The 56,782-nt window shown below is 70.8% G+C and carries 49 protein-coding genes and 1 pseudogene (1 of these 50 running past the window's edge); 27 read left to right on the forward strand and 23 right to left on the reverse strand.

What is annotated here, in order from left to right; genetic code table 11:
* Both ACWCXB_RS09455 and ACWCXB_RS09460 read left to right on the forward strand, forming a co-directional pair.
* Nucleotides 1-769: the end of an acyl-CoA synthetase gene (locus ACWCXB_RS09455; protein ID WP_450720772.1), read on the forward strand. The gene continues 797 nt to the left of window position 1, outside the view; only the last 769 of its 1,566 coding nucleotides appear in the window; its start codon lies off the left edge, out of view; the stop codon is at nt 767-769.
* 104 nt (nt 770-873) lie between these two features.
* Nucleotides 874-1,974 (forward strand): calcium:proton antiporter, encoded by a 1,101-nt coding sequence (locus tag ACWCXB_RS09460; RefSeq protein WP_450720774.1) that lies wholly within the window; start codon nt 874-876, stop codon nt 1,972-1,974.
* On the opposite strand, the gene ACWCXB_RS09465 is transcribed toward ACWCXB_RS09460, so the two are convergent.
* Nucleotides 1,964-4,357 carry a penicillin acylase family protein gene (locus ACWCXB_RS09465; protein WP_450720776.1) on the reverse strand — a complete coding sequence of 798 codons (2,394 nt, stop codon included), beginning with the start codon at nt 4,355-4,357 and terminating at the stop codon, nt 1,964-1,966. The genes ACWCXB_RS09460 and ACWCXB_RS09465 overlap by 11 nt on opposite strands.
* Before the next feature lie 145 nt (nt 4,358-4,502).
* On the opposite strand from ACWCXB_RS09465, the gene ACWCXB_RS09470 reads away from it, so the two are divergent.
* The 4 genes from ACWCXB_RS09470 to cutA all read left to right on the forward strand — a co-directional run bounded on the left by ACWCXB_RS09470 (nt 4,503) and on the right by cutA (nt 7,643).
* Entirely contained in the window at nt 4,503-6,002 is a 1,500-nt protein-coding gene (locus ACWCXB_RS09470; protein ID WP_450720778.1) for an acyl-CoA synthetase, read from the forward strand.
* Nucleotides 6,003-6,106: 104 nt separating this feature from the next.
* The gene (locus tag ACWCXB_RS09475; RefSeq protein WP_450720780.1) at nt 6,107-6,574 is read left to right on the forward strand and encodes a MarR family winged helix-turn-helix transcriptional regulator; all 468 of its coding nucleotides are present in this window, start codon (nt 6,107-6,109) and stop codon (nt 6,572-6,574) included.
* A gap of 2 nt (nt 6,575-6,576) precedes the next feature.
* Complete coding sequence (locus tag ACWCXB_RS09480; RefSeq protein WP_450720782.1) at nt 6,577-7,026, forward strand: hypothetical protein; 450 nt, start codon at nt 6,577-6,579, stop codon at nt 7,024-7,026.
* A gap of 287 nt (nt 7,027-7,313) precedes the next feature.
* The gene (gene cutA, locus ACWCXB_RS09485; protein ID WP_450720784.1) at nt 7,314-7,643 is read left to right on the forward strand and encodes a divalent-cation tolerance protein CutA; all 330 of its coding nucleotides are present in this window, start codon (nt 7,314-7,316) and stop codon (nt 7,641-7,643) included.
* Between the two features lie 7 nt (nt 7,644-7,650).
* On the opposite strand, the gene ACWCXB_RS09490 is transcribed toward cutA, so the two are convergent.
* Nucleotides 7,651-8,982, reverse strand: a complete 1,332-nt coding sequence (locus tag ACWCXB_RS09490; protein WP_450720786.1) for an XRE family transcriptional regulator — start codon at nt 8,980-8,982, stop codon at nt 7,651-7,653.
* A gap of 181 nt (nt 8,983-9,163) precedes the next feature.
* On the opposite strand from ACWCXB_RS09490, the gene ACWCXB_RS09495 reads away from it, so the two are divergent.
* Nucleotides 9,164-9,553 carry a DUF6415 family natural product biosynthesis protein gene (locus tag ACWCXB_RS09495; RefSeq protein WP_450720788.1) on the forward strand — a complete coding sequence of 130 codons (390 nt, stop codon included), beginning with the start codon at nt 9,164-9,166 and terminating at the stop codon, nt 9,551-9,553.
* Nucleotides 9,554-9,740: 187 nt separating this feature from the next.
* Nucleotides 9,741-10,079, forward strand: coding sequence for a DUF397 domain-containing protein (locus tag ACWCXB_RS09500; RefSeq protein ID WP_450720790.1), 339 nt, complete (start codon nt 9,741-9,743; stop codon nt 10,077-10,079).
* Between the two features lie 378 nt (nt 10,080-10,457).
* Here the strand turns inward: ACWCXB_RS09500 and paaK are convergent, their stop codons facing one another.
* Nucleotides 10,458-11,741 carry a phenylacetate--CoA ligase PaaK gene (gene paaK / locus ACWCXB_RS09505; protein WP_450720949.1) on the reverse strand — a complete coding sequence of 428 codons (1,284 nt, stop codon included), beginning with the start codon at nt 11,739-11,741 and terminating at the stop codon, nt 10,458-10,460.
* Between the two features lie 249 nt (nt 11,742-11,990).
* On the opposite strand from paaK, the gene ACWCXB_RS09510 reads away from it, so the two are divergent.
* From ACWCXB_RS09510 to ACWCXB_RS09525, 4 genes are all read left to right on the forward strand, one after another.
* Complete coding sequence (locus tag ACWCXB_RS09510; protein ID WP_450720792.1) at nt 11,991-13,517, forward strand: alpha/beta fold hydrolase; 1,527 nt, start codon at nt 11,991-11,993, stop codon at nt 13,515-13,517.
* Between the two features lie 145 nt (nt 13,518-13,662).
* The gene (gene tdh / locus ACWCXB_RS09515; RefSeq protein WP_450720794.1) at nt 13,663-14,691 is read left to right on the forward strand and encodes an L-threonine 3-dehydrogenase; all 1,029 of its coding nucleotides are present in this window, start codon (nt 13,663-13,665) and stop codon (nt 14,689-14,691) included.
* Nucleotides 14,692-14,772: 81 nt separating this feature from the next.
* Nucleotides 14,773-15,966, forward strand: coding sequence for a glycine C-acetyltransferase (locus ACWCXB_RS09520; RefSeq protein ID WP_450720796.1), 1,194 nt, complete (start codon nt 14,773-14,775; stop codon nt 15,964-15,966).
* A complete protein-coding gene (locus ACWCXB_RS09525) occupies nt 15,963-16,877 on the forward strand; it encodes a LysR family transcriptional regulator (RefSeq protein ID WP_450720798.1) in 915 nt (304 codons plus the stop codon). Before ACWCXB_RS09520 ends, ACWCXB_RS09525 begins: the two co-directional genes overlap by 4 nt.
* Before the next feature lie 141 nt (nt 16,878-17,018).
* Here the strand turns inward: ACWCXB_RS09525 and ACWCXB_RS09530 are convergent, their stop codons facing one another.
* From ACWCXB_RS09530 to ACWCXB_RS09540, 3 genes are all read right to left on the reverse strand, one after another.
* Nucleotides 17,019-17,813 (reverse strand): GNAT family N-acetyltransferase, encoded by a 795-nt coding sequence (locus ACWCXB_RS09530; RefSeq protein ID WP_450720800.1) that lies wholly within the window; start codon nt 17,811-17,813, stop codon nt 17,019-17,021.
* A 321-nt stretch (nt 17,814-18,134) separates the two neighbouring features.
* Complete coding sequence (locus ACWCXB_RS09535) at nt 18,135-21,863, reverse strand: S8 family peptidase (RefSeq protein WP_450720802.1); 3,729 nt, start codon at nt 21,861-21,863, stop codon at nt 18,135-18,137.
* Between the two features lie 684 nt (nt 21,864-22,547).
* Nucleotides 22,548-22,838: an Imm32 family immunity protein gene (locus tag ACWCXB_RS09540; protein ID WP_450720804.1), complete on the reverse strand. Its 291-nt coding sequence runs from the start codon at nt 22,836-22,838 to the stop codon at nt 22,548-22,550.
* On the opposite strand from ACWCXB_RS09540, the pseudogene ACWCXB_RS09545 reads away from it, so the two are divergent.
* Nucleotides 22,831-23,108: pseudogene (locus ACWCXB_RS09545) on the forward strand (transposase); the annotation flags it as partial. The gene ACWCXB_RS09540 and the pseudogene ACWCXB_RS09545 overlap by 8 nt on opposite strands.
* 41 nt (nt 23,109-23,149) lie before the next feature.
* Here ACWCXB_RS09545 and ACWCXB_RS09550 read toward each other — a convergent pair.
* Nucleotides 23,150-24,421 (reverse strand): pyridoxal phosphate-dependent aminotransferase, encoded by a 1,272-nt coding sequence (locus ACWCXB_RS09550; protein ID WP_450720806.1) that lies wholly within the window; start codon nt 24,419-24,421, stop codon nt 23,150-23,152.
* A gap of 92 nt (nt 24,422-24,513) precedes the next feature.
* Entirely contained in the window at nt 24,514-25,443 is a 930-nt protein-coding gene (locus ACWCXB_RS09555; protein WP_450720808.1) for an RICIN domain-containing protein, read from the reverse strand.
* A gap of 289 nt (nt 25,444-25,732) precedes the next feature.
* Between ACWCXB_RS09555 and ACWCXB_RS09560 the strand changes: the two genes are divergently transcribed.
* Nucleotides 25,733-25,999 (forward strand): hypothetical protein, encoded by a 267-nt coding sequence (locus ACWCXB_RS09560; RefSeq protein WP_450720810.1) that lies wholly within the window; start codon nt 25,733-25,735, stop codon nt 25,997-25,999.
* A 134-nt stretch (nt 26,000-26,133) separates the two neighbouring features.
* On the opposite strand, the gene ACWCXB_RS09565 is transcribed toward ACWCXB_RS09560, so the two are convergent.
* Together ACWCXB_RS09565 and ACWCXB_RS09570 are read right to left on the reverse strand one after the other, a co-directional pair.
* Complete coding sequence (locus ACWCXB_RS09565; RefSeq protein ID WP_450720812.1) at nt 26,134-26,949, reverse strand: hypothetical protein; 816 nt, start codon at nt 26,947-26,949, stop codon at nt 26,134-26,136.
* Between the two features lie 565 nt (nt 26,950-27,514).
* Nucleotides 27,515-29,167, reverse strand: a complete 1,653-nt coding sequence (locus ACWCXB_RS09570) for an acyl-CoA synthetase (protein ID WP_450720814.1) — start codon at nt 29,165-29,167, stop codon at nt 27,515-27,517.
* A 181-nt stretch (nt 29,168-29,348) separates the two neighbouring features.
* Between ACWCXB_RS09570 and ACWCXB_RS09575 the strand changes: the two genes are divergently transcribed.
* The 8 genes from ACWCXB_RS09575 to ACWCXB_RS09610 all read left to right on the forward strand — a co-directional run bounded on the left by ACWCXB_RS09575 (nt 29,349) and on the right by ACWCXB_RS09610 (nt 35,753).
* A complete protein-coding gene (locus ACWCXB_RS09575) occupies nt 29,349-30,149 on the forward strand; it encodes a crotonase/enoyl-CoA hydratase family protein (protein WP_450720816.1) in 801 nt (266 codons plus the stop codon).
* A 334-nt stretch (nt 30,150-30,483) separates the two neighbouring features.
* Nucleotides 30,484-31,452 carry a Zn-ribbon domain-containing OB-fold protein gene (locus ACWCXB_RS09580; protein ID WP_450720818.1) on the forward strand — a complete coding sequence of 323 codons (969 nt, stop codon included), beginning with the start codon at nt 30,484-30,486 and terminating at the stop codon, nt 31,450-31,452.
* Nucleotides 31,453-31,454: 2 nt separating this feature from the next.
* Nucleotides 31,455-32,504: a thiolase domain-containing protein gene (locus ACWCXB_RS09585; protein WP_450720820.1), complete on the forward strand. Its 1,050-nt coding sequence runs from the start codon at nt 31,455-31,457 to the stop codon at nt 32,502-32,504.
* Nucleotides 32,497-33,678, forward strand: coding sequence for a thiolase domain-containing protein (locus tag ACWCXB_RS09590; protein ID WP_450720821.1), 1,182 nt, complete (start codon nt 32,497-32,499; stop codon nt 33,676-33,678). Before ACWCXB_RS09585 ends, ACWCXB_RS09590 begins: the two co-directional genes overlap by 8 nt.
* 152 nt (nt 33,679-33,830) lie before the next feature.
* Complete coding sequence (locus ACWCXB_RS09595) at nt 33,831-34,073, forward strand: DUF397 domain-containing protein (protein ID WP_450720822.1); 243 nt, start codon at nt 33,831-33,833, stop codon at nt 34,071-34,073.
* Between the two features lie 52 nt (nt 34,074-34,125).
* Nucleotides 34,126-34,725 (forward strand): CGNR zinc finger domain-containing protein, encoded by a 600-nt coding sequence (locus ACWCXB_RS09600; protein ID WP_450720824.1) that lies wholly within the window; start codon nt 34,126-34,128, stop codon nt 34,723-34,725.
* Between the two features lie 22 nt (nt 34,726-34,747).
* Nucleotides 34,748-35,170 carry a RidA family protein gene (locus ACWCXB_RS09605; RefSeq protein WP_450720826.1) on the forward strand — a complete coding sequence of 141 codons (423 nt, stop codon included), beginning with the start codon at nt 34,748-34,750 and terminating at the stop codon, nt 35,168-35,170.
* An 82-nt stretch (nt 35,171-35,252) separates the two neighbouring features.
* On the forward strand, nt 35,253-35,753 hold the full coding sequence (locus ACWCXB_RS09610) for a hypothetical protein (protein ID WP_450720828.1): 501 nt from the start codon (nt 35,253-35,255) through the stop codon (nt 35,751-35,753).
* 82 nt (nt 35,754-35,835) lie between these two features.
* Here the strand turns inward: ACWCXB_RS09610 and ACWCXB_RS09615 are convergent, their stop codons facing one another.
* From ACWCXB_RS09615 to ACWCXB_RS09625, 3 genes are all read right to left on the reverse strand, one after another.
* A complete protein-coding gene (locus ACWCXB_RS09615; RefSeq protein ID WP_450720830.1) occupies nt 35,836-38,067 on the reverse strand; it encodes a terpene synthase family protein in 2,232 nt (743 codons plus the stop codon).
* 140 nt (nt 38,068-38,207) lie between these two features.
* A complete protein-coding gene (locus ACWCXB_RS09620; protein WP_450720832.1) occupies nt 38,208-40,097 on the reverse strand; it encodes an N-acetylmuramoyl-L-alanine amidase in 1,890 nt (629 codons plus the stop codon).
* Between the two features lie 462 nt (nt 40,098-40,559).
* Complete coding sequence (locus ACWCXB_RS09625) at nt 40,560-41,678, reverse strand: aminoglycoside phosphotransferase family protein (RefSeq protein ID WP_450720834.1); 1,119 nt, start codon at nt 41,676-41,678, stop codon at nt 40,560-40,562.
* Nucleotides 41,679-41,913: 235 nt separating this feature from the next.
* On the opposite strand from ACWCXB_RS09625, the gene ACWCXB_RS09630 reads away from it, so the two are divergent.
* Nucleotides 41,914-43,422 carry a DNA-binding protein NsdB gene (locus ACWCXB_RS09630; RefSeq protein WP_450720836.1) on the forward strand — a complete coding sequence of 503 codons (1,509 nt, stop codon included), beginning with the start codon at nt 41,914-41,916 and terminating at the stop codon, nt 43,420-43,422.
* A gap of 170 nt (nt 43,423-43,592) precedes the next feature.
* On the opposite strand, the gene ACWCXB_RS09635 is transcribed toward ACWCXB_RS09630, so the two are convergent.
* The 3 genes from ACWCXB_RS09635 to ACWCXB_RS09645 form a co-directional block, all read right to left on the reverse strand.
* Nucleotides 43,593-45,047 carry a PP2C family protein-serine/threonine phosphatase gene (locus tag ACWCXB_RS09635; RefSeq protein ID WP_450720838.1) on the reverse strand — a complete coding sequence of 485 codons (1,455 nt, stop codon included), beginning with the start codon at nt 45,045-45,047 and terminating at the stop codon, nt 43,593-43,595.
* 214 nt (nt 45,048-45,261) lie between these two features.
* The gene (locus ACWCXB_RS09640) at nt 45,262-45,732 is read right to left on the reverse strand and encodes a nitroreductase family deazaflavin-dependent oxidoreductase (RefSeq protein WP_450720840.1); all 471 of its coding nucleotides are present in this window, start codon (nt 45,730-45,732) and stop codon (nt 45,262-45,264) included.
* Complete coding sequence (locus ACWCXB_RS09645; RefSeq protein WP_450720842.1) at nt 45,729-47,129, reverse strand: cytochrome P450; 1,401 nt, start codon at nt 47,127-47,129, stop codon at nt 45,729-45,731. The genes ACWCXB_RS09640 and ACWCXB_RS09645 overlap by 4 nt, the downstream gene beginning before the upstream one ends.
* A gap of 182 nt (nt 47,130-47,311) precedes the next feature.
* Between ACWCXB_RS09645 and ACWCXB_RS09650 the strand changes: the two genes are divergently transcribed.
* Both ACWCXB_RS09650 and ACWCXB_RS09655 read left to right on the forward strand, forming a co-directional pair.
* Nucleotides 47,312-47,662 (forward strand): SH3 domain-containing protein, encoded by a 351-nt coding sequence (locus tag ACWCXB_RS09650; protein WP_450720844.1) that lies wholly within the window; start codon nt 47,312-47,314, stop codon nt 47,660-47,662.
* A 124-nt stretch (nt 47,663-47,786) separates the two neighbouring features.
* The gene (locus tag ACWCXB_RS09655) at nt 47,787-48,233 is read left to right on the forward strand and encodes a hypothetical protein (RefSeq protein ID WP_450720845.1); all 447 of its coding nucleotides are present in this window, start codon (nt 47,787-47,789) and stop codon (nt 48,231-48,233) included.
* Nucleotides 48,234-48,236: 3 nt separating this feature from the next.
* Here ACWCXB_RS09655 and ACWCXB_RS09660 read toward each other — a convergent pair whose 3' ends face one another.
* The 6 genes from ACWCXB_RS09660 to ACWCXB_RS09685 all read right to left on the reverse strand — a co-directional run bounded on the left by ACWCXB_RS09660 (nt 48,237) and on the right by ACWCXB_RS09685 (nt 54,357).
* Entirely contained in the window at nt 48,237-49,262 is a 1,026-nt protein-coding gene (locus ACWCXB_RS09660) for a PfkB family carbohydrate kinase (RefSeq protein WP_450720847.1), read from the reverse strand.
* The gene (locus ACWCXB_RS09665; RefSeq protein ID WP_450720849.1) at nt 49,259-50,251 is read right to left on the reverse strand and encodes a zinc-dependent alcohol dehydrogenase family protein; all 993 of its coding nucleotides are present in this window, start codon (nt 50,249-50,251) and stop codon (nt 49,259-49,261) included. Before ACWCXB_RS09665 ends, ACWCXB_RS09660 begins: the two co-directional genes overlap by 4 nt.
* Nucleotides 50,248-51,144 (reverse strand): carbohydrate ABC transporter permease, encoded by an 897-nt coding sequence (locus ACWCXB_RS09670; protein ID WP_450720851.1) that lies wholly within the window; start codon nt 51,142-51,144, stop codon nt 50,248-50,250. Before ACWCXB_RS09670 ends, ACWCXB_RS09665 begins: the two co-directional genes overlap by 4 nt.
* A complete protein-coding gene (locus tag ACWCXB_RS09675) occupies nt 51,141-52,079 on the reverse strand; it encodes a carbohydrate ABC transporter permease (protein WP_450720951.1) in 939 nt (312 codons plus the stop codon). Before ACWCXB_RS09675 ends, ACWCXB_RS09670 begins: the two co-directional genes overlap by 4 nt.
* A 23-nt stretch (nt 52,080-52,102) precedes the next feature.
* Nucleotides 52,103-53,467, reverse strand: a complete 1,365-nt coding sequence (locus ACWCXB_RS09680) for an ABC transporter substrate-binding protein (RefSeq protein WP_450720853.1) — start codon at nt 53,465-53,467, stop codon at nt 52,103-52,105.
* A 128-nt stretch (nt 53,468-53,595) separates the two neighbouring features.
* Nucleotides 53,596-54,357: a DeoR/GlpR family DNA-binding transcription regulator gene (locus ACWCXB_RS09685; protein WP_450720855.1), complete on the reverse strand. Its 762-nt coding sequence runs from the start codon at nt 54,355-54,357 to the stop codon at nt 53,596-53,598.
* 327 nt (nt 54,358-54,684) lie between these two features.
* Between ACWCXB_RS09685 and ACWCXB_RS09690 the strand changes: the two genes are divergently transcribed.
* Complete coding sequence (locus tag ACWCXB_RS09690; RefSeq protein WP_450720857.1) at nt 54,685-55,329, forward strand: ArsR/SmtB family transcription factor; 645 nt, start codon at nt 54,685-54,687, stop codon at nt 55,327-55,329.
* 78 nt (nt 55,330-55,407) lie between these two features.
* A complete protein-coding gene (locus ACWCXB_RS09695; protein ID WP_450720859.1) occupies nt 55,408-56,139 on the forward strand; it encodes an SRPBCC family protein in 732 nt (243 codons plus the stop codon).
* A gap of 58 nt (nt 56,140-56,197) precedes the next feature.
* Here the strand turns inward: ACWCXB_RS09695 and ACWCXB_RS09700 are convergent, their stop codons facing one another.
* Entirely contained in the window at nt 56,198-56,728 is a 531-nt protein-coding gene (locus tag ACWCXB_RS09700; RefSeq protein WP_450720861.1) for an AMIN-like domain-containing (lipo)protein, read from the reverse strand.
* Nucleotides 56,729-56,782: the final 54 nt, after the last annotated feature.

Below are 56,782 nucleotides of genomic sequence, written 5' to 3' on the forward strand. Positions count from 1 at the left end.
CCGGCTGCTCGCCCTCCCGCAGGACGTGCGCAGCCGCTACGACCTCACGTCCATGCGGCACGCCATCCACGGCGCCGCGCCGTGCCCCGACCACGTCAAGCGGGCGATGATCGAATGGTGGGGGAACTGCGTCGAGGAGTACTACGCGGCCAGCGAGGGCGGCGGCGCCTTCGCCACCGCCGAGGACTGGCTCAAGAAGCCCGGCACGGTCGGCAAGGCGTGGCCGATCAGCGAGCTCGCGATCTTCGACGACGACGGCAACCGGCTGCCGTCCGGCGAACTCGGCACCGTCTACATGAAGATGTCGACCGGCGGCTTCAGCTACCACAAGGACGAGGCCAAGACGCGGAAGAACCGCATCGGCGACTTCTTCACCGTCGGTGACCTGGGCGTGCTCGACGAGGACGGCTATCTCTTCCTCCGCGACCGCAAGATCGACATGATCATCTCGGGCGGCGTCAACATCTACCCCGCCGAGATCGAGGCCGCGCTCCTCACCCACCCCGCGGTCGCCGACGCCGCGGCCTTCGGCATTCCGCACAGCGACTGGGGCGAGGAGGTCAAGGCCGTCGTCGAACCGGCCGACGGCCAGATCCCGGGACCCGCCCTCGCCGCCGCGATCCTCGACCACTGTGCGGTCAGGCTCGCCGGCTACAAGCGCCCCAAGAGCGTCGACTTCATCGACGCCATGCCCCGCGACCCGAACGGCAAGCTCTACAAGCGCCGCCTGCGCGACCCGTACTGGGAGGGCCACAACCGCCCGCTCTGACCGGCGTCCGCCCGACCGGCGTCAGCACCCCAGGAGCGAGGGCGACGACCCCATCGGCGCACTACCCCGCGCGCCCCGCGTCGGCTCCTGGAAGCGTGGCACGCATGAAGACCGGCACGACAGCGCTCATGGCGAAGTGGACCACCTGGGTGCCGGTCATCGCCGCGGTGGCCCTCCTGCTCGGCTGGGGCCGCCGCCTTCCGGGCTTCGCCGTGACCATCGTCGGACTCTGCCTGGTGGGCGCGGTCCTCGCGGCCGTGCACCACGCCGAGGTCGTCGCGCTCCGGGTCGGCGAGCCGTTCGGCTCGCTCGTGCTCGCCGTCGCCGTGACCGTCATCGAGGTCGGCCTCATCGTCACCCTGATGGCGGGCGGCGGCGCGAAGGCGTCCACCTACGCCAGGGACACCGTCTTCGCCGCCGTCATGATCACCTGCAACGGCATCGTCGGACTGTCCCTGCTCGTCGCCTCGCTGCGCAACCGTGTCGCCGTCTTCCACGCCGAGGGCTCGGGCGGCGCACTCGCGACCGTCTGCACCCTCGCGACCATGACGCTGGTGCTTCCCACCTTCACCACCGGCCGGCCAGGACCCGAGTTCACATCGGCCCAGCTGGCGTTCTCCGCCGTCGCCTCGCTCTGCCTGTACGGGCTCTTCGTCGCCGTGCAGACCGTCCGGCACCGCGACTACTTCCTGCCCGTCGTCCGCGAAGGCGGAGCCATCAGCCCCGACGAGCATGCTCCGCCGCCCGGGATCCGCCAGACGTGGTGGAGCGTCGCGCTGCTGTTCGTGGCGCTCGTCGCCGTCGTCGGTGACGCCAAGGTCGTCTCGCCCACCATCGAGGAGGGCGTGGAGTCGGCGGGCCTGCCGAAGTCCGTCGTCGGGGTCGTCATCGCGCTCATGGTCCTGATGCCCGAGACCCTCGCCGCCGTGCGCGCCGCGAGCCGGGACCGCATGCAGACCAGTCTCAACCTGGCCTACGGCTCCGCCATCGCCAGCATCGGGCTGACGATCCCGGCGATCGCGCTCGCCTCGATCTGGCTGCCGGGCTCCCTGATCCTGGGCGAGGACGCCACCCACATGGTGCTCCTCGCGCTGACCGCCGTGGTCAGCGTCCTCACCCTGGTGCCCGGACGGGCCACCCTGCTCCAGGGCGGCGTCCATCTGGTGCTGTTCGCCGCCTTCGTCTTCCTCTCGTTCAGCCCCTGACGCGTACCACCTTCAGCTGCGGCGAGCCCAGGATGTCCCGCTCGCAGAAGCGGGCCTTCACCCAGCGCTCGGCCGCGAACAGCTCCGTCTGGTCGCTGTAGTGCGCCGACGTCGTGTCCGACGACTGGGAGTACGTGAGCAGGGTGCGGGCGTCGGGGCAGGGGCCGCCGTTCCAGCCGACCGCCTGGATGTGGCTGGAGCCGTGCGCGACCTCCGTGTAGCCTCCGCCGGCCGGATTCCAGACCGGCTCGATCTTGTTCCAGATGCCGAGCGCCTCGGTGCCGCCGTGCACGGGGATGCGCTGACCGTTCCGTACGACGAACTGTCCCGCGCCCAGCGGCGCGTCGAGCGGAATCCCCGCGGCGCGCAGCTCGGACACCGCGTCGCCCAGTGCCTTGGCGAAGCCGGGTGACGACGTGTCCAGGGTGTGGGGCGTACGGACCGGGTCGGCCGCGGAGAAGGGCACCTTCCACTGCCCGGCGGCCGGAACCGTCCCCGTCAACTTCCGCCAGAAGCGGTCGAACAGCAGCGCGCCGCTGCTGTCCGCATTCACCGTACGGTCCCAGCCCGCGAGTACCGCGCACGCCTCGGTGTCGCCCGGCAGCACCGCGGGACAGGCCTTCGCCACGTCCGCCGCGGCCAGATCACCGGCGGGCGCACGGTTCGCGAACTGCTGACGCTGGAGATCCGCGACCGTCAGCCGGCCCTTGGCCGCCATTGCCGCGACGTCCTCGACCGCGCCGCGCGTACGCAGCGAGCGGGGTGTGGCGATCGTGCCGAAGACACGCTCGTAGCCGGTCAGCGGCCGGTCGGCGTTCGTGAGCCATGCGCTGTCGTTGGAGTTCTCGACGTACGGGGCGTTCTCCAGCACCGGCATCCTCGACGGTCCGAAGATCCCCGGCTGCACCGCGTCAGGATCGCCGCCCAACCCGCAGTCCGTGCGCGCGCCGTCGAGTACGGCCACGCCCGACGCCGGATAGGTGACCTTGCCGAGCGGCGTCGAGCACCGTGCGACGAGCTCGTCGGTCAGGCGCGGAAGGACCTGAGACTGGGTGAAGAGGGAGTGTCCGGAGGAGTCCGCCGCGATGGTGTTGACCCACGGCAGGCCCTGCGTGCGGCGCAGGGTCCGCAGGACGTCGTCGGTGGAGCGGGCCCTGCCGAAGCCCAGGGCGGTGTCGGAGCCGCGGAGGTTGGCCGCGTTCGGGTCGTTCAGCGCGTACGCGGTGGTCGCCGTCCAGGGCAGTGGCAGAGAGGTGCCGAGCGAGGTGACGACCGGTCCGTAACGCGTCCACCACTGCGTACGGGTGACCGGCGCGCCGTCCTTCACCGGCACGGTGACGGTCCGCCGGGTCATCCGCTCCGGCTTCCCGTCCACGAGATACGCGGTCGGGTCCGCAGGATCCAGGGTCAGCTGGTGCAGATTGAGCGTGACGCCTGTCGCGACGGTGTGGCTCCAGGCCACCTTGTCGTTGAAGCCGATGTTGACCACGGCCGTGCCGAGCAACGAGGCGCCCTGCACGTTCAGCTCGCCCGGAATGGTCTGCTGCGACTGCCAGAAGCGGCGGCCGCCCTGCCATGGATAGTGCGGATTCCCCAGCAGCAGACCGCGTCCGTTCGCCGTGGTCCCGCCGCTGAAGGCGACCGCGTTGGAGCCCATGTCGGCGCTCTCGGCGGCGAACAACTCCTGAGCGGCACGCGCGATCGCGGAGGGGTCGGGCGCGGGACGCGAGGCCCCCGCGGCATCGGACCCGGGCGCTGCGCCGGCCCCGGCACCCGGCGGCTGCGCGGCCGTGATGCCCTCGATGCCGCGGCCCTGGCCGCCGAGCACCGACACGGCGAAGCCGCGCCGGGCCACGTCGAGCGTGCTCACCGGACCCACCCATGCCGCGCCGGCGCACGACGGATCGGTGATGCGGTTCTGCTTCAGCCAGGCGTTGTAGCCGGCCGCCCAGCCGCGCATCAGCTCCTTGACCTGACGGCTCGGGCCGGCCGGCGAGGGCATGGCGAGCAGTTGCTCGACCGTGCCCGCGTCCCGTACCCCCCGGAAGTAGAGATCGCTCGAGAGGTTCTTCGTCGCGGACGACAGCGAACCGTCGGGCGCCAAGTCGGGGCCGAAGTACCGTGACCGCTCCCCGCGTACGGTCACGAAGCCGTCGGCGAGGGTGCACACCTGGTCGGCCGCCTGCGCCCAGCCGGTGCCGAAGCCGAGGTTGGCGTAGTCCTTCGCGACGATGTGGGGTATGCCGAACTCGGTGTAGCGGATGACGGCGGACAGGCCCCCGCCCGAAGGGTGATGCCGGGCCGACGAGTCGGCGACGGCCGCGGGCGGCAGCGACGCGGTGGCGGTGGCCAGTGCGAGACCGGCCAGGACGAGGTGTCTCATGCGGGTGCGGAAGAGCAACGTGCCTCCCAAAGTGACGGTGGTGAACGCCAGTTGGTACATGCAGGCAGCACGCTCGGCCGGTGTCAACATCCCGTTCGGTATCCGTGTCCTTGACCCTGGGCCCGCGGCCGCACAGGATCCACCCATGGCAGCCTTGGAGCGACTCCTGAGCAGCACGGTCGACGGCGTCCTGCGTCGCAGCGCCCAGCGCACCCCCGACCGCACCGCCGTCCGCTACGCCGACCGGTCCTGGACCTATGCCGAACTCGACGTCGCCGTCACCACCGCGGCCGCGGTCCTGAGCGAGCACGGCCTGAACCAGTACGACCGCGTGGCCACCTACGGCCACAACTCCGACGCCTATCTGATCGCCTTCCTCGCCTGCGCCCGCGCCGGGTTCATCCATGTGCCCGTCAACCACAACCTGACGGGCGAGGACCTCGCCTACATCCTTCGCCAGTCGGGCAGTTCGCTCGTCCTTGCCGACCCCGGCCTCGCGGACCGGATGCCCGAGAGCTTCGCCGTACGGGCCCTGCGCGACACCGACGACTCGCTGCTCACCGCACTCGCCGAACCGCAGGAGTACGACACCGACCGGGACGCCCGCGATCTGGCGCAGCTGCTGTACACCTCGGGCACCACCGCGCTGCCGAAGGGCGCGATGATGACGCACCGCGCGCTCGTCCACGAGTACGTCAGCGCCATCACCGCCCTGGACCTGGACGAGAGCGACAAGCCCGTCCACTCGCTGCCGCTCTACCACTCCGCCCAGATGCATGTGTTCCTGCTGCCGTACCTCGCCGTCGGCGCGGAGAACACGATCCTCGACGCACCGGACGCCGCACAGATCTTCGACCTGGTGGAGGCGGGGCGTGCCGACAGTCTCTTCGCGCCGCCCACCGTCTGGATCGCCCTGTCCAACCACCCGGAGTTCGCCACCCGCGATCTGAGCGGCCTGCGCAAGGCGTACTACGGGGCGTCGATCATGCCCGTGCCCGTACTGGAACGGCTTCGGGAGCGGCTGCCGCAACTCGCCTTCTACAACTGCTTCGGACAGAGCGAGATCGGACCGCTCGCCACGGTGCTCGGGCCCGCCGAGCACGAAGGGCGGATGGACTCGTGCGGGCGGCCCGTGCGCCATGTCGAGGCGAAGGTCGTCGACGAGGACGGCAAGGACGTCCCGGACGGCACCGCGGGGGAGATCGTCTACCGCTCACCGCAGTTGTGCGAGGGCTACTGGGACAAGCGCGAGGAGACGGAGGAGGCGTTCCGCGACGGCTGGTTCCGCTCCGGAGACCTCGCCGTCCGGGACGGCGAGGGTTACTACACGATCGTCGACCGGGTGAAGGACGTCATCAACTCCGGGGGAGTGCTGGTCGCTTCACGCCAGGTCGAGGACGTGCTCTACCTCCATCCGGCGGTCGCCGAGGCCGCGGTCATCGGTCTCCCGGACGACCGCTGGATCGAGGCCGTGACCGCCGTCGTCGTATCGCGTGGCGAGGTGACGGAGGACGAGATCCTGGCGCACGCACGCGAGAAGCTCGCGCACTTCAAGGCCCCGAAGCGGGTGCTGTTCGTGGACGAGCTGCCGCGGAACGCCAGCGGGAAGATCCTCAAGCGGGAGCTGCGCGACCGGTTCGCCTGAGGCGGGGCGCACGCGCGAGGCCGCGGGGTGTGGCGGCCTCCGTGCGCCGGAGTCCGTGCGAAAAATGCTAGCCATGTACATAGTAGCCATGTACTCTAAATTCCATGAGCACGGCATCCAAGGGCCCCACGCCCGGCTTCCTGGTCTGGCGCCTGTCCATGAAATGGCGCGTCGCGGTGGACCGCGCGCTCGCACCGCTGGGTCTGACCCACGCGCAGTACTCACTGCTGGCGTCGCTGTACGGCATGCAGCGCTCAGGGCAGCGCCCCAGCCAGCGGCGGCTCGCCGACCACACAGGGCTGGAGCCCCTCTACGTCTCGAAGCTCGCCCGCACCCTGGAGTCCGCCGGCCTCGTCGAGCGCACCCCGGACCCCGACGACACGCGGGCCGTGCAGCTGTCCCTCACCACCGAGGGGCGCGAGGTCGCCCGCCGCGCGATCGACGTCGTGCAGAAGCTCCTCGACCGGCTCCTCGCCCCCCTCGGCGGCCTCGGCGGCCGGCGCACCGAGGCATTCGCCGCCGAGCTGACCGCCCTTCTCGACGTACCACTCGAATCCCCTCCCAAGGAGTAGCCATGTCCACCACCCCGACCGTCAACGGACAGGTCATAGGCCAGGCCCACTACGCCACGCGGGCCGTCCTGGAGCGCGTCCTGGCCCGCACCGGCACCACGTTCGAGCAGTCGGTGGCGCTCAACGCCACTGCCGACAGCGGCGCGGACGAGGGCGTCGAGCACGACCGGCTCGTCGCCCGGATGACGTCCACGCTCAAGATCGGCGAAGCCTCCGTCCTGGCCACGATCGCCGAACTCACCGAGGCCGACCTGCTGGAGACCGTCCCCGGCGACGACGCGGCCCTCCGGCTCACCGACGCGGGCCGCGCGCTGAACACCGGCATCCGCTCCGAGATCGCCGCGATCACCGCGCGTCTGTACGGCGACCTCCCGCCCGCCGACCTCGCGGCGGCGGGCCGCGTGCTCACGACGGTGACGGAGCGGGCGAACGCGGTGCTGGCGGAGGGGTAGAGGTGTGCGCGCCGCGCACACCCTCTACGCGGTGCGCCTCGAGCACGGCTGGCCTGGCGGCTGGCGATTGCCCCCCGCAGACCGGCTGGTGGCGATGGGCGTGGTCGAGGCGCAGCCCGAACCGCCACCGCCGGAACCACTACCGGACGCCCCCGCGTAGCTTTGCTCCCCCTCTCGCCTGCGGGCGGAGGCAGCTTTCTGCGTGCCTGCAGAGGAACCGGCTCAAGGAAAGCTCGAAGGGATCGCGCGGTCTGCGGCCGCTGATTCCCCACCACTAGGCTCGCGGCATGACTGACTTCGTGCAGGTGTCCACGGCGACACCAACCCGGGAACAGGCGGTTGAGCTGGCACAGTCTGTGGTGAAGGAGCGGTTGGCTGCGGGCGCTCAGATCATTGGGCCCGTGACGTCCGTCTTCTGGCATCTCGGGGAGTTCGGCACGGGGGAGGAGTGGCAGCTGCTGCTGAAGACCAGCGTCGAGCGATACTCCGCGCTCGAGGCGCATCTCCTGAAGAATCATCCGTGGGACAACCCCGAGGTGTCGGCGGTCCCGATTGTCGCCGGTGCCGAAGCGTGCCTGCGCTGGGTGTCCGAGAACACCCAGCCCATCCCTCAGTAGGAGTAGGTCAGAGCGCCGCCTTCTCCAGGGCGTCGTCGACGTCGGCGACGCCGCGGTGCTCGGCGAGTCGCTTGAGAACGGGCTCCAGCCGCCGACGGGGCCTGACGGAAGCGACCCCGCTGGTGAGGTCGAGCGCCCGGCCCGTTACCTTGGCCGCCTGCTCGACCTCACCAGCCGCCAGGTACGCGTCGGCGAGCCACGACAGGTACAGCGCCTTGTCCCGTGCATGGCTGTCGTCGTACCGGGCCAGCGCGGCCTCGAGCACCGGCACTGCCCGCAGCGGCCTGCGCAGTTCGGCCCAGCACCGCCCGGCCATGATCTGAAGCTCGGTGTGGTCCACCCAGGAAACCCAGTCCGGCTGGGATGCGCCGTGCGTGTCGTCGAGGGCGCGCTCCGCCTCGGCGAGCGCGCGCTCCGTCTCACCAGCGATGCCGGCCACGGCGCACGCCCAAGCGCGTCGCTCCTGAAGCAGCGCGCGGACTCCGGCCGGGGCATCCGGGCCGAGCGTCTTGCAGGAGCGCGCGGCGATCTCAACGCCGGCTCTCCGGTCACCGTTCACCGTCTGATATGCGAGGAACGCCAGTGCGTTCCCCGCGAGATCGGTGTCGCCGGCGTCGGTCGCCGCGGCGTGGCTCTCCTTGTACAGAGCTGCTGCGTCGGCTTCCCGGCCGCCGTCGAATGCTGCCCAGCCGGCTTGCTGTGCCTGCTCGGCGAGAACGGACAGCAGGGCCCGTCCGGTGGCTTCCGTGTACGTCGCGTCGCGTAGTAGCGCCTTCGTGGCTTGGTACTCGCCCAGGTACACGCGGTAGGTGTCGCCGCCGCCGAGGACGTCGTCGAGGCGGCGAAGGCGCGCCGTGCGCAGCCGGAGCAGCTCGGGAAAGTCCGCCCCGATTCGCTTGCCCGCTGTGGGTCTGCTCAGGTCGGTGATGCCGACGGCGAGGCTTGCGCCAGCTGCCGTGTGAATGAACTCTCTGCGCCGCACCGGGTGGTTCCTGTCCTTCTGTGTGGTCGTCGTGCGTCCAGGTGATGCGGGTGGTCGCTGCTCGCTCACCTCCCACGGTCGATCGGCGAGTCCGAGGGTGCGTCCCGGGATCCGTAGTGCGTCGGAGATGCTCACGATCTTGTCGAAGCTCGTGATCCGGCCGCGGCCGCGCGCGAGGGTCCCGACGCGCTCCGGCTTGATGTCGCACTCGGCAGCGATCTTCGAGTAGCTGATGCCCGCCATGTCGCGGGCCAGCCGGAAGACGGTCCCGAAGTCGTGCGCTGTGATGGCGGCCTGCATCTTGGCGCATTCCAGCACGTGTCGGGGGAGTGCGGTGGGAGGTCGGTACTCGTTCATCGTGGCCCCGCATACCTGCTCGAGCGAGTGTGTCTCACGGCACATCAACGAGCCTACCCATCATGGGTATACCGCTCGCAGGGAAGCAAGGAATCAGACGCTCAAGAAGAGTTGCGCAGTAGACCCCGGCAACCGCGCGAACGGTCCCGGGGCACGGCCAACGCTGACAAGGAGCGTCGACATGAAGCAAGGTACAGCCCCACAGGCGGCCGCCGCGGCCCAGGGCGAAGACCCGAGACCGCTCGACCTCGACACGATGCGCGACACCGCCCGGCGCGTCCTCGCCCTGGGGGAGGCGCCACCGCTGCTGGAGGACCTCGACAGGCTGACCGACATTCTCCGGGGGCACGTGCAACTGCTGGTCCCTGAGATCGCGAGCCTGATCCGTCGGCTGCCCAGGGGGGACGGCCCCGCCTGCGTGGCTCAGATCGGTATCGATGAGGCCTGGAGGCGGCTGCACACCACGCGAGGCTTTGGCCCGGACGCCGCCTACAGGCACGCAAAGAAGTTGGCCCTGTCGGTCAACTCGCTCTGTGACCACTACGAGAACCTGCGCCCCGCGGCCGGCTGAGGCGCCGCACCCAACCCATGGCGACCGAATCGGGTGAGGGTCGCACACAAGAACGCCCGTCCCGCCGGGGATCCGGAAGACGCCGGCGGGACGGGTCTGCAAGACACCCGCCCCTGCACCCCCACCCTGGACAGGTCGAGTGCCGGGGCGGGTTCCACAACTGCACGACTACCAGAGAGGAACAGCCGTGGGAACCATCAGCAACGGCCGGACGACAAAGGCGTACGAGAACTGCAATGCGCCGGGGCGCGACTGGCGGAAGGCCAGCAGGACCGACCTGGACCCGATCCTGAAGGACTGCGTCATCGTGGCCGCTGCCCCCGGCGCCAAGGGCCACCCCCACCCGCACGTCCCGGACGGCACGCGGATGATCGAGATCACCGACGACAAGTTCCCCGACAGCCCCGTCCTGGGCTTCACCCGCGCCGAGTTCACCAAGTTCGCGCAGGGCATCAAGGCCGGCGAGTTCGACGACCTCATGGCCACCGACGAGGAACTGGAGCAGGCCGCTGCCGTGGCCGCCTGACCGTGGACGCCGTCCAGGTCAACCATGTATTCGCGCGCATAGGACAGCAGTTCGGCAGAACCCCGTGCCGCGAATGCCGAGGCCGCAACACGGTCGCGCTCCTGTACGAGGGAGCCGTCATCGTGTCGTGCGAGGACTGCGGAGGAGCCACCCACAAGGGGAGGCTGACCCCTGACAGTCGGCTGACCGACACCAAGCGCCCACGCTGAGGCTCGCCCGCCTGGTGCACGCGAAGACTCAGGCGGGGCGGAGCATGACGCCGGCGTGACGCCCTCGACTCCCCGGCCGGCCACCCGGTCGGCCGGGGCTCTATGCGGCTCCGCCATCTGGTGCCCGCCGCAGGCGCCCCCCGCCGTCAAACCCCCAGCCCCCGAACCCCTACCCCCGCAGGTCCACGATCCGCTTGATCTTGCCCACCGAGCGTTCCAGCGTCTCCGGGTCGACGACCTCCACCGTCACCGACACCCCGATACCGTCCTTCACCGCCGCCGCGATCTCCCGCGCCGCGGCCTCCCGCTGCTCGGGCGATGCCGCACCGCGCGCCTCCGCCCGCACCGTGAGCGCGTCCATCCGGCCCTCGCGGGTCAGGCGCAGCTGGAAGTGCGGGGCGACTCCCGGCGTGCGCAGGACGATCTCCTCGATCTGGGTCGGGAAGAGGTTCACCCCACGCAGGATGATCATGTCGTCGCTGCGCCCGGTGACCTTCTCCATCCGCCGGAAGACCCGCGCCGTCCCCGGCAGCAGCCGGGTCAGGTCCCGGGTCCGGTAGCGGATCACCGGCATCGCCTCCTTGGTGAGCGAGGTGAACACCAGCTCGCCCTCCTCACCGTCCGGCAGCACTTCGCCCGTGAACGGATCCACGACCTCCGGGTAGAAGTGGTCCTCCCAGATGTGCAGGCCGTCCTTGGTCTCCACGCACTCCTGCGCCACACCCGGGCCTATGACCTCCGACAGCCCGTAGATGTCGACCGCGTCGATCGCGAAGCGCTCCTCGATCTCGCGCCGCATCTCCTCGGTCCACGGCTCCGCGCCGAATATCCCGACCTTGAGCGAGGTGGACCGCGGATCGACACCCTGCCGCTCGAACTCGTCGAGCAGCGTCAGCGTGTACGAGGGCGTCACCATGATGATCTCGGGCCGGAAGTCCTGGATCAGCTGGACCTGCCGGGCCGTCATCCCGCCCGACGCCGGGATGACCGTACAGCCGAGCCGCTCCGCCCCGTAGTGCGCGCCGAGGCCTCCGGTGAACAGCCCGTACCCGTACGCCACATGGACCTTGTGCCCGGGACGCCCGCCTGCCGCGCGGATCGAGCGGGCCACGACGTCCGCCCAGGTGTCGAGGTCGCGGTCGGTGTAGCCGACGACCGTGGGGCGCCCCGTCGTCCCGCTGGACGCGTGGATGCGTCGTACGCGTGACTGATCCACCGCGAACATCCCGAAGGGGTAGTGATCGCGCAGATCGGCCTTCGTGGTGAACGGGAAGCGCGCGAGATCGTCGAGCGAGCGGCAGTCCTCGGGGCGCAGCCCCGCCTTGTCGAACGACTCCCGGTAGAAGCCGACGTTCTCGTACGCATGGCGCAGGGTCGCCCGCAGGCGCTCCAGCTGCAGGGCGCGGAGCTCGTCGCGGCTCAGTCGCTCGCCTGCGTCCAGCAGAGCCGTCACTTCCGTCGGATCCGTCATACGGATGACTCCCGTGTCACTCGCAAATCGGACGACCGATCATTCGGTCGAGCTGTTCGGGATCAGTAATCCAGTCACCCGGCCGGGCGTCAAGACCTCCGGCAGACCCCGCTCGCGCCAGGAAGTGTGCGCGGCCGGCATGTGCAGCGGCATGTGCGCCGACGGCGTAATGGGCGGGCGCATCCGGGCAATCCGTTGGCGTGCCCGCGGACGCCCGGAGAGGATCACGGTATGCCGATCTTCAGTGCGTACGACGGGACCTCGCTCGCCTACCACGTCGAGGGGGAGGGCGAACCCCTGATCTGTCTGCCGGGCGGCCCCATGCGCGCCTCCGCCTACTTCGGCGACCTCGGCGGCCTCACCGGGCACCGTACGCTCGTCAAGCTCGACCTGCGCGGTACCGGCGACTCCGCGGTCCCCGCCGACCCGGCCACGTACCGCTGCGACCGGCTCGTCGACGACGTCGAGGCGCTCCGCGAGCACCTGGGACTCGACCGCGCCGACTTCCTCGCGCACTCGGCCTCCGGCAATCTCGCCGTGCTGTACGCCGCCGCGCACCCGGCCCGCGTGCGCTCGCTGACCCTTGTCACCCCGAGCCTGCGGGCTCTCGGCGTCGTGGGCACCGACCAGGACCTGCGGGACGCCGCCGCCCTGCGCCGCGGTGAGCCCTGGTACGACGACGCGCAGGCCGCGCTGGACGAGTACTTCGGCGGGCGCGACCCGCGCGAAGTGTGGTCCGCGATCGAGCCGTTGATCTACGGGCGCTGGGACGACACCGCCCGGGAGCACGCCGCCGCCGACGCCCACCAGGTCAATCCGCAGGCGAGAAGCGCCTACTACACGGACGCCGCATTCGATCCGGCCGCGACGGTGAAGGCCCTCACCGCCCTCGAAGCCCCGGTTCTCGTGCTCGCGGGCGAGTACGACGGCGGCCCCACGCCGACGCGGGCCCGCGAGGGCGCCGCACTGTTCCCGCACGCCGAGGTGGCCGTCCAGGCGGGCGCCGCGCACTATCCGTGGCTGGACGGCCCAGGCGCCTTCCGCCGCACGGTCGCCGCCTTCCTCGACCCGGACGTCCACAGCGTCACGACACCCGACAGCGTCCGGCTCGCCTATCGCACCTGGGGCGAGGCGGACGCCCCGCCCGTCGTCCTCGCCCACGGCCGCGGCGGCAGCACCCGTGAATGGACGGGCATCGCGGAACAGCTCGCGGCCGGCCACCGGGTGTACGCCCTCGACCTCCGCGGCCACGGCCTCAGCGACTGGCCGGGCAGCTACGGCTTCGACGTCTTCCGCGACGACTTGCGCGCCTTCATCACAGCCCTGGGCCTCGCCGGCGCCACCGTCGTCGGCCACTCGATGGGCGGCATCGCCGCGTACCTGCTCGCCGAGGACGCACCGTCGCTCGTCGGCCGGCTCGTCGTCGAGGACGCACCCGCACTCTTCCCGCTCGACCCGCCGCGCCCAGCGGCCGAGCGGCCCGAAGGCGACACCGACTTCGACTGGACGGTCGTCCCGGCGACCGATGCCCAGCGCAACGCCCCGGATCCGGGCTGGCGGGACGGTCTCGGCGCCATCACCGCACCGACCCTCGTCATCGCCGGCGGCGCGAGCAGCCACGTCAACCAGGAGCACCTGGCCCGGCTCGCCGAACAGATTCCCGACGCACGGCTCGTCACCATCGACGCCGGCCATCTGATCCACGAGACCAGGCCCGCGGAGTTCCTCGCCGCGATCCGGGAATTCGGCCTCGCGTGAAGCTGCGCTGTCGGCCGGCTTAAGAAATCCTCGATGGACTGAACGCTTCCGGGTCGGCAGATTGGTGCGCGTCCACTGATCGCGCCGGCACACCCGAGTCGTTGTGCCTGGTCAGAACCGCCCCGCCATGCCTGGAGCCGCACCCATGAAGGCACTTGTCAAGCAGCACGCAGAGCCCGGGCTGTGGCTCATGGACGTACCCGAGCCGGAGTACGGCCCGGGCGACGTGCTGATCAAGGTGCTGCGTACCGGCATCTGCGGAACCGATCTCCACATCCGCTCCTGGGACGGCTGGGCCCAGCAGACGATCAACACCCCGCTCGTCATCGGCCACGAGTTCGTCGGCGAGGTCGCGGCGATCGGCGCCGACGTCCAGGACATCGCGATCGGTGACCTGGTCAGCGGCGAGGGCCACCTCGTCTGCGGAAAGTGCCGCAACTGTCTGGCCGGCCGCCGCCACCTGTGCCGCAGCACCATCGGTCTCGGCGTCGGGCGCAACGGCGCCTTCGCCGAGTACGTCACCCTGCCCGCGTCCAACGTGTGGGTGCACCGCACCAAGGTCGACCTGGACGTCGCCGCGATCTTCGACCCGTTCGGGAACGCCGTGCACACGGCCCTGTCCTTCCCGCTCGTCGGCGAGGACGTCCTCATCACCGGCGCCGGCCCGATCGGCGTCATGGCGGCGGCCGTCGCCCGGCACGCCGGCGCCCGCAACGTCGTGATCACCGACGTGAGTGAGCCGCGCCTCGAACTGGCCCGCAAGGTCGGCGCCACCCTGGCCGTCAACGTCGCCGAGACCGGCATCGCGGAGGCCCAGCGCACCCTCGGCCTCAAGGAGGGCTTCGACATCGGCCTGGAGATGTCGGGCCGCCCCGAAGCCGTACGCGACATGATCGACAACATGACGCACGGCGGCCGGATCGCGATGCTCGGACTGCCCGCGCAGGAGTTCGCCGTCGACTGGTCGAAGATCGTCACCTCGATGATCACCATCAAGGGCATCTACGGCCGCGAGATGTTCGAGACCTGGTACGCGATGACGGTCCTCCTGGAGGGCGGCCTCGACCTCAGCCCGGTCATCACCGGCAGCTACGGATACCAGGACTTCGACGCCGCCTTCGACGAGGCCGCCTCCGGCCGCAGCGGCAAGATCATCCTCGACTGGACTGCCTGATTTCTTGTGGCTCGGTTCGCCGGGCCCCACGGCGCACGCACGCCACTCCGCCCGCAGCCACCCCACTAGGGAGCACCCCTCATGTACGCCTCCGTACGCGACGACCTCCGCGCCACCCTCGACGAGATCCGTGCCGCCGGACTCCACAAGCCCGAGCGCGTCATCGGCACCCCCCAGTCCGCCTCCGTCGCCGTCACCGCCGGCGGCGCCCCCGGCGACGTCCTGAACTTCTGCGCCAACAACTACCTCGGCCTCGCCGACCACCCCGAGGTCATCGCCGCCGGCAAGGAGGCCCTCGACCGCTGGGGCTACGGCATGGCGTCCGTCCGCTTCATCTGCGGCACCCAGGAGGTCCACAAGGAGCTCGAGCGGCGCCTGTCCGCCTTCCTCGGCCAGGAGGACACGATCCTCTACTCCTCCTGCTTCGACGCCAACGGCGGCGTCTTCGAGACCCTCCTCGGCCCCGAGGACGCCGTCATCTCCGACGCCCTCAACCACGCCTCCATCATCGACGGCATCCGTCTCTCCAAGGCCGCCCGCTTCCGCTACGCCAACCGCGACATGGCCGAGCTGGAGGCGAAGCTCAAGGAGGCCTCCGGCGCCCGCCGCCGCCTCATCGTCACCGACGGCGTCTTCTCGATGGACGGCTACGTCGCACCTCTCCAGGAGATCTGCGACCTCGCCGACCGCTACGACGCCATGGTCATGGTCGACGACTCGCACGCCGTCGGCTTCGTCGGCCCCGGCGGCCGCGGCACCCCCGAGCTGCACGGCGTGATGGACCGCGTCGACATCATCACCGGCACCCTCGGCAAGGCCCTCGGCGGCGCCTCCGGCGGCTATGTCGCCGCCCGCGCGGAGATCGTCGAGCTGCTGCGCCAGCGCTCGCGCCCGTACCTGTTCTCGAACTCCCTCGCCCCGGTCATCGCCGCCGCGTCCCTCAAGGTCCTCGACCTGCTGGAGTCCGCGGGCGACCTGCGCGAGAAGCTCGCCGCGAACACCGCGCTCTTCCGTACGAAGATGACCGAGGCCGGTTTCGAGATCCTGCCCGGCGACCACGCCATCGCCCCCGTCATGATCGGCGACGCCGCCGAGGCGGGCCGCATGGCCGAGCTGCTCCTGGAGCGCGGCGTGTACGTGATCGGCTTCTCGTACCCGGTCGTCCCGATGGGCCAGGCCCGGATCCGGGTCCAGCTCTCCGCCGCGCACTCCACCGAGGACGTGGAGCGGGCGGTTGCCGCCTTCGTCGACGCGCGGGCGACAATGGCCGGGTGATCGACCCCCGCAGGCTCCGCATACTGCGCGCCGTGGCGGACCACCGAACGGTGACCGCCGCGGCCGCAGCGCTGTATCTGACCCCGTCCGCCGTCTCCCAGCAGCTCGCCGCGCTCGAACAGGAGACCGGCCACACGCTGCTCGTCCGCAGCGGCCGCGGGGTACGTCTCACGGCGGCAGGCGAGATCCTGCTCGCCCACGCCCACGCGGTGCTGTCCCAGCTGGAGCGGGCCGAGGCGGAGCTCGCCGCCTACGCGGGCGGCGCGGCCGGCGAGGTCACGGTCGCCGCCTTCGCGACCGGTATCGCCGAGGTCCTCGCCCCGGCCATCGCACGCTTGGCCGACGAGCATCCGGGCATCCGCGTACGGGTCAGGGACGCCGAGGGCGACGAGAGCCTGCCGATGGTCCTCGACGGCGACGCCGATCTGGCCCTCGCGGTCGAATACCGCGGGGCGCCCCGCGAGGACGACCGCCGCCTGGCCCGCGTCCCGCTCTACGCGGAGCCCTTCGACGCCGTCCTTCACTCGGCCCACCTGCTGGCCGGCGGCGATCAGGTGGAGCTCGCCCAGCTCGCCGACAGCGACTGGATCGGCCCGTACCCCGGCAACCCGTGCCACGACGTGATGCTGCTGGCCTGCGAACTCGCCGGCTTCGAGCCACGCCTCGCGCACTCGTCCGACGACTTCCGCGCTGTCGTCGCCCTGGCGGGCGCGGGCGCAGGAGTGGCGCTCGTACCGCGCTCCGCCCTGCGCGGCATGGAGCTCAAGGACACCCTCGTCCTTCCGGTGGCGGGCCCTGCCGCCACCCGCCGCGTCTTCGCAGCGGTCCGCCGCGGCGCCGAGGCCCACCCGCTCCTCAGCCCGGTTCTGGAGGCCCTGGCACAGGCGGCGGCGGGCCTGTCCACGAACTGACTCCACCCGCCTGAGTGGTCCGCTTCGAGTCTGTCCCTCGAGCCCGTCCTTCGAGCCTGTTCTTCGGGCCCGCCCGAGGCCCTCGGGCGGGCACCCAGGCCGTTGCTCCCGCGCCGGGTCGTGTGACCGCGGTATCAGAGTTCACGACGCTGAGGGGCGGTACATGTACGGCGTCGTCGTGCTGAGCGCGGTGAAGCCGAGGCGCTGCAGAATCGGCCGGCTCGGCGGCAGCGCATCCACCTGGAGCCAGCGGTAGCCGCGGGCCGCGGCGATGCGCGCGCGGAAGGCAACCGAAGCGCGGTAGATACCGCGGCCGCGCCACTCCGGCACCGTCCCGCCGCCCCACAGCCCGGCGAAGTCCCTCCCGGGCGGCAGCTCCAGCCGCGATGAGCTGACCGGCACGTCACCGGCCATCGCGACGACCGCGACCACCGTGGCCGGGTCGGCGGACAACTGCTCGAGAAGGCGTGCTCGGAGCCAGGAGCTGTCCGTGCCGAACGCCTGCTCGTGGACCCGGGCCACGAGGTCCACACCCGCAGCGTCCGTCACCCGATGCAGCTCAACCCCCTCCGGCAGGTGCCCGTCGACCGGCAGCTCGGCGAGGGCACTCGTCCGGGCGACCAGCAGCGTCTCCTCGGGGTCCGGGACGAACCCGGCGGCGAGCAGCCGCTCGCCGAGGTCGGCCGGCCGGTCGTGTGCGTAGAGCTTCCATTCGAACTCGCGCCCGAGCGAGGCGAAATGCCGTACGTGCTCCGCGATGGCCGCGTCCGCCGTGGCCGCGTCCAGGTCCGACCAGAGGACCCCGTTCCAGCCATGCTCCCCGCCGGTCTGCCGCACCACCTCGCCCAAGCGCTCGACCAGGGCCCCTGTGCCGTCGGCAGGGACGTCTTGCCGCATCTGCCGGTCGTACAGCGCCAGCACCGCATCGTGATCCATCCGGTCACTTCAGCACCGGCGGACGTCCGCGGCAACGGAATTCCGTGGGAGCGGCGGCCGGTCCACCCGCACCGGCCGGTTCACCCGCACCGGCCGGTTCACCCGGACCGGCCGGTTCACCGTCGGCGTCCCGGAGGCGTACGACAGTGCGCGCGCAGGCATCAGGACGGAGTCCGGCACCGGCGCGCCGCATGGGGAGCCGCGAGGCGCCCATCAGTCCGGGCTGCGCCGGAGGGCTGCCGCGACGGGCTGCCGCGACGGTGCGGCCCGACCCCGGACCGGCCCGCACCGTCGCCGCTTCGCGTCAGCGCCCCGTGCGGACTACCCGACCGGCCAGTGCGGCCACGCCGGGGCATATGTGCACCAGTACTCGGGGCAGCCGACCCGGTAGGCCCGGGTGACCGTCTCCGTGACCGACGCGCCGGAGCGGTCCTCGGCGGTCACCTTCAGCGAGACCCAGCCGGTCTTCGACGCCGGTACGATCACCTGCCGATCGCCGTCCCGCCCGCGGACCTTCGCCGACCGCCAGGTGGCGCCGTCGTCCGTGGAGTACTGCACCGAAACCCGCTGGATGTCGGCGCCGCCGTGCACACCCGCCTGGCGGCCGATGCCCAGACCGAAGGTGAACTCCCGGTCCTCCCGCACCGAGTTGTCGCCGTCGAGCCCGGCCATGTCGTAGCGCGTGTCGAGCAGTGGCAACGGCTGCTCGCCACCGGTGTGCCCCGAACGGAACCGCCAGGTGTCCGTGACACGCGTCCCCAGCGTCCACTCTGCGTTGTCGCGGTGCGCCGACGACGTCAGTTCGTACCACTGCCCGCGTCCCGGCACATCGAACACGCCCTGCCCCGGCTGGTCGTTGCGGTCGAGCACCTTGCCCGAGCCGTCGCGCAGCACGGTCTCCCCGGACTCCAGGTCCCGCGCAGGATCCGACTGGTGGCCCGCCGCGTCCGAGAACATCGGCAGCGCCAGCCGCAGCTTGTCCCCGTCGCGGCTGGCCTGCGACCGGCCGTCGGGGCCGGTCACCGACAGCGAGGGGTTGAACGGGCCGGTCAGCCAGTTGTCGCTGACCGTGCGTCCCTCGCGGTAGGTGGTCGGGTTCGTGTACTGCACGCCGAGCGGCCCCTCGGCTTCGATCGCGTACTCGAATGTGGCCGTCGTCCACGGCACGTCGGGCGTGTAGTACGCGGTCATCCGCTGCGGTGCGCGGAACAGCGTGGCCTGCTGCGCCAGATGCAGGCCACGGTGGGTCACCCAGCCGTAGATCCCCTTGGGGTCGTTCGGGTACCCGGTGGTGCGGAAGCTGTGATCCACGCGGGCCAGGTCCCCGCGCCGGTCCTGCCAGTGCGCACCGGCCGGCACCCCGTCGTCATGGGTGTGGAAGGTGAAGTAGGTGCGCTCACCGTTGCGTTCGCCCTTGATCCGCAGGGTCACCTCGCCCTTGGCGAGCCGGTCGCGCAGCAGCGCCACGCCGTGGGCGTCGATGCCCAGCGGCGGGTCGGCCGGGTCGATCGAGGCGTACCCCGACATCAGGATCGCCGCGGGGCCCTGCGCCCTGATCGCCTCGTAGCGGCGGCCCGCCTCCTCCCAGGGGATGGACCAACCCGGCTCGAAGAGCACGATCCGGTCCTTGAGCTCCAGGCCCGACAGGTCCGCGCCGTCGCCCGCGTCGGTGACCTGCTGCTCCACGTCCCACTCCAGGCGCAGCCAGGAGAGCAGCCGCACCGGCACGTCAACGGGGGAGCCGGGCCCGCCGACCGTCGTGGCCAGGACGTAGGGCTGCTCCCAGGAGGCGGCTGAGAAGTACGTCAGCCCGGGTATCCGGCCGCTGCCCACGGCGTACGACGTGTAGGCGCCGGTGAAGCTCGGCGCGGCCAGCCCGACCGGATCGCCCGCGCCGGTCGACGAGACCAGCCCGGTCGCCGACCCCTGCTCGTTGACCCGCATCTCCGGGTCGTCGATGCCCATCGTGACCGGCTTCGCCGCGGACACATCGGTCCTCAGCGTGCGGTCGCCGGTGAGGGAGACGCGCTGGGCGATGGCGACGGACGTCTCGGGCACGCTCGCCGTGCCGTAGCGGACGTACTCCCACACCCCGCCGAACACCCGGTAGTCGCCGACCGGCAGCCGGATCTCCTCGGGCTGCGTGGTGAGGCCGACCAGCTGCGCCTCGCCGGTCGTCTCGTTTTGCACCACGAGGTTGGTGTACGCCGCCTCGACCCCGGGCCGCTCGGCGGCGGGTTGGAGGGTGAGCGTGGCGCTCGGGCCCTCCGCGTCGACACCGACGGGTGTGCGGACCGTGCTGCCGTCACTGCCGCGCGCGGTGATCCAGGCGCTGTGGGCACCGGCGGAGACCCGGCCCGTGTCGATACGGACGGTCGCCTCGGCGGCGCCGCCGGCCGGGACGGTCAGCTGCCGCGAAACGAGCGAGACCGGCGCAGTCCCGACCACGGAGAGCTTGAGCCGGACGTCCTTGCTGCCGCTGTTGCGGTAGCTCACCGTACGGGTCGGAGTGCCGTCGTACGGCCAGGCCAGCTCGGCGGAGACCGCGGCGGGGGAGGCGGTGATCCGGGACGCGAGCGCCCCGGGCACGTCCACGCTGCCCGCGCCCTGCTCGTACACGCCCGCGCCGTCGACCGGATCCGCGGTGGCGACCAGCGCCGCCTTGAGCCGCTGCGCGTCCCAGTCGGGGTGCTGCTGCTTGAGGATGGCGGCTGCCCCGGAGACATGCGGGGTCGCCATGGAGGTGCCGCTGATCGTCGCGTAGAACTCGCTGCCCGCGGCGTTGTCGAGCGTGCCCGCGGCGCGGGCGGCAGTGATCGCGCTGCCGGGCGCGGTGATCTCGGGCTTGACGCCGCCGTCGGCCACGGCGGGTCCGCGGGAGGAGAACGACGACATCTCGCCCTCCTTGGTGATCGACCCGACCGTCAGGGCGCTCGGCGCGGCGGCCGGCGAGCCGATGCTGCGCGGCGTGCCCTCGTTGCCGGCGGCGACGACGAACAGCGGTCCGCCGTCGCCGGACAGGGTCTCGACCGCCTGGGAGAGCGGATCGCTGCCGTCGCTCGGCAGGCTGGAGCCGAGGCTCATCGAGACGATGTCGGCGCCCTGGGCGGCCGCCCATTCCATGCCTTCGAGGATCCCACTGAAACTGCCGGACCCGCTCCCGTCGAGCACCTTGCCGATCAGCAGCTCGGCCCCCGGCGCCACGCCCTTGTACCGGCCCTGCGAGGCGGCGCCGCTGCCGGCGACGGTCGACGCGACGTGCGTGCCGTGGCCGTTGAGATCGGTGACGCTCTCGTCCCAGGTGAAGTTCTTCTCCGCGACGACCTTGTTCTTCAGGTCCGGGTGGGCCGGGTCGTACCCGGTGTCGAGCACCGCGACCTTCACGCCCTTGCCGTCGAGACCCTTGCGCCAGGCGTCGGGCGCGCCGGTCATGGCGACGGAACGGTCCAGGCTCGCCTCGGCCTTGGCATCCAGCCAGAGCTTCCCGGACGCGGCGGTACGGGACGCTCCGCCCGTACCGGCGAGGAAGCCCCGCCAGGCAGTGGCGGCCTCGGACTTGCGTACTGTACGGGCCGTCAGCCCGAGCTCGGGGAACGTGTCCCGCTGCGCCGATCCACGCAGCGCGGGCCCGGCCTGTGCCGTCGCGATCAGCGGAATGTCGGAGCGCGCGGCGTCGTCGTACCCCTGCGTGGCGAGCGCGGTGACGTCGAAGAGCTGCCGGTCCACCCGGCCGTCGGCGAGGGCCTGGGTGGCGTCGACGGGGATCACGTACTCGTGGTCGTTGATCCTGACCCGGGTGAAGGCGGTGTGCTCCCGGCCCTTGCCCGGGGTCACCCCGCTGACCTGGAGGCCGCTGCCGCTGCCGGTGAAGCCGACCCGGTCGCCGCTGACGAGTGTGACGGTGCGCTGCCCGGGCGCCGCCGCGGGCGGCGCCGCCGAACGGCCGGTCCCGGAGCCGGACTCCGGCTCTGCGGCGGCCGGCAGCCCGGTGGCGAGCAGCGCCACCGCGGTGGCCGCGACGACGGCCGCGGTCCTCGATCTGGATCTCATCCCCTGTACCAACTCCCCTGAAGGTGCTGCCAAGAACGCGGCATCGACGTGTGTCGGGGCCCCATTTCAGGGCAGGAGTTGACGCGGTGACAGACGGTGGAATTGGCGAATTCATGCCGTGGCACATGACCGCCAGCTGCCCCCGCCGGGGCTGCGGCCCCACAGCGCCGCCTCGGGCTATCGGCATGCCGGCATGGGCGGACATCTGGGCCCAGCCCCGGACGGTTCTGCGCAAGCTGCGCGGGGGGTCTCCGGCTTGGATACCGTCGTGCGCACCCGGTGCGGGAAGGCCGCGGGGGCTCTACCCCGGCACCCACGCCGATGTCGGCCTCAGGAGCCCGGCATACTGTTGCCCGCCCTCACGGCGGCGAACCTGATCGGCCCGCAGGCGGATCTTGACAGCGATGACAACGAGGAACGAATTGTGCAGGCAATCGCCGGTTTCTTCTCTCTGCCCGAACTCGAAATGCCGTCTGGCCGAGGAGCACTAGCCCTGCTGGGCCACAGGCCGTAGTCGGGTGCCCGTGTGGCCTTTCGGCGGCAGGTGGTTACCACCTCCTTGGACCGGAAGGCGCACTTGAGGGCCCGGTCCGACGCGAGGGGGCCTCAAAGCGGACGGCGAGCTTGTCGAAGCGTGTCGCCACCGCCCGGTTCCGCTGGAGCACCTGCCGGATGTGGCACGGGCTACACCTCGTCACAACGCTCCAGGACCAGCGCTGCGGAGCCCTCTTCGAGACCGTTGCTCTCCTCAAGGTGCAGATGGGTTCCGTCTGGCGTGCCGTCCTCGGCGAGTGTGAGCAGGTGGCCGGCCAGGGTGCGCAATCCCGCGGCATTCGCCTCGATGACGATCTCGCCTCCCAGGTTGCGCACCTCGATGCGGGCATCGTCCTCCCACGCGAAAACTCTTACGACCCCCTCGGTCATTGTGTTGACGTGAGTGGTCGTCGGCGGGGCACTGGTCGTCTCGTTGGCCATGTCTCCATCATGGACTGCTACTAGCCTCGCGCTTTCAGGGGATGGACTGTTGGCGATATCGGCGGCACTCGCAGGGTGGCGGAAGCCGCGGCCGTGCACGATCCGGACAAGATCCTGCTGGATGTGGCGCTCGCTATCGCGTTGGGCGGGGACTGCCTGGCCGATGTGGGCATGCTGCGGGCCGAGCCGTCAGTATTCGGGCCGGTGGCCTCCGACTCGACGGTCTCCCGCCTGAGGATCATGCTGGCGTCGGGCGGGAAGCGGGTCCTGGCCCGACTCACTCACTCGCCCTTACGCGCCCTTACGCGCCCTCACGCACCCCTCACGACCCGGTCCACCGCCGCGGTCCCGGTGGACGGAAGTGCGTACGCCGGCATCGGGCCCGGTCCGGCCGGTCCCTGAACCTGCGCGGGTACCAGGCCCATCGCCCCCTGCGGCGCCGCGTACAGGGTCCGTTCCAGCCCTGCCACCAGTCGCTGCACATCGGTCTGCGGCCGCACCACGAGCCGCAGATACCGGCTGGAGCTGCCGATCTTGTTGCCGCACTCACGGACCAGGACGCCGTGCTCCTCCAGCAGCCGGTCGCGCAGCGCAGCCCCGTCGACGCCTTCCGGCAGCCGTACGTACACGAAGTTCCCCTGGGACGGGTGGACGGTCAGGCCGGGCAGGCGGCTCAGGTGCCAGATCATCTCCTGGCGGTCGCGCTGCACCAGCCGCAGGCTGTGCGCGTACTCCAGCCGGTGCTCCTTCAGCATGAACACCACCGTCTCCGCGAAGGAGTTGAGGTTCCACTTCGGCAACGCCGCCCGCACCCGCCCCGCCAGGCCCGGATTGGCGACGAGGTAGCCGAACCGCACACCGTGCAGCCCGAAGTTCTTGCCGAGGCTGCGCAGGACGATCGTGTTCGGACGCAGCACGGCCTCGGCGACGACGCTCGCATCCGCCTCGGCGTCGGCGAACTCCAGGAAGGACTCGTCCACGACGACCAGGTCCAGGTCCTGCAACTGGTCCAGGAGCGCGATGACCCCGTGCTTCGGCAGCAGCCCGCCGTCGGGGTTGTTCGGGTTGCAGATGACGGCCGTACGCGAGCCGCGCGTCCGTATGAAGTCCACGAACGACGCGGGATCGAGGGCGAAGCCGTTGGACTCGGGCAGCGGGAACATGTCGACCCGCTTGCCCGTCTCCATCGGCTGGTCGGTCCACCGCCCGAACGTCGGCACCGGCACGGCGAGGGACTCCCGCACCAGCAGATGGTCGATCCAGGTGATCAGCTCCGTCGAGCCGTTGCCCATGGCGACGGTCTGCGGATTGAGCCCGAGCACCGAGCACAGCTCGGCCGTGACGGTGTCCGCGCTGCTCGGGTAGTACGTGAGGATCTCCCGCAGCCGGCCGCCCAGCTCCTCGAACATTTCGGGCGTCGGGAAGTACGGATTGCACGGGATGCAGAAATCGACGATCGCCTGCCCGCCCCCTTCCCCGCCGCCCGGCGCCGTGGCCCCGGCCCTGCTCAGGGTGAAGTACGAGGGGCTGTGCGCCGTGGACGCGCGGAAGAGGTCGGTGACATTGCTGCCGGCTTCGGCCATGGGGATCCTCCGGGGTGGCTGGCTGCCGGGGAATACGTACGTCCGAACGGCTTTGCTCAACCCGACTGCCGACGCCGCCGTGCCGTACCGGGTCAGGACGCGGGCTCGATGAAGAACACCTGGCCGCCCTTGCCCCTGCACCGCTCCATCACGGCCTCGGTCCCCTCGGCCGTGTCCGAAGCCTTGATCCCCACACATCCCTGGCCGTCCACGCGCAGGACGTACGTGCCGCCTTCGTAGGAGCCGGACGGTTCGAGGTGGAACAGGCTGCCCTGCAGGCAGTCGTCGTACGGCTCCAGCAACCCGGCGCCCGGGCCTTCGGTGAGTGCCTTGAGACAGCCCTTGCCGTAGTCGGGATGGTGCCATTGGATCCGAAACGTGTCCCCGCCCATCGGTTCCAGCTTCGTGGTCTGCGGTGCCACCTTGGTGCACGGCCGCTGAACGGCCACGAGCGGGGTGTACCGGCGATCCAGGACCCGTCCGTCCGTCAGGCAGAGATCAGGAGCGGTGACCGGGCGGATGAGTACCCAGCCGCTCAGCAGTGCCGGCGCGACGCCGGAGGACGCGGAAGCCGCAGGCCGGTCCCGGCTGTTTCCCGGTGAGTCGGCCGTCGTCAGCATCCGTATCCCGACGGCGGCCAGGACCAGGACCGCCACCGACACGGCCAGTGCTGCGATCCTGCGCGGTCGCCTGATGAGCGGCCCGCGCCGTGGCGGTTGCGTCCCAGCGACTTCGGTCTCCGGCCCACCGGCGATTCTGTCCCGCGCCTGCAGCCATTCCGCCACCCGCTGTCCTTCTCCGCAGGCTTTCACGAAGGCAGCCAGTTGATCAGGTCGCGGTGCGACGTCGCGGCTCAGCATGCTCGACGCGGTGCTGCGCGGCAGCACGTCACCCGCCTCCGCTGCGCGTTCTTCCAACTGCCGGTAGGACAGGCGGGAGTCCTCCTTCAGCCCGCGCAGCAACTCCATGAATGCGGGTAACTCGTCGATCTCCCCGAGTTCCCGACCTCGCTGCTTCTCCATGGAGTTGATCATCTGGTCGTCTCCGGCGGGCCGTCAACGACCATCCCCGCCAATCACGATGTCCCACAGGGGACGAGGCGTGACTCAATAACGAGCCACGGCTTCCGCGACCGGGACACGCGGACGGCGTGCGGACAGGGTCGACGGACAGCACGCCGACCAGCCTGGACACGAAGCGGTGCGTCCGGGACACGCCGGGGACGTCCGGGACATCCGATCCCTGTTCCCCCTCGCCTCCTGCGTGCCCCAGGATCTCGCCGACAGCAACGCTTCGACCCGAAGGGAAGACATGCGTACTCGACTTGTGCTCGCCACGGCCGCGATGGGAGCCGCCCTGCTGACCGGTGGCACCGTCGCCGCCGCGCAGGCCGCACCCGCGTCCTCCGGCACGCACACCACGACCGCGGCGCCGATCGCCTACACGTGGATCTACGTCGGCACCTACCGCACCCACAGGGAGTGCTACAACGACGGCAGGAACTCCGCCTACTCCGAGTGGCACTGCAGGCAGTCCGCCAGCGGCAAGTGGCAGCTCTGGGTGAACGACGAGTCGTAAACGACCGACGGCCGTCCACGGAGCCGTCCGCAAGTGTCGCCGCGGCCCCAGCAGCAGTTCCGCTGCCGGGGCCGCGGGTTTGCCCGTCACACCACCACGGCAGCCGGCCCCGTGATCAAGCCGAATGAGATGTTCTATCGGGAGGCGGGCTGCGCGCCGGCCTGCAGCCCGATCCACAGGTCGTCGCTCTCGTGGATGACATAGACCGGATCGGTCCTGGCCTTCCAGTCGACGGGCACGACGTAGTAGCGACCATGGTGTTCCAGGAGGAGCCTCAGGCCCGTATATCGGTATGGGTGACGCAGGTCCTCACGACGAAGCCTTTCCTCCTGGACTCCCGGCGGGGGCAGGCTCAGTGGCTTGGAGCTGAGGACAATCACGCTGGTCCAGCCGACGACATCGGCGGCGTGGTCCTTGGCATCTTCCTCGCCGAGCTGCCATGTGGCCTGGGTCAGCGCCCAGAACAGGAAGACTCCAGAGGCAAGGACGAGTACGGCCCTACGGTGCGGTCCTTCGGGCCGGTTGTCTTTGACGTCCCGGCTCTGGCCCAGTAGTAGCCCGACCGCAATGGCGAGGGGTGCTGTCCAGGCGTACGGATGGATCCGCGACCAGAAGATCAGCAGGACCCCGCCGGCCGCCGTGATCACCATGGAGAGGCGCGTCAGTGAAGCGGACGCTGCGGATCCGTTGAGAGCGCGCCGACTGGACCGTGGCAGGAGGGGGGTCAGCTGCGGGACGGCCACCATCACGATCAGGATGAGGACGGCAGTTACCAGGAACTCATGCTTCAACAGCTGCAGGCTCTGGAGTACCAACTGGGCGAAGCTGAAGTCAAGGGAGTGGAAGGAGAGGTGAAAATAGCCGTAGTAGCGGCTGGTGTAGATCGCTCCCAGATAGAACATGAGCGCTGCGACAAAGGACGCCTGCGCAACAACCGTCTTGATGAGCACCGTCGGACTTGTCGACGGAACGCGGCCCGACCGCTGACCCTCCAGCAGAGGACGCCTGCCCTCCGAGGACTCACTCACGTGCCGTCAGGCGAATCAGGCCGAGGTGCGGCGGGCACGGACGGCGGTGGAGTGGTCGGCGGCGGAGTGACCGACGGCGCGAAGCTCGGGCCGTCGTCGTGGTGGCCGTTGCTGGCGGTGGGGGGAGGCGGCGGTGATGGGATCACGTCCTGGCTCGACACCGGCGAGGTGGGAGAAGACCCAGTGCCTGAGGCAGTCACCGAGTTCGTCGCAGTCGGTGTGGTGGGCGAGTGGCTATGGTCAGGCTCGTCCCGGGAGGAGCGGGGGCAGGCAACTACGGCGGAAAGGCATGCGGCGACGAAGATACTGAAAGCAATGGTTCGGCCATATTTGCCCGGCACATTCCCTCCTTGGCTGCGTCAGAGCGTAATAGCCCACAAGCAGGCAAAGCGGATTCCCGTACCCGGAACGCTGTCACTTCCTCCGAGTGGCGGAGCAGCACCTACGGCCGCAGGCGCCCGGCGCAGGTGGTCCCGGCGGACACCCCCTAACCCTCGTCGGGCGCGCTCCCGCCGCCCCCCGCCTCCGTCGTCGCCACCGCCCGTGCCCACCGGTAGTCCGCCTTGCCGCTGGGGGAGCGCTGGATCGCCGGTGTGATCACCAGCTGCCGGGGGATCTTGTACCCGGCCAGCCGGGTGCGGCAGTGCGCCTGCACGGACTCCAGGTCCAGCGGCCCCGCGCCCTCGCGCAACTGCACCACCGCCGCGACATGGTTGCCCCACTTCGCGTCGGGTACGCCCGCGACCAGCGCGTCGTACACGTCCGGATGGGCCTTGAGCGCCTGCTCGACCTCCTCCGGATAGACCTTCTCACCGCCCGTGTTGATGCACTGCGAGCCGCGGCCGAGGACGGTGACGATGCCCTCCTCGTCGACCGTCGCCATGTCGCCGAGGAGCACCCACCGTTCGTCGCCCCTGCGGAAGAAGGTCTCGGCGGTCTTCTTCGGATCGTTGTAGTAGCCGAGCGGCACATGGCCGCGCTGCGCGATGCGTCCGGGCACGCCGATCGCGACCGGTTCGTACGTGGCCGGATCGACCACCTGCGTACGGGCGTTGACGCGCAGCCGGAAGCCCTTGGCCTGGCCCGAGTCGTCCGTCGCCGTGCCGTTGAAGCCGGACTCGGACGAGCCGAAGTTGTTCAGCAGCATCACGTTCGGCGCCAGCGCCTTGAACTGCTCCCTCACCGTCTCGGACATGATCGCGCCCGACGAGGAGACGCTGAACAACGAGGAGAGATCCGTCCCCTTCAGCGGCCCGTTGAGCGCGTCGACGAGCGGCCGCAGCATCGCGTCACCCACCAGCGACACGGAGGTCACCCGCTCCTTCTCGATCGTACGGAGCACCTCTTCGGGCACGTACTTACGGTGCACCACGATCCGCTGACCGAAGTTGAACCCGATGAACGCGGTGAGCGTCGACGTACCGTGCATCAGCGGGGGAGTGGGGAAGAACGTGATGCCGTCGCCGCCCGCCGCGACCCGCTCGGCGAGTTCCTCCGGACGCTTCACCGGGTCCCCGGTCGGCGCTCCGCCGCCCAGCCCGGAGAAGAAGAGATCCTCCTGCCGCCACATCACGCCCTTGGGCATACCGGTGGTGCCGCCGGTGTAGATGATGAACTGGTCGTCCGCCGAGCGCGGCCCGAAGCCGCGCCCCGGAGAACCGTCCGCCTCCGCGTCCGCGAAGGCCGTGCAGTCGAGTCCCGGTGCGGGCGCGCCGTCGGGCGGGGTCCCCACCCGCACCAGATGCCGCAGCTTCTCCGTCCGCGGCAGAGCGGCCGCGACCCGTTCCGTGAACTCCGCGTCGAAGACGAGAGCGGCGAGATCCGCGTCGCGGTAGAGGTAGACCAGCTCCTCTTCCACATAGCGGTAGTTCACATTCACCGGGACGATCCGCGCCTTGAGACAGCCCAGGACCGTCTGCAGATACTCGACGCCGTTGTAGAGGTGGAGCCCGAGGTGCTCACCCGGCTTCAGCCCGGCGTCCGTGAGGTGGTGGGCGATGCGGTTCGAGGCGGCGTCGAGCTCCGCGTAGGTGAGCCGGCGCTCCGCGCCCGTACCGGGATGGTCGACGTACACGAGCGCCTCGCGGTCCGGAACCACGTCCACGACCGACTCGAACAGGTCGGCAAGGTTGTACTCCACCAGTCCTCCTGACCCCGGCCGCACTCGGCGCTGACGACTGCCTCGGAGCGGTCATTAGAGCGCCGCCGCACGCAACTGGGAAGGGGTCCCGCACAAGAAATCTGACTGTCTGTCAGAAAACTATTGAACTGGACCCCGGGCTCCTGCAACCTGTTCTAGGTCTTGAGACGGGAGGACGGTCATGGCTGGTACGGAACACCTCACCGTGCAACGCGAGGGCGCCACACTGGTGCTCACCCTGAACAGGCCGGAGGCGAAGAACGCACTCTCACTGCCGATGCTCGTCGGGCTCCACGACGGCTGGCTCGCTGCCGACGAGGACGACGGCATCCGCTCCATCGTCCTCACCGGGGCGGGCGGCTCCTTCTGCGCGGGAATGGACCTCAAGGCCCTGGCCGGGAAGGGGATGGAGGGTGAGCAGTACCGGGACCGGCTGAAGGCCGACCCCGATCTGCACTGGAAGGCGATGCTGCGCCACCACCGCCCCCGCAAACCCGTCATCGCGGCCGTCGAGGGCCACTGCGTGGCCGGCGGCACCGAGATCCTCCAGGGCACCGACATCCGTGTCGCGGGCGAGAGCGCCACCTTCGGGCTGTTCGAGGTCAAGCGCGGTCTCTTCCCGATCGGCGGCTCGACCGTACGGCTCCAGCGCCAGATCCCGCGCACGCACGCCCTCGAAATGCTCCTCACCGGCCGCCCCTACACGGCGGCGGAAGCCGAACGCATCGGGCTCGTCGGCCACGTCGTCCCCGACGGCACCGCCCTGGAGGCGGCCCTCGCCATCGCCGCACAGATCAACGCCTGCGGCCCGCTCGCCGTCGAGGCCGTGAAGGCGTCGGTGTACGAGACCGCCGAGATGACCGAGAGCGAGGGCCTCGCGGCCGAGCTGAAACGCGGCTGGCCCATCTTCGACACGGCCGACGCGAAGGAGGGAGCCCGCGCGTTCGCGGAGAAACGTCCGCCGGTGTACCGCCGAGCGTGACGTTTCCCCTACCCGCCCCTTCCCGAACTGGGGGCTTCGCCCCCAGGCCCCTTTTGCGGGGCTCCGCCCACGAACCCCCTCCCCCTACGCCCTGGCGGGCGTGGGGGGACCCCCACCTCAATCGCCGGAGGGGCTCATTGTGAGCCCGCCCGGCGATTGAGGACGGACACACTGGCCGACCGGACGGTCCCCGGGCACGGCCCGGGGGGTCGGAGGCGGAGCCCCGCGGGGTCTGGGGCAGCGCCGCAGTTCGGGAAGGGGGCGGGGCGGGGACAACGCGGCGGCCCCACCCGCCGGCCGCCCCCGCCCACACCCACCACAAGGAGTCCGCCACATGACAGCCGCCCCCGCCCCCGAGGTGCTGCGCGCACCCCTGGTCGTCGAGTTCCCCTTCACCCGTTCCCTCGGCCCCGTCCAGTCCGCCTTCCTCACCGGCCTCCGCGAGCGCACCGTCCTCGGCGTGAAGACCTCCGGGGGTCGCGTGCTCGTCCCGCCCGTCGAGTACGACCCGGAGACCGCGGAGGAGATCCGGGACCTGGTCGAGGTCGCCGCCACCGGCACCGTCACCACCTGGGCCTGGAACCCGCAGCCGCGCCGCGGCCAGCCCCTCGGCACGCCCTTCGCCTGGGTGCTGGTGAAGCTGGACGGCGCCGACACCGCCCTCCTCCACGCGCTCGACGCCCCCGGCCCCGATGCCGTGCACACCGGAATGCGCGTCCGTGTCCGGTGGGCCGCCGAGCGCAGCGGAGCTATCACCGACATCGCCTGCTTCGAGGCGCACGAAGACGCCGACGGCCAGGAGACCGCCCCAGCGCGCGACCACAGCGGGGAGTTCGAGAATCCCGTCACCGGCATCGTCGCCCCCGCCCGCCTCGACTACACCTACAGCCCCGGGCGCGCCCAGTCCCGCCACATCCACGCGCTCGCCGCACGGCGCACCACGGGCGAGCGCTGTCCGTCCTGCCGCAAGGTGTACGTCCCGCCCCGCGGCGCCTGCCCCACCTGCGGCGTCGCCACCTCCGAACAGGTCGAGGTCGGCCCGCGCGGCACGGTCACCACGTACTGCATCGTCAACATCAAGGCGAAGAACCTGGACATCGAAGTGCCGTACGTCTACGCGCACATCGCCCTCGACGGAGCCGACCTCGCCCTGCACGGCCGCATCGGCGGGATCCCGTACGACCAGGTGCGCATGGGTCTGCGCGTGGAGCCGGTGTGGACCGAAGGCGGCCGCCACCCCGACCACTACCGGCCCACCGGGGAGCCCGACGCCGACTACGACACGTACAAGGAGCTGCTGTAGCCATGCGAGACGTCGCGATCGTCGCCTTCGCGCAGACCGACCATCTGCGCAGCACCGAGGAGCTCTCCGAGGTCGAGATGCTGATGCCGGTCCTGCACGACGTCCTGGCGCAGACCGGGCTGCGCACCGGTGACATCGGCTTCACCTGCTCCGGCTCGTCCGACTATCTCGCGGGCCGAGCCTTCTCCTTCACCATGGCACTCGACGGCGTCGGCGCCTGGCCGCCGATCTCCGAGTCCCACGTCGAGATGGACGGCGCCTGGGCGCTGTACGAGGCCTGGGTGAAGCTCCTCACCGGCGAGGCCGACACCGCGCTGGTCTACGCGTACGGCAAGTCCTCACCCGGCGATCTGCGGGAGGTGATGACCCGCCAGCTCGACCCCTACTACGTCGCCCCGCTCTGGCCCGACTCGGTCGCGCTCGCCGCCCTCCAGGCACAGGCGCTCATCGACGCCGGGGACACGAGCGAACGTGAACTCGCAGGCATCGCCACACGCAGCCGCACTGCTGCGGCCGACAACCCCCACGCCCAGCTGCGCGGCCCCCGGGAGCAGGGCGGGTACGTCGTTCAGCCGCTGCGCACCGGCGACTGCCCGCCGATCGGCGACGGCGCCGCTGCCGTGATCCTCGCGGTCGGGGACAGGGCCCGCGAGCTGTGCGAACGACCCGCCTGGATCCGCGGCATGGACCACCGCATCGAGCCGCACGGCCTCGGCGTACGCGACCTCACCGACTCGCCCTCCACGCGGCTCGCCGCCGAACGCGCCGGGGCCTTCGAACGGCCCGTGGACACCGCCGAACTGCACGCCCCCTTCACCTCCCAGGCAGTCGTGCTCCGCAAGGCCCTGAAGCTCGACGAGAGGGTGAGGGTCAACCCGTCCGGCGGAGCCCTCGCCGCCAGCCCCGTCATGGCCGCCGGCCTCATCCGCCTCGGCGAGGCCGCCGCCCGCATCCACCGCGGTGCGTCCGACCGCGCCCTCGCCCACGCCACCTCCGGCCCCTGCCTGCAGCAGAACCTGGTCGCCGTACTGGAAGGAGAGGCCCGTGCCTGAGGCTGTGACAGCAAAGGAGTGCGTGGCCGTCGTCGGCATCGGCCAGACGAAGCACGTGGCGGCCCGCCACGACGTCTCCATCGCGGGACTCGTCCGCGAGGCGGCCGTCCGGGCGCTGGACGACGCCGAGCTGACCTGGGCCGACATCGACGCCGTCGTCATCGGCAAGGCACCCGACTTCTTCGAGGGCCTGATGATGCCGGAGCTGTACCTCGCCGACGCGCTCGGCGCGGTCGGCAAACCCATGCTCCGCGTGCACACCGCGGGCTCCGTCGGCGGCTCCACCGCCCTCGTCGCGTCGAACCTCGTCGCGGCGCGTGTCCACCGCACCGTCCTCACCCTCGCCTTCGAAAAGCAGTCCGAGTCGAACGCCATGTGGGGCCTGTCGCTGCCGATCCCCTTCCAGCAGCCCCTCCTCGCGGGCGCGGGCGGCTTCTTCGCCCCGCACGTGCGGGCGTACATGCGCCGCACCGGCGCACCCGACACCGTCGGCTCCCTCGTCGCCTACAAGGACCGGCGCAACGCGCTCAAGAACCCGTACGCGCATCTGCACGAGCACGGCATCACCCTGGAGAAGGTGCAGGCATCGCCGATGCTGTGGGACCCGATCCGCTACTCGGAGACCTGTCCGTCGTCCGACGGCGCCTGCGCGATGGTCCTCACCGATCGCGCGGGTGCGGCCCGTTCGCCGCGGCCGCCGGCCTGGGTGCACGGCGGGGCCATGCGCAGCGAGCCCACCCTGTTCGCCGGGAAGGACTTCGTCTCTCCCCAGGCGGGCAAGGACTGCGCGGCCGACGTCTACCGTCAGGCCGGGATCGCCGATCCGCGCCGGGAGATCGACGCCGTCGAGATGTACGTCCCCTTCTCCTGGTACGAGCCGATGTGGCTGGAGAACCTCGGCTTCGCGGCGGAGGGCGAGGGCTGGAAGCTCACCGAGTCCGGCGTCACGGAACTGGACGGCGATCTGCCGGTGAACCCGTCCGGCGGGGTGCTCTCCACCAACCCCATCGGCGCCTCCGGGATGATCCGCTTCGCCGAGGCGGCGCTCCAGGTGCGCGGGCAGGCGGGCGAGCATCAGGTGGACGGCGCCCGCAAGGCGCTCGGCCACGCCTACGGCGGCGGATCGCAGTTCTTCTCCATGTGGCTGGTCGGGTCGGAGCCCCCGGCGAACTGACGTGCGGTGAGCTGACCTGCGGCGAACCGGCGGGGTGGGGTGGGCGGGAAACGGGCGCGACGCGACCACGTTCCGCCGCGCTCCATGCCCTGTCCGTGACCGGCGACGATCGCTAGTCTGAGCGCGGACGACGAACCGGGAGGAGCACGGACGTGGCCGAGAGCATCACCACGGAGCAGCCGCTTGCGGGCTGGAACAAGCCGGACCTCGACCTCAGCCAGGCCGACTGGCGGTCGGGCACCCAGGGCGCGGGGGACGTCCAGATCGCCTTCGTCGAGGGCTTCATCGCGATGCGCAACGGCGGCAGGCCCGAGAGCCCGTCGCTGATCTTCACTCCGGCCGAGTGGCGCGCCTTCGTCCTGAACGCCCGCGAGGGGGAGTTCGACCTCACCTGAGACGGCATCCCTCCGCCCAGCTAATGGTTGTGCGCGGCATTACCATTAGCGCATGACGGCCCCCGCCCTCGCTCTCGACCTTGCCCTCACCATCCGCCACGATGGCCACGGCGGCGTCGCCGACGACCTCATGGAGAGCGAGGGCCTCACCCGCTGGGTACGGGAGCGGGAGGACGCGCTGACCGGGGTGCTCGACGTCCGCGGCTTCACGGCGGACGCCGGCGTCCTGGCCCGCGTCCGGGAGCTGCGCGCCGCCGTCCGCTCCCTGTTCGCCCGCTGCGTACGGCCAGGACCGCCCAGCCCCGCCGACGCCCAGCGGCTGCTGCCCGACGACGAGGCCCTGCACCGCCTCAACGCCGCGGCCGCCGCCGTACCCACGGTCGTGCACCTGGACTGGCCCGAGGACGGCGACCCGGTCGCCGCCCACCGCCCGGCGCCGGGCGCGGACGCGCGCGAGGCCCTCGTCGCCGCCCTCGCCGGCGCGGCGATCGCGCTGCTCGCCGGCCCTGACCGGGCACGGCTACGGGCCTGCCACGGGCCGCGCTGTGTCCGGTACTTCCTCAAGGAGCACCCGCGCCAGGAGTGGTGCAAGCCCTCCTGCGGCAACCGCGCCCGCGTCGCCCGCCACCACGAACGCCACCGCACTGCCTGACGGCCTCTGCCACCATGACGGGATGGGACACCATGACGGGACGGGAGGCGCCACCGGACACCCCCGGCAGCACGTGAGCTCCGGCTCGCCCCTGGAACCGGAGATCGGCTTCTCCCGGGCGGTACGCAAGGGCGCCCACATCGCGGTCGCGGGAACCGCCCCCATCGGCGACGACGGCACGACCGTCGGACCGGGCGACGTCCACGCCCAGACGAACCGCTGCCTGGACATCGCCGAGCGCGCGCTGAACGAGGCCGGTGCCACGCTCGACGACGTCGTACGCACCCGCGTCATGCTCACCGACGTGCAGCGCTGGAAGGAAGCGGCGCGAGCGCACGGCGAGCGGTTCACCACCGTGCGCCCCGCGTGCACTTTCGTCGAAGTTTCCCGCTTCATCGACCCCGACTGGCTCGTCGAGGTGGAGCTCGACGCGTTCGTGGACTGAGCCCGCCCGGCACGCCCGCACACCCCTCCCGTCGCCGTACCCAGGTCGCCGTGCGCAGCCCCCGTGCACGTACCATGGCGGCATGTCCTTCCTCCGCCGCCGCAGCGCCGCCACTCCCGCCGGCCCGGACTTCGACGTCCTGGCCATGGACCCGGGGGACTGGCCCGGAAATCTCGGCGCGGGACTGCTGCCCGCGCCCGACGGCAGCTGCCAGGGCGTCTTCCTCCGCTACGACCTGTTCGGCGGCCGCGGTCCCGCGATGATCATCGGCAATCTGCCTGAGGGCTCGCCCGCCCGCGAGCTCGCCGAGGGCCAGATCCCCTTCGAGGTCGCCCAGCTCCTCGCGGCGCTGGAGAACGACGAGGAGGTCACGGTCACCGGCACCGAGGACGTCCCGGTCATGCAGGGCGACAACCTGCTGATCGTGCGCCGGGTCAAGCTCTCCGAGAGCCGCATCTCCTGCGTCCAGTTCGACCGCAGCGACAACGTGCTCGTCACCATCGCCAGCTGGGACCGGCCGATCACCGACGATCTGTACGCGCTGCTGAAGCCGCTGCCCGCGGAACTCTTCCAGCAGGGCTGACCCCGCACGATCCCGTACGCGGTGATGCGGCCCGCCGTGACCACGTCACGGCGGGCCGCACCCGTACCGCACGCCCCCGCGACTACACCCGGACGACCCCCGCGGCCGCCGCCGGGACCGGCCCGCCCGTTCGCAGCAGAGTGATGACCCTGGCCGCGGACATGCCGATCGCCGTGGGCCCGTCGGTCCGCAGCGGCGAGCCCGCTCCGCGCGGCAGGTCCTCCGCCTTGTAGCGGCGTACGCCCCGGTGCCAGTTCAGGATCCCGGCGACCCAGTCCTCCAGCTCGCGCACATAGGCGTCGAGCGCCGCCCTGCCCTTCTCGTCCAGCCCGAAGTCGTCGTACAGCACGGGCAGTTCGTTGCGCTTCACGTGCTCGTACTGGCGCAGCCGCGAGCGCATCAGATCGTCGGTGATGGCGACAGCGGCCGGATAGTCGCAGCCGAAGAAGTTCTGCACCACCAGGACGATGTTGTGCACCTCGCCCTCGACCTCGATCTCCTTCTGGTACGAGAAGAGGTCGTTGAGGAAGACCGCGTAGTCCGCCAGGGCGTTCTCCAGGCTGTGCACCGTCCCGCTGCGGTAGATCTCCGGCGGAAGCTCGCCCTCATGCCTCAGCCGGCAGAGCATCATGGTCAGCTCGGAGCCGAACGTGTGGCGCCGCATCTCGATGTAGTCGACAGGGTCGGGCACCCGGTGCTGCGCCTGGTTGTGCAGCTCCCACAGCCAGCTCTCGAGCATGATGTCCAGCGCCCCTCGCAACGCCGCCCGCGACTCGGCACCCATCGGCCCCGCGGTCCGCGCCCACAGGTCCGCCAGCCCCCGCTCCATCGGACTCACCGCCACCGTCGCGCCCGCGGCAGGATCGTCGACGGGCATACAGGCCATGAGCCGCTCGGTCGTGGCCTTCGCCCCGACGAGGTTGCGCGGACGCCCGAACACCACCGGGTAGTAGTCGTCCCCGTACGTCCCCCAGGTCAGCCACTCGGCGCTGAGCTCCAGCTCCTCGGGGGTGGCGTCCGGGTCAAGTCCCGCCGAACAGAGCGCGAAGTCGAAACCGGCGAGCATCTGCTCGTCCCAGATGTCGTCCAGCAGGCCCATCCGGCCGGCCCATGCGAGGGACTTCTTCCGCGCGTCGTCCAGATGCGGGCTGATCGTCAGCGGGAACGGGACGTCGAAGTCCGGGAGCAGCGACGGGCCGGTCCGCTGGTGCGGCACATGGGTGAGGCTGCGCAGCCGGGCCACGGCCGGGCGGCCGAACAGCGTCCTGATGTCGAGGGCCGACGTGCCCAGCACCCCGTCGAACAGCGACGGCCCCTTCACGACGCCCTTGTTCATGTAGCGGCTCGACCGCATGTGCCATTCATGGCCGCCGGACTGCCAGTCCTGAAGCCCCTTGGTGTACGCCGCGACCGCCGTACACTCCTCCGGGTTCAGGCCCTTCTCCACGCAGAGCCCCGGGACTTCGGTGAGTGCGGTGTTCTCGAACTGCTGCAGCCGCGACGTCAGCAGGTCGTTGACGGCTTCGGCCGCCTCTTGCGTCGTACAGCCCAGGAACGTCTCCAGGACCAGCACGCCGTTGCTGAGTTCGCCCTCGTTCTCCACCTCGCGCTGGTAGGAGAAGAGATCGTTGCGCAGATGAACGGCGTCCGCGAAGGCCTCGGTCAGCACACGCAGCGGCCGGGAGCCGGCCACCTGCGCGGGGATCTCGGCCTGCGCCGCGTACTCGATGAGACCTGCCGACCAGGGCGCGCCGCCGACCTTGCGGCGCATCTCGATGTACTCGACGGGGTTCGAGACGCGCCCCTCGTTGATGTTGTCGAGCTCCCACAGCGATTCGTTGAGGAGGTGCTCGGTCGCCGACGCGAACCGGGCCCGCCAGGCGGACGACATGCTCGGCACCGTCCGCACCCACAGATCCGCGAGACCCGCCTCGACCTGGTTCGTCGGCTCCGGGGTGCCCTGTGCCGGATCCATCGGCATGAACGCCGGCAGCCGGTCCAGATACGCCTTGCCGCCCGTCCGGTCCCCGCTGCGCTTGAAGACCTCCAGGAAGTGGTCGTCGAAGAAGAACACCCACACGTACCAGTCCGTCACCAGGGAGAGTGCCTCGGCAGAACAGTCCGGGTGGGTGTAGGCGCACAGCAGGGCATAGTCGTGCGCGTCGAGATCCTCCTGCTCCCAGATCCCCGATCCCTCCAGCATGCCCATGCGGCGCGCCCACGCACGGGTGTGCTGCCGCGCCGCATCGACATGGGGGTTGAGACGTGCCGGATACGGTACGTAGAAATCCGGCAGTTCGAAGGGCTGTGCCATGCGTGCCCGGCCTTTCGGTGAGCGTCCGCGCATGAGCCGCGCGGACCGGTCGCGTACGGGCCAGCCCTACCCGTCGCCCATCCGGCCCACGCGGCCGCGGTGATCACCCGTCCGGATGAACCCGCAGGTACGCGCCTGTCCTACACCCTCAGCACCTGCACATCGGCGGCCTTCACGAACGCGACCCGGTGCCCGAACTGGATCTCGTAGTAGGTCTCCGCGCCCCGCACCACCGTGTGCCCGGTCGTGTCGTACGTCGACGCGAAGTAGTACTCGCCCGGAGTCTGCCCGCCGATCACGTACCTCTGGCCCGCGAGCAGCTTGTACGGCAGCGGCGTCACCGCCTGCACCGGCACACCCGCCGGATACGCCGACGGCTCCGGGTACGCCCGCCCGTACACCGGCACCTCGGCGAGCCCGTCGCGTGGCGTGAGGACCTGGGCCCGGGCGCCGAGCGCCGTCGGCTGCGTACGCGGATTGTGGAACCACGCCTTCTGCCCGAGGTACCAGATCGCCGTCCACTCACCGCGCCGCTCGGCGACCGCGTACTGCTGGCCCGTCGACGCCCGGGCCCCCGTGTCGTTCACCCCGTCCGTGGAGCCCTCGCCGCCCGGACGCAGGCCGATGTCCTTCACCAGTGGGGCGGTGGGGTCCGGCGCGGTGTGCAGCCGTACCGCGCCCGAACCGTGCGGCGCACAGGCGTCACCGGGCTTCGCACAGCTCGTGTAGGGCGGCTGGTGCTTCGCGTAGTCCGGACGGATCGTCACCACGGACGCGAAAGGACCGGCGGACGGCGTGAGCGGCCGGCCGAGCAGGTTGAAGTAGTGCGCCCAGTCCCAGTAGGGGCCCGGATCGGTGTGCATTCCCCGGATGGTCGAGGGCACCGTGCCCGGCACATTGTCATGGCCGATGATGTGCTGCCGGTCGAGCGGGATGTCGTACCGCTTGGCGAGGTACCGCACCAGTCGTGCCGACGTGCGGTACATCGCCTCCGTGTACCAGGCGTCCGGGTTCACGAGGAAGCCCTCGTGCTCCAGACCGATCGACTTGGCGTTGATGAACCAGTTCCCGGCCTGCCAGCCGACGTCCTTGAGCCGCAGATGCTGCGCGACATGGCCGTCGGACGAGCGCAGCGAGTACTGCCAGGACACGTACTCCGGGTTCTGGACCAGCTGGAGAGTGGTGTCCCAGCTCGCCTCGGTGTCGTGGATGACGATGTAGTCGATCGACTGCGACGCCGGCCGGTTCGCCTTGTCGTGATTGCCGTAGTCACCCTCACCGAACTCCTCGTACGGTGCCGGGATCCACTCGCAGGCGACGGTCGGCGGGCACTCCGTGAGGTCCGCGTCGACGGTCCGCAGCCCGAGACCGGCGGCCGTCGCGCCGTCGGGCCGCAGAGCGGTGTCCGCGGGCAGGGCGACCTGCTGGCCGCTGTCGGTCGTGCGGTGCTGACCGGATCGCATGACGTCGTACACGTCGTCGGCGTACGTCGTCGCGGTCGCCGTGTCATCGGCGCCGGAGAAACGCGCCACCGCCCCGTACCAGTCGGCCGGATCCGCGGTCGGCTCCAGGCCGAGCTGCCGCTGGGCGTCGGCGAGCAGGGCCGCGCCGCCCCGGATGTTCGCGGCGGGGCTGGTGCGCAGCTGCTCCTCGGGAATCCCGGTGAGCTCCGCCGCCCGTTCCAGGGTTCGCAGCCGGGCCGGCAGCGCGGACAGGTCCTGGATCTCGGCCTCGGGCTGGGTCCGCACGGCGCGCGCTTCGTCGCCGCGCGCGTCCTCGGCGCCGTGCGAGTGGTGCGGCGCGTCGGCCAGCGCCGCCTTGGCGTCGGTCAGGTGCATGGGCCCGTACCCGCCGGTGACGCTCGGCGCGCCGCCGTGCCCGTCCCAGCGGGACTGGAGGTACGAGACACCGAGGAGTACCCGCTCGGGTACCCCGTACTCGGCGGCAGCGGCGGCGAAATTGCTCTGCAGCGCCCCGGACGCGGACTGCTCCGCGGTCGCGGACGGGGCGGCCGAGACCAGCGACAGCACCAGGGCCGCGGCCGTGGCTGCGCGCGTGCGTGGACTTCTCGGTCGTACGGGGGCGGGACCTCGTCCTTGCAATGCAGCCTCCAGAGACGGGTGACGCGCGAAGGGACGCGCGCGGCTGGACTCGCCTCAAGGGGTAGCGGTTGCACGACGAGGCGTCAACGAACCCGCATTGGTGGCGCGGTGGCCTGTGACGCTTCAGCGGAGTGGACCAATGTCGCAGGGACAAGGGCGACTTGATGTATGAGAACCCGCCCCGTCGCGCCCCGACCGGAACGTGCTGTCACCCGTACGGGCGGTCGACGATGGTCCCCGGGGACCCGCCAGAGGGACCTCCGTGAGACAACAGAGAGCTGCGCGTCCAGTGTGTCGGCACTGGGCGCGCAGCTCTCCCCCCTCACGGCTCGGTGCTGCCTTGGGGGCGCTCCACCACGTCCCCTTGGCCCACTTCGCCGTCCCTGGCGGTCAGCGAGTGCCGACCGCAGCGCGCACAGCCCGCCGTGCCAGCGCGCAGTCGTCGTGCAGCCGCCGCAACAGCAGCCGCTGCTCCTCCCCGGACGAGACGGCCCCGGGCTGCGGCGGCACGGTCCCGGCCGGAGCCGCCTCCCGCATCGTCCGCTGCACAGCCGTCTCGTACGTCCGGATCTCCCGGGTCAGCACCAGCATCAGGTTCACCAGGAACGCGTCCCGCGCGGCGGGCCCCGACTGCTGAGCGAGCTGGCTGATCTGCCGCCGGGCCAGCGGGGCGTCGCCCATGACGGCCCAGAGCGTGGCCAGGTCGTACCCCGGCAGATACCAGCCGGCGTGCTCCCAGTCGACCAGCACCGGACCCGTCGGTGCCAGCAGAATGTTCGACAGCAGCGCGTCGCCATGGCAGAACTGCCCCACGCCCTGCCGCCCACCGGCGTGCGCCAGGCCGTGCAACAGCTTCTGCAGATCGCCCAGATCACGATCGGTGAACAGCCCCAGCTCGTGATAGCGGGCGATCCGCGACGCGTAGTCCAGTGGCGCGTCGAACATCCCGGCGGGCGGCCGCCACGAGTTCAGCCGTGCGAGCGCCCCGAGCACCGCCCGGACGTCCGCACGCGGCGGAGCTTCGGCGGGATGCCTGGCGAGGGCGGCCGGACGGCCGGGCATCCGCTCGATGACCAGCGTGCAGTTGTCCGGATCCGCGGCGATGAGCCGCGGCACCCGCACCGGGGGGCGGTGCCGGACGAACGCACGGTATGCAGTTATCTCGTGCCGGAACCGCTCCGCCCACGCCGGGGACTGATCCAGTAAACACTTGGCGACCGCCGTGGCGCGTCCGGTGGTGCCGACGAGCAGGACCGAGCGTCCGCTCCTTCGCAGCACCTGCACCGGATTGAACTCCGGGCAGATCCGGTGCACCGAGGCGATCGCCATGCGCAGCTGCGCGCCCTGGGGGCCGGACAAGTCGATTCTCCCGCTGAGCGGTTGGCCCGCGGTCGCCGGCCAGCGCCGGGTCCTTCCGGCCGGGGAGGCGTCGAGAAACGGCCTGCCGCCCGTCTGGACGGAGCGCTGCGGCCGGGGCGGGGCGGACACGGAGGACGATGCTGTGTACATGGGCGAGACAGATCCCTTCGTGTGCCGACAAGTCGCGTGCGCGGCCCCTGCCCCGGAAGCCTTCGGCACCCTGGGGAATGCGGCTCGGGCCGCCGGGGCGGGGTGGCGCGTTCCTACCTGACACCCGGTCGCGGGTGGCACACCATCTGGCGGACCCTGGCGAACCCTGGCGAATAGTCGCCAGCCCTATGACAGGGGGTTACTGTCAACTCAGCCGAGAACCTGGGGGCTTGACGTGACCGGAGAACCCAACACCCGCCTTTCCGACCTGTTCGGCCTCGCCGGCTGGTCCAAGGGCGAACTCGCACGGCTCGTGAACCGGCAGGCGGCGGCCATGGGCCACCCGCAGCTGGCGACCGACACCTCGCGGGTGCGGCGTTGGATCGACATGGGGGAGACCCCGCGCGATCCCGTGCCCAAAGTGCTGGCGGCTCTGTTCACCGAGCGACTCGGCCGTGTCGTGACCATCGAGGACCTCGGTTTCGTACGGCAGAAACGCACGGGAAAAAGGCGGGACGTCAGCACCACGCAGAACCCTGACGGCCTGCCATGGGCACCCGAACGTACGGCGGCGGTCCTCACCGAATTCACGGGAATGGACCTCATGCTCAACCGACGCGGCTTGGTGGGCGCGGGTGCCGCGCTCGCCGCAGGCTCCGCACTCAGCAGCGCCATGCACGACTGGCTCCACACCGACCCTGCACTATCCAGCACCGCCTCCCCTCTGGGGGCTTCCCGCATCGACGATCCCCTGCACGCCGACCCCGCTGGGTTCGACCGCTATGAGGCCGCCCCCATCGGGTCGCAGGAGATCGAGGCACTCGAGCGTTCCGTCGAAGTGTTCCGCGCCTGGGACGCGGCGCGCGGCGGCGGGCTCCAGCGCAAGGCCGTCGTGGGCCAGCTCAACGAAGTGGGCGGAATGCTCGCCTACCGCCACCCCGACCACCTCCAGCGGCGCCTGTGGGGCGTCGCCGCCAACCTCGCCGTACTCGCCGGCTGGATGTCCCACGACGTCGGCCTCGAACCCACCGCCCAGAAGTACTTCGTCATCGCCGCACACGCGGCCCGCGAGGGCGGCGACCGCCCCCGCGCCGGCGAAGCGCTCTCCCGGGCCGCCCGCCAGATGGTGCATCTCGGCCGCCCGGACGACGCCCTCGACCTCATGAAGCTCGCCAAGTCCGGCTCGGGCGACCAAACCCTGCCGCGCACGCACGCGATGCTGCGCACCATCGAAGCCTGGGCACAGGCATCGATGGGCCGCGGCCAGGCCATGCGCCGCACCCTCGGCGAGGCCGAGGAACTCTTCGTTTCCGACAAGGGCGATGTGCCACCGCCCAGCTGGATGCAACTGTTCGACGAGGCGGACCTGCACGGTATGCAGGCCCTCGCCTATCGCACCCTCGCCGAGCACGAGCCCGCCGCCGCGACCACCGCCCAGCGCCACGCCAAGCAGGCGCTGGCACTGCGGGAGGGCGGCCGGCAACGATCCAAGATCTTCGACTACCTCTCCCTGGCCTCGGCCTGCTTCATCGCCGACGACCCGGAACAGGCCGACCGGTACGCCCGGCTGGCACTGGTGTCGATGGGGGAGACCTCGTCACACCGCACCTGGGACCGGCTGCGCGAGATGTACCGGCTCACCGGACAGTTCGCCGGCTACACGAGGATCGAGGACCTCCGCGAGGAGATCCAGCTCGCACTGCCCAACAGCCCGGCCGGCCGCCGGAGAAGCGCGGAGATCTGACCGCGCGGGACTGCCCGTCGACATACGGCCGTCCGGCGCACTGCCTTCCGGCTCACTGCACCTGAAACGTACGACACCTACAACACTGTCAACACTGTCCTACGACAGGACACGACACGACACCTACCGGCCACGGCCGTGGCACCGGCACTTGGCGCCAGGTGCGTGCGCTAGCTGATCCTGGCAACCATCACGCAGGCATCGTCCTCACGCTCGCTCTCGCCGAACTCCTCGACGATCGTCCTCACGCATTCCTGCGCGCTGCGGGCGACGGCGAAGCGGGAGGCGAGAGCGAGTAGACGGTCCACACCGGACCCGTCGCGCACATCGGCGCTCCGGGTCAGACCGTCCGTGTGCAGCACGAGCAGATCGCCGGGGAGCAGCCGTACCTCGGCCTGCTCGTACACCCCTCCGGGCGTCGCACCGAGCAGCACCCCCTCCGGCGGCGTCAGCGCCCGCCCCGTCCCGTCGCGGAACAGCAGCGGGGCGGGGTGCCCCGCCTGGGCCCAGGAGAGCGTCCGGGCCGCCGCATCGTAGTGGCAGCACATCGCGCTGCCCAGCGCGGGCTGCGCCGACGACTCCAGCAGTTGGTTGAGGTGCCCCATGAGCGGGCCGGGCTGGATCCCCGCCACCGCCAGTCCGCGGAGCGCGCCGAGCAGCATCGCCATCGTCGACGTGGCGGTCACGCCATGTCCGGTGAGGTCACCGACGCTCAACAGCGTGCTGCCGCTGGGAAGTTCGAGTGCGTCGAACCAGTCACCGCCGATCAGCGCGCTGGTCGCCGACGGAAGGTAATGGCCCGCAAGATCCAGGGCCGTGGGCCCGTCCTCGGGGAGCGAGAGCGAACCGCGCCACGGCGGCAGGACCGACTCCTGCAGCTCGACCGCGATCCGGCGCTCCGTACGGTCGATGTGCTGCCGGCGTGCGAGCGTGTCACGCGATTCGCGTACGGCGCGCTGGGTGCGGCGCAGCTCGCTGACGTCCCGTAAAACCGCCCACATCGAGGCCGTGCAGCCGTCGGGGTCGAGGACCGGCTCGCCCATCATGTGGAGCGTACGGACACGTCCGTCGGTGCGAACGATGCGGAACTCGCCGTCGATCGGCCTTCCGTCGATGAGGCAGTCCGTCACCATCGCGGTGAGCAGACCCTGGTCCTCGGCGAACACCATGGACGGCAGCTCGTCCAGCGACATCGGGCCGCTCTCCAGCGGTCGTCCGAAGATCTGATACAGCTCGTCCGACCAACTGACCTCGTCCGTCAGCAGATTCCACTCGGCGCTGCCGACCCGGCTCAGCAGTGAACCGGAGCGCGCAGCGACCTCCTCGTACGGACCTGACTGCATGTCCTCCAGGTCCGGATCGACGGCGTCGGGGGCGTCCGCCAGGGCCGGCAGGCCCTCCTTGAGCTGACCCAAGTGCTCGCCCAGATCGTCGAGATGATGGACCGCCAGATCGCAGAGAGCCCGCTGCCAGCGCCGCTGCGGGTCGTCCTCGTCCACCACCGCGTCACGCCGCACCGCGTCCACGTCACCGCGCAGCCGACGGGTCTGCGAGATCAGCTCGTCCACCGTGCCGCGCCGGGGCGGTTGGGGGGCGGGGCGGTCCGCGAACAGATGGGACGGCATGTCGTACTCCGATGCAGGCGCGTCACGGCCAGGTCTGAGATAAGGACCGGTTACGACTGTTGCACAGGGAGCGAGGGCGCGTAAGGGATTTGGCAACACTCGATACGGTGGTGCTTCTGGCATATGTCAACGGCCCTCGGTGAACCGGACCAGCGGCACTCCAACGAGTCGGCGTGCATGTACGTCACGCGCCCCGAGCACACCCGCGTGCGCGCTACTTCTCCGTGCGCGTCAGCCGCACCACCGGAATGTCCCGCTGCGTGCGCTGCTGGTATCCCGCGTACAGGCTGAAGAGTTCCACCAGTTGCGGCCACACCCGTGCCTTGTCCTCCGGGGACAGCGTCTCCGCGCGCGCCGCGAACCGCTCCGTGCCCACACGGAGCCACACGTCAGGCTCGTCCCGCAGATTCAGGTACCACAGGGGATGCCGGTCCGAGCCTCCGCTCGAACCCACGATCAGGTAGTCCTCGCCGTCGCGGCCGTAGATGAGGACCGTACGGCGCCAGATGCCCGAGCGCCGACCCTTGTAGTCGAGCAGCAGACAGGGGACGCCCTGGATCGTCGTCCCCTTCGTACCGCCCGACTCCTCGTACGTCCGTGCCTGCTCGGCCACCCAGCCCGTGGGACTGATCTCCACCGCGTCCGGACCCTGTCCGGCAGCCTGCCTCGCATCGCGTTCGCTCATGAGGCCACGGTAACTCCACGGGAGCCCGCGGCCCGGAGCGTGGCGCGCACCGGAGTACCGGGCTGCAGTGTCAGCCCCGTCCGGGGCGGCACCTCGCCGGCTTCCACGTCGACATGGAAGCGCTGCGCCAGCGTCGCCAGCACCAGGACCGCCTCCACCATCGCGAACCGCGCCCCCAGGCAGGCCCGGGCGCCGCCGCCGAACGGGAACCAGGCGTGGTCCGGCGCCACCGGATCCGCGTCCGCTTCCCATCGCTCCGGCCGGAACGCCTCCGGGTCGGGGAACCAGCGCGGATCGCGATGGGCGCTCCACTGGCTGGACCACACCACCGTCCCCTCGGGAACGGGCAGACCGCCCAGCGTCGACCCCTCCTTCGCGATCCCCGTCATCAGCCACACCGGAGGAAACAGCCGCAGGGTCTCCTTCACCACCTGCTCGGTGTACGGAAGCAGCCGCAGATCGTCGAACTCCGGCGTGCGGCCCCCGAGGACCGACTCCAGTTCCTCGCCGAGCCGGGCGCGGACCTCCGGGTTCCGCGACAGCAGGTACCAGGCCCAGGTGAGCGTGGTGCCCGTCGTCTCGTGGCCGCCGATGTACAGGGTCACCGCCTCGTCGCGAACCTCTTTGTCGCTGAGCGGCAGCCCTTCCTCGTCCCGGGCCGCCAGCAGTCGGCTCAGCAGGTCGTCCCGCTCGTCGCCGCTGCGCCGCCGCTCCCCGGTCACCCGCTCCACCTCGGCGTCGATCACCTCGACGGCCCTGCGCAGCCTGCGGCGGCCGGGCGTGGGCACCCACGACGGAAGGAACAGCGTGACGCCCCGGAACTCGTCGCCGATCGCCTGCTGCGCCACGTCCATAGCCGACCCGATGACCTCCTCCCGCCCGGCGGTGTCGGCCCCGAACAGCGTCCGCACGGCGATCCGCTGAGTGAGTGCCAGCATCTCCCGCCGTACGTCGATGTCCTGCCCCGGACGCCATGTCTGCGCCAGCGCAGCGGCGCACTCCGCCATCGTCCGTGCGTACGACCGCACCTGCCGTGGCCGCACGGCGGGCTGGACGAGCGCACGTTTCCGCCGCCACGCCGGGCCCTCCGACGTGACCACGCCGTCCCCGAGCACCAGCTTGAACGCCCATCCGAGCTCCGGGTGGCGGAAGACGGTCTCGATGCCGGTCAGCAGCTCGCCGATGTGCTCGGGCCGTGACACGAACAACGCGCGCTGGGGGCCGAGCCGCCACTCCACGAGGTCGCCGCAGCCCCGGAGCCGTTCGAAGAACCCGAGCGGATCGCGGGCGAACGCCGGCAGATTGCCCAGACCGGGCAGCCGCCGCGGCCCGGGCACGACGGTGGGCCGCGCCGGCTCGGTGGCGTCCCGTCCGGGAACAGTGGTTCCTGCGGTCATCCCCATGCCTCCCGAAGTGTCAACTACCGTGCGCCCGGCGGTGTTCATTGCCCCGCACGCGACATGTGCACGACCACTCTGCACGATGCGCGACGCCGGCTTTCGACCACCTTCGAAATGGTTGCGGTCGGACCTCCCCGCTGGCGATGCTCGAAGCCGTTCACCCAAGGAAGGACCTGAAGATGACGGGGAAGAGGACCAAGGCCCTGACCACGGCCGCAGTCGGCGCGCTCACCGCGGGCCTCCTCATGACGGGCACCGGCTCCGCCCAGGCCGCGGCGCTGGGGCTTCCGTACGGTGTCACGCCGTACGAGAACGTCAACGTCCGCTCCGGCCCTGCGAAGACGTACGCCATCACCGGCCATGTCGCCGCCGGCCAGCCCCGCGGCGCCTCCTGCTGGACCCGCGGGCAGACGATCACCGACAACGGTTACAGCAACAACATCTGGGTGCGCCTGGCCGAGGGCTACGTCAGTGCCGTCTACCTCAAGGGCGACGAGCGCGGCGGCCTGCCGACCCACGCGACCTGCTGACGCGCCGCACCCGACCGGCCGGGCACCCGGCCGGCAGCCAACCCCCGCCGGCAGCCAACCCCCCACCGGACTCGCCGGACCTCCGGGCTCACCGGAACCACCGGACTCACCGAAAAGAGGAACCATGCAGCGTCGTGCCCTGAAGACCTCCCTGGCCGCCGCCGGAGCGGCCCTCGCGGTCGCCGTCACACCGCTCACCGCCCACGCCGCGCCCTTCCAGGGCGGCAACTACGGCGCCTACGCCTACGAGGGCTCGTACCCGACGACCGCCGCCTGCGCCGGCACCTTCTCGCTGAAGTACCAGAGGTCCTTCGAGGGCATCACCCTCAAGTACTTCTACTCCGGCAAGTGCGGCTCCTTCGCCCGGATCGAGAACGCGCGCACCAACTGCGCGGCCCTCGCCCAGCGTTCCAACGGCAGCGTGGCGCGTGTCGACGGATGGGTCTCCGAGACCGTCGACCCCGGCATCAACTACGCCTACACCAAGATCGCCAACAACCTGTACGGCAAGGTCTCCCGCGCCGTGCTGGTCTGCGACGGGCACGAGCTCGTCAGCACCCCCTGGTACTAGGCGCTAAGTCCGTACTCCCTCGTCCTCCGGGGCGCGGGACGGCAGACCGAGCGGCGGGTGCGTGTACGGGGGCACGCACCCGTCGCTCCGCGCGCACACCGCAGCGGCCACCTCTGCGGCGGCCGCGAGCATGTCCCGGGCCCGGTCCTCGCCGATCCCGGCCGGAGCGTCCCGCCGCAGCATCCCGGCGGCCTCCAGCCAGGCGAGGATCCCGGCCATGAAGGCGTCCCCGGCACCGATCGTGTTCACCACGGCGACGGGCACGGCCGGCACGGACACCGCCCGGCCCGCCGGCGTGAAGGCCGTACTGCCCTGAGCACCGCGCGTCATGACGACGAGCCGGCCCTCCTCCGCCAGTCTCCGCGCCGACACCTCGGGCCCGATCCCGGGCCACAGCAGCGCCAGGTCCTCATCGCTCGCCTTCACCACATGGGCCAGCGCGCACAGTTCCGTGAGGAGTTCCCGGGCGCCGTCGCCCTCCCCGCGTACGTTCGGGTCCACGACCAGCAGCCGGTGGGCTGCGGCTTCGCGGGCCGCCGCCGCGACCGTGGACGCCGACGGCTGTAGGACAGCGGCCAGACCGCCCGCGTAGACGACCCCGAAGCGTGACGCCTCGGCCCTCGTCACAGCCGGCAGCCGGAAGGTGGCGGTGTCCCGCAGGTGGAAGTGGTAACTGTTGCCCCGCGGGCCCGGATCGGCGACCGCCAGTGCCGTGGGCAGCGAGGAGCGCGCGCACAGCCCCGTGTCGACTCCCGCGGAACGCAGCCAGTCGTCCAAGGTCCGCGCGAAACCGTCCCCGCCCAGCCCGCCCGCGAATGCCGCCGGCGTGCCGAGACGCGCCAGATCGACGGCGACATTCGCCGGAGCGCCACCGGGCTGCGCGCGCCACAGCTGCGGCGCGTCGGCGGGAGACTGCGCGGCGGACTCCGCCGCCGGCACGAGATCGATCAGCGCCTCGCCCAGCACCAGGACCGCGTCCCGGCCCCCGGCCTGACGCCCGGCTTCCCCTTCGGCCCGGCCCGTGGTCATGGCTCCACCACGATCTTGCGCCCCTGGCCGGCCCGGAACCGGTCGATCGCCTGCGGATACTGCTCAAGCGGCAGCCGGTCGCTGATGAACACCTCCGGATCGAGCACCCCGGAGGCGAAGAGCGCGGCCGCCCGCTCGTAGCTGTGCAGCACCGCCATCGAACCGGTGACGGTGATCTCCTGGTTGTAGATGCGGTACGGCTCGATCACCGCCGTCGTCGCATAGTCGCTCACCCCGAACTGGAGGAACGTCCCGCCCTTCGCCACGCGTCCGAGCCCGTCCTGGATCGCGCCGGCGTTCCCGGTCGCGTCGATCACCACATCCCAGCCCTCGCCCACCCGCTCCAGCGCCTCGGCCGACGCAGCCGCCCCCGAGCAGCCCAGCAGCTTCGCCGTGGCGAGCCGCTCCGGGTTGATGTCCAAGACATCGACCCCGGCGGCCCCGGTGCGCTTGGCAAGCTCCAGCATCATCAGGCCCATCGTCCCGGAGCCGTAGATCAGCACCTGGGCGCCGAGCGTGCCGTTGAGCACGTCGTACCCGCGGACCGCGCACGACAGCGGCTCGATCAGCGCCGCGTCCCGTACGTCGACGTGCTCGGGCAGCCGTACGCAGTTCGCCACCGGAGCCACCGCGAACTCGGCCGCACCGCCCGGCACCGTGACGCCTATCGCCGCCCATCGGTCGCACAGGTTCCCGCGCCCGGCACGGCAGTAGCGGCACTCATGACAGGGCAGGGACGGATCGACCGCGACCTGGTCACCCACCGCCAGTTCCTTCACCTCCTTCCCGGCCGCCACGACCGTCCCGGCGAACTCATGGCCCGGCACGATCGGCAGCGTCGGCGCGAACTCGCCCTGCAGGATGTGCAGATCGGTGCCGCACAGCCCGCACGCCGCCACCTTCACCACGACCTCCCGGGGCCCGGGCGACGGATCGGGGACGGACGTGACGGACACCTTGCCGGGGGCTTCGACGATCGCGGCCCTCATTTGACGGCTCCAAGAGAGAGGCCCTGGACCAGCTTGTCCTGGGCGGCGTAACCGGCGGCGAGCACCGGAAGGGACACAATGACGGACGCGGCGCACAGCTGGGCCAGGAACAGCCCCTCGCTGGAGACGAAGCCGGTGAGGAACACGGGCGCGGTCTGTGCGACGACCCCGGTGAGCACCCGTGCGAACAGCAGCTCGTTCCAGCTGAAGATGAAGCAGATCAGGGCGGTCGCCGCGATCCCGGGACCGGCCACCGGTGCCACGACCCGGGTCAGCACCGTCGGCAGCCGCGCCCCGTCCACCTGCGCCGCCTCGATGATCGACACAGGGACGTCCGCGAGGAACGACTGCATCATCCACACCGCGATCGGCAGGTTCATCGAGGTGTAGAGCAGGATCAGGAGCCAGATGTTGTCCAGCAGACCCGCGTTCTTGGCGAACAGGTAGATGGGCAGCAGACCGGCGACGACGGGCAGCATCTTCGTGGACAGGAAGAAGAACATCACATTCGTCCACTTGGGCACCCGCTTGATCGACAGCGCGTACGCCGCCGGCAACGCCAGCACCAGTACCAGAAGCGTCGAAACGACGGAGGCCGTCGCCGAGTTGATGAGGGGTGGCCACGGGCCGCCCGCCCCGCCCGCGTCGAAGAACTCCCGATAGCGGTCGAGAGTCAGCTCGGCACCGAGCGAGGGCGGGTTGGTCGCGGCGTCCTGCTCCGAGTGGAACGACGTGAGCAGCATCCAGCCGGCCGGCAGACAGAAACCGATGCCCGCCATCCAGGCCAGCGCCCCCAGCGAGGCGGACCGCCGCCGCGCGCGCCGGGCGATCGACGCGGGATGCCGGGTCGTCGCAGCGGCAGGTCGGCTCGTCGCAAGGTCAGTGGCGGTCATGCGCGGTTCGCCTCCTCACGGAACAGGGACGAGACCACGCGCAGCGCGAACGTCGCGAGCACCATCGTGCCGATGACGACGACCACGCCCACCGCGGACGCCAGTCCGTACTCGTGAGCCTGATAGAAGGTCTGGTAGATCGTGTACGGGAGGTTGGCGGTGCCGAGCCCGCCGGAGGTGATCGTGAACACCGCGTCGAAGTGCTGCACGATGTAGATCGAGCCGAGCAGCACCCCGAGCTCGAGGTACCGCCGCAGATGCGGCAGCGTCAGATAGCGGAAGATCTGCCAGGCACTCGCGCCGTCCAGCCGGGCCGCCTCGATCACATCGCCGGGCCGGCTCTGCAGTCCGGCGAGCAGGATGAGCATCATGAACGGTGTCCACTGCCACACCAGCGCCGCCTCGACCGCGACCAGCGGCATGTCCGAGATCCAGTCCGGCTGCGCGGGCTCCGTGTCGCCGAAGAGCCCCGCGAACCATGCCCAGCCACCGTTGAGCAGCCCGTACTCCGGGTTGTACAGCACGTGCTTCCACAGCAGCGCGGCCGAGACCGGCACCAGCAGGAACGGTGTGATCAGAAGCGTACGGACGAATCCCCTGCCGAAGAACGCGCGGTCCAGCAGCAGCGCCAGCGCCAGCCCGAGCAGCACACTCACGATGACCACGGTCGCGGTGAGCAGCACCGTCGTCAGCACGGAGTCCCGCAGCGCGGCATCGGTGGCCACGGACGCGTAGTTGGACAGCCCGGTGAAACGGCGGGCGTCCGGGGCGAGCGAGTTCCAGTCGAACAGTGAGATCACCAGCGTCGCCACGAACGGCAGCTGCGTGACGGTGATGAGGAAGACGAGGGCAGGCAGCAGCGGGGCGCGGGTGGCCCAGGCTCGCGGGCCACCTCGCGGACGTACGGGGACGGCGGAGGGGGTGGACGACGCCATGGGCGCCGTGCCGACGGACGTGGTCACCGGTACTCCTCGGCGACCTTCTCGGCCAGTTGCTGCGAAGCCGCCAGCGCGTCGGGCACCGACTTGCGGCCCGCGATCGCCGCGCTGATCTCCTGCGACACCTTGGTCCCGAGATCGGTGAACTCGGGGATGCCGACGAACTGGATGCCGGGGGCCGGGCGCGGCTGCACGCCCGGGTTCACGGGATCGGCGGCCCCGATCGCCTGCTTGGTGACCTCGGCGAACGCCTCGGCGTCCTTCCGGTACTCCGGGTTGGCGTACGTCGAGGTCCGCTTTCCGGCCGGCACATCGGCCCAGCCGACCTGCTTGCCGACGAGCTCCTCGTACTCCTTGCCGGACGCCCAGGAGATGAACTTCCAGGCGCTGTCGGCCTTCTTGGACGCCTTCTGCATGCCGAAGGCCCAGGTGTACAGCCATCCCGAGCTCTCGGTCCTGTCCACCGGCGCCGGTACGTACCCGATCTTGCCCTTGACCGGGGAGTCCTTGGCCTCCAGCGACCCGGCGCCGGCCGTGGCGTCGTACCACATGGCCGTCTTGCCCTGCGTCATGTTGTTGAGGCACTCGGCGTACCCGGCCTGCGCCGCGCCCGCCTCGCCGTGCTCGCGCACCAGCTTGACGTAGAACTCGGTGGCCCTGGTGAACTCCGGAGAGGTCAGCCGAGCCTTCCAGTCCTTGGTGAACCAGGTGCCGCCCATGGTGTTGACGACCGTCGTCAGCGGCGCCATGACCTCGCCCCAGCCCGGCAGTCCGCGCAGGCAGATGCCCTTCATCCCCTTCTCGGCCCCGTCGGCCTCGGCCGCGAGGTCCGCGACCTGCTGCCAGGTCGGCTTCGCCGGCATCGTCAGGCCCTTCGCGGCGAACACGTCCTTGCGGTACATGAGGAACGACGACTCGCCGTAGAACGGCTCGGCATAGAGCTTGCCGTCCGCGCCGGTGAGCGAATCGGAGAGCGGCTTGAGCACGTCGCCCTGGTCGAAGGCCTTGTCCTCGGCGACGTACGAGTCCAGGGCGTGCAGCCAGCCGTTCTTGGAGTAGATCGGCACCTCGTAGTTGCTGATGGTGGCGATGTCGTACTGGCCCGCCTGATTGGAGAAGTCCTGGCTGATCTTGTCCCGGACGTCGTTCTCCGGGAGCACCGTGAAGTTGACCTTGATGCCGGTGCTCTTGGTGAAGTGATCCGCCGTCAGCTTCTGCAGCTGCACCATCGGCGGGTTGTTCACCATCAGTACGTTGAGGGTGTCGTCGCTCTCCGATGCGCTGCCGCCGCCACCGGCGCCGGCGCACCCCGCGAGGAGCGCCGCAGCGGTCGCGACCGCGCCGAGCCGCGCGGGTATCCCTGCTGGTCGTCGCTTCAGGGCCATGAGTCTCTCCTTGATTCGGACAGGATTCGGGCATGCTGCGGGCATGCCGGTCGTACGTCGGAGGGGCCGTGTGCCATCACGGCCGTCGGGCCGGTCGCCGAAGGACCGGATCGTGGGAAACGGGCGGGTCAGACGCGGATGACCTGCGGACCGAGCAGCGAGTAGCGCTGCGCCTCCGCCGAGGGCAGCCCGGTGTCGGTGACGATCGCCTCGAAGTCGCCCACATCGGCGAACCTGCAGAAGCTGACCGCCCCGAACTTGGTATGGATCCCGAGGAACACCCGCCTCCGGGCGCTGCGCATCGCCTGCGCCTTCACCTCGCCGACCGCTGGGTCGGGCGTCGTCAGGCCGTACTCCCGGGAGATGCCGTTCGCGCCCACGAAGGCCAGATCGATGACGAAGCCGGCGAGCATCCGGGTGGCCCAGTGGTCCACCGTCGCCATCGTGCCGCCGCGCACCCGGCCGCCGAGCAGCAGGACCGACGTCTGCTCCGTGCCGGCCAGCCCCGACGCCACCGCGAGCGATGCCGTCACCACAGTCAACGGCCGGTCCCGCGGCAGCGCCTCGGCCACCAGCTGCGGCGTGAAGCCCTCGTCGACGAAGACCGTCTCCGCGTCACCCACCAGCTCGGCGGCCGCGGCCGCTATCCGCGACTTCTGCGGCACATGACGCGTCGTCCGGAAAGCCAGTGTGGTCTCGAATCCGGCGCTCTCCACCGGATACGCCCCGCCGTGCGTGCGCCGCACCAGGCCGTGCTCCTCGAGCGCATGCAGATCCCGCCGGATGGTCTCCTTGGCCACCCGGTACCGGTCTGCCAGCCCGTTGACCTCGACCGCCCCTTCCTTTCGGGCGGTCTCGAGAATGCCCCGGCGACGCTGCTCGGTGTCCACGGCACACTTCCTCGCTGCTCACTCGCGATGCGGCTCTGCGCCCGTTCGGGCCCATGCGTCGTTTGTACAAGCAGCACACCGGTCGGACCAGGCTCTTCGCTGGATCCGCTCTGCCCGTTCGTGCCCGTTTCGTATCCGGCGTACTCCCAGGTGACTTGCCTGACCATGCAGTACGGCGCGCACGGCACTGCCCGATTGCCGTGGCCGGTTGCCCGAACGGTGCCCGATCTCCTCGCCGCACTGCTTGCGGCGAGGGGTGGTGCCGCCTGTCCTACCGACAAGCAGATGAGTCTGGACAAAAATAATTGTCGGTGAGATGGTGGAGGCATGTTGGACGTGACCGTGATCGAGGACCCGTCGGCGGCGGCGGTCTCGCTGGACCCGATGCGAGCCCGGCTGCTCGCCGAGCTGGCCGCAGGACCCGCCTCGGCGGCCATGCTCGCCGCCCGCGTCGGGCTGCCCCGGCAGAAGGTGAACTACCACCTGAAGGCGTTGGAGCGGCACGGCCTGGTCGAGCTGGCCGGGGAGCGCCGCAAGGGCAATGTCACCGAGCGGCTGATGCGGGCCACCGCGGCGTCGTACGTGATCTCCCCCCTCGCACTGGCCGCCGTGCAGCCCGATCCGGGCCGCTTCCGCGACCAGCTCTCGGCGCGCTGGCTGCTCGCGGTCGCCGCGCGCCTCGTGCGCGACGTCGGCACGCTGATCACCGGCGCGGCGAAGGCCCGCAAGCGCCTCGCGACCTACGCACTCGACGGCGAGGTGCGCTTCGCGTCCGCCGCCGACCGTGCCGCGTTCGTCGAGGAGTTGACGCGCGGCGTCAGTGCGCTCATCGCCAAGTACCACGACGAGGACACGGAGGGCGGCCGCGAGCACCGCGTCGTCGTCGCCCTCCACCCCACCGTGAAACCCACCCCGCAGGCCTCCGGGACCCAGGCGATCACCGGGACCCCGCAGACCCCCGAAACGCCGTGAACACCTGAAACCCCGTACGCCTCTGAAACCCCCGAACCCCCCGCCCGCGCGCCCGGGCACGCCCAAGGAGTCACCACCATGTCCAAGGAATTCGAGATCATCCGCGAGTTCGAGGTCGACGCAAGCCCCGAGGAGGTGTGGGAGGCGATCACCACCGGCACCGCCGGCTGGCTCTGGCCCCTCGAGTACGAGCCGAAGGAGGGCGGCGCAGCCCCCTTCGGCGGCACCGTCACCGCATGGGACCCGCCGCGCCGTCTGACCGGCCGTACGGAAAACGTCGAAGGCATGTCCCAGCAGACCTTCAACCAGCTCGACCATGTCATCGAGCCCCGCGAGGGCGGCGGCTGCCGGGTGCGCTACGTGCACAGCGGGATCCTCGTCGAGGACTGGGACAACCAGTACGACGGTGCCAACAAGCACACCGACTTCTATCTGCACACCCTGCGCCAGTACCTCACGCACTTCACGGGGCGCCCCGCCGTGTTCGCGTCCGCCGACGCCCCCGCCGCGTCCATCACCCCCGACGCCCTCGACGCCGTGAGCCGCGGACTCGGCCTGCCGGACGACGCGGCGGAAGGCGCCACGGTACGCGTCGACCTGCCCGGCACGGGACCGGTCGACGCGGTCGTCGACTACCGCAACCGGTACTTCGTCGGCCTGCGCACGGACGAGGCGATGTACCGCATCTTCGGCCGCAACCACTTCGGGGCCCCGGTCGGTGTCAGCGTCCACGACTTCGCCCCCGGCGCCGACGCCGGCACGACCGAGGCCGCCTGGCGCACGCGGCTCGAGGCGCTGTTCGCCCACTGACAGCGGTGCGGGGTCGCAGCCGTCGCGAGCGGCTGCGACCCCGCGGCATGTGTCGGGATCAGGCGTGGCACCCCGACGTCATCGGCCGGACATCGAGCACGAACCGCTCCGGCGAGTGCAGCCGCAGCGTCTTGTAGGCCGGCTTGGTGTCGAAGGCGGCTCCGAACGTGACCACACCCTCGAAGTCGCCCGTCATGGCCAGCCCCTTCAGCGTGGGCAGCCAGACCTTGATCAGCTGGGGCCCCTTGTAGACGGAACTGCCGGCGTCATTGTGGGCGGCGGCGGGGGAGAGCTTGATCTCCAGGAAGTACTTCCCGGCGAGCGGGACTCGCTTCCCCGAGCCGTCGTACCGCAGTACCTTCACCGGCGTCACGGTGACCGGCGGCAGCGTGCCGCGGACATCGATGACGATCCGGTCGAAGGACCCGTGCCCGCCCCAGCGGGCGTTCGTGACGAGAGCGATCGGCGGCGGAGCGGACTGCGGGGGAGAGGACTGCGGCGGAGCCGCCGAAGCGGGGACCGTTGCGCCGATCCCGGCGGTGAGAAGAACACCCGCGGCGAGAGCCGCGAGCCGTGGACGGTTGTACATGGCGCCCCCCATTCCTTCTGATATGGGGACAGTGGTGTCACTCAGGTAGACAAC

It is taken from the genome of Streptomyces sp. NPDC001514, assembly GCF_053597075.1.

Bases quoted from the DNA above. Each gene is read 5' to 3' on its own strand.
- ACWCXB_RS09690 (WP_450720857.1), top strand. From the start codon at position 54,685: ATGTTGGACGTGACCGTGATCGAGGACCCGTCGGCGGCGGCGGTCTCG.
- ACWCXB_RS09510 (WP_450720792.1), top strand. From the start codon at position 11,991: ATGCCGATCTTCAGTGCGTACGACGGGACCTCGCTCGCCTACCACGTC.
- ACWCXB_RS09475 (WP_450720780.1), top strand. From the start codon at position 6,107: ATGAGCACGGCATCCAAGGGCCCCACGCCCGGCTTCCTGGTCTGGCGC.
- ACWCXB_RS09675 (WP_450720951.1), bottom strand. From the start codon at position 52,079: ATGGCGTCGTCCACCCCCTCCGCCGTCCCCGTACGTCCGCGAGGTGGC.
- ACWCXB_RS09520 (WP_450720796.1), top strand. From the start codon at position 14,773: ATGTACGCCTCCGTACGCGACGACCTCCGCGCCACCCTCGACGAGATC.
- ACWCXB_RS09640 (WP_450720840.1), bottom strand. From the start codon at position 45,732: ATGAGCGAACGCGATGCGAGGCAGGCTGCCGGACAGGGTCCGGACGCG.
- ACWCXB_RS09615 (WP_450720830.1), bottom strand. From the start codon at position 38,067: ATGGCACAGCCCTTCGAACTGCCGGATTTCTACGTACCGTATCCGGCA.
- ACWCXB_RS09495 (WP_450720788.1), top strand. From the start codon at position 9,164: ATGAAGCAAGGTACAGCCCCACAGGCGGCCGCCGCGGCCCAGGGCGAA.
- ACWCXB_RS09465 (WP_450720776.1), bottom strand. From the start codon at position 4,357: ATGAGACACCTCGTCCTGGCCGGTCTCGCACTGGCCACCGCCACCGCG.
- ACWCXB_RS09460 (WP_450720774.1), top strand. From the start codon at position 874: ATGAAGACCGGCACGACAGCGCTCATGGCGAAGTGGACCACCTGGGTG.
- ACWCXB_RS09650 (WP_450720844.1), top strand. From the start codon at position 47,312: ATGACGGGGAAGAGGACCAAGGCCCTGACCACGGCCGCAGTCGGCGCG.
- ACWCXB_RS09480 (WP_450720782.1), top strand. From the start codon at position 6,577: ATGTCCACCACCCCGACCGTCAACGGACAGGTCATAGGCCAGGCCCAC.
- ACWCXB_RS09665 (WP_450720849.1), bottom strand. From the start codon at position 50,251: ATGAGGGCCGCGATCGTCGAAGCCCCCGGCAAGGTGTCCGTCACGTCC.
- tdh (WP_450720794.1), top strand. From the start codon at position 13,663: ATGAAGGCACTTGTCAAGCAGCACGCAGAGCCCGGGCTGTGGCTCATG.
- ACWCXB_RS09655 (WP_450720845.1), top strand. From the start codon at position 47,787: ATGCAGCGTCGTGCCCTGAAGACCTCCCTGGCCGCCGCCGGAGCGGCC.
- ACWCXB_RS09695 (WP_450720859.1), top strand. From the start codon at position 55,408: ATGTCCAAGGAATTCGAGATCATCCGCGAGTTCGAGGTCGACGCAAGC.
- ACWCXB_RS09605 (WP_450720826.1), top strand. From the start codon at position 34,748: ATGGGACACCATGACGGGACGGGAGGCGCCACCGGACACCCCCGGCAG.
- ACWCXB_RS09600 (WP_450720824.1), top strand. From the start codon at position 34,126: ATGACGGCCCCCGCCCTCGCTCTCGACCTTGCCCTCACCATCCGCCAC.
- ACWCXB_RS09575 (WP_450720816.1), top strand. From the start codon at position 29,349: ATGGCTGGTACGGAACACCTCACCGTGCAACGCGAGGGCGCCACACTG.
- ACWCXB_RS09680 (WP_450720853.1), bottom strand. From the start codon at position 53,467: ATGGCCCTGAAGCGACGACCAGCAGGGATACCCGCGCGGCTCGGCGCG.
- ACWCXB_RS09580 (WP_450720818.1), top strand. From the start codon at position 30,484: ATGACAGCCGCCCCCGCCCCCGAGGTGCTGCGCGCACCCCTGGTCGTC.
- ACWCXB_RS09700 (WP_450720861.1), bottom strand. From the start codon at position 56,728: ATGTACAACCGTCCACGGCTCGCGGCTCTCGCCGCGGGTGTTCTTCTC.
- ACWCXB_RS09645 (WP_450720842.1), bottom strand. From the start codon at position 47,129: ATGACCGCAGGAACCACTGTTCCCGGACGGGACGCCACCGAGCCGGCG.
- ACWCXB_RS09670 (WP_450720851.1), bottom strand. From the start codon at position 51,144: ATGACCGCCACTGACCTTGCGACGAGCCGACCTGCCGCTGCGACGACC.
- ACWCXB_RS09560 (WP_450720810.1), top strand. From the start codon at position 25,733: ATGCGTACTCGACTTGTGCTCGCCACGGCCGCGATGGGAGCCGCCCTG.
- ACWCXB_RS09530 (WP_450720800.1), bottom strand. From the start codon at position 17,813: ATGGATCACGATGCGGTGCTGGCGCTGTACGACCGGCAGATGCGGCAA.
- ACWCXB_RS09610 (WP_450720828.1), top strand. From the start codon at position 35,253: ATGTCCTTCCTCCGCCGCCGCAGCGCCGCCACTCCCGCCGGCCCGGAC.
- ACWCXB_RS09660 (WP_450720847.1), bottom strand. From the start codon at position 49,262: ATGACCACGGGCCGGGCCGAAGGGGAAGCCGGGCGTCAGGCCGGGGGC.
- ACWCXB_RS09550 (WP_450720806.1), bottom strand. From the start codon at position 24,421: ATGGCCGAAGCCGGCAGCAATGTCACCGACCTCTTCCGCGCGTCCACG.
- ACWCXB_RS09540 (WP_450720804.1), bottom strand. From the start codon at position 22,838: ATGGCCAACGAGACGACCAGTGCCCCGCCGACGACCACTCACGTCAAC.
- cutA (WP_450720784.1), top strand. From the start codon at position 7,314: ATGACTGACTTCGTGCAGGTGTCCACGGCGACACCAACCCGGGAACAG.
- ACWCXB_RS09470 (WP_450720778.1), top strand. From the start codon at position 4,503: ATGGCAGCCTTGGAGCGACTCCTGAGCAGCACGGTCGACGGCGTCCTG.
- ACWCXB_RS09535 (WP_450720802.1), bottom strand. From the start codon at position 21,863: ATGAGATCCAGATCGAGGACCGCGGCCGTCGTCGCGGCCACCGCGGTG.
- ACWCXB_RS09625 (WP_450720834.1), bottom strand. From the start codon at position 41,678: ATGTACACAGCATCGTCCTCCGTGTCCGCCCCGCCCCGGCCGCAGCGC.
- ACWCXB_RS09490 (WP_450720786.1), bottom strand. From the start codon at position 8,982: ATGAACGAGTACCGACCTCCCACCGCACTCCCCCGACACGTGCTGGAA.
- ACWCXB_RS09555 (WP_450720808.1), bottom strand. From the start codon at position 25,443: ATGGAGAAGCAGCGAGGTCGGGAACTCGGGGAGATCGACGAGTTACCC.
- ACWCXB_RS09635 (WP_450720838.1), bottom strand. From the start codon at position 45,047: ATGCCGTCCCATCTGTTCGCGGACCGCCCCGCCCCCCAACCGCCCCGG.
- ACWCXB_RS09585 (WP_450720820.1), top strand. From the start codon at position 31,455: ATGCGAGACGTCGCGATCGTCGCCTTCGCGCAGACCGACCATCTGCGC.